The sequence below is a fragment of the Bartonella henselae str. Houston-1 genome, from assembly GCF_000046705.1.
Taxonomy (GTDB): domain Bacteria; phylum Pseudomonadota; class Alphaproteobacteria; order Rhizobiales; family Rhizobiaceae; genus Bartonella; species Bartonella henselae.
The window spans coordinates 402,689-459,928 of record NC_005956.1 but is presented as its reverse complement, the minus strand read 5'-3'; the positions used below and the strand labels follow the sequence as shown (position 1 = coordinate 459,928).

56 protein-coding genes, 2 tRNA genes and 8 pseudogenes (2 of these 66 only partly in view) are annotated in these 57,240 nt (G+C 38.4%); 30 read left to right on the top strand and 36 right to left on the bottom strand.

Annotated features, from left to right (window positions below; all coding sequences use genetic code 11):
• Together grxC and AYT27_RS02080 are read right to left on the bottom strand one after the other, a co-directional pair.
• Positions 1 to 217, bottom strand: the 5' portion of a protein-coding gene (grxC, locus tag AYT27_RS02085) for a glutaredoxin 3 (protein WP_011180337.1). The gene continues 41 nt to the left of window position 1, outside the view; 217 of the gene's 258 nt are visible here — the first part of the coding sequence; the start codon lies at positions 215 to 217; the stop codon falls past the left edge of the window.
• Positions 218 to 264: 47 nt separating this feature from the next.
• Entirely contained in the window at positions 265 to 1,050 is a 786-nt protein-coding gene (locus tag AYT27_RS02080; protein ID WP_034447412.1) for a ComF family protein, read from the bottom strand.
• Between the two features lie 185 nt (positions 1,051 to 1,235).
• On the opposite strand from AYT27_RS02080, the gene AYT27_RS02075 reads away from it, so the two are divergent.
• Positions 1,236 to 2,120 carry a methyltransferase domain-containing protein gene (locus AYT27_RS02075; RefSeq protein WP_034447413.1) on the top strand — a complete coding sequence of 295 codons (885 nt, stop codon included), beginning with the start codon at positions 1,236 to 1,238 and terminating at the stop codon, positions 2,118 to 2,120.
• 15 nt (positions 2,121 to 2,135) lie between these two features.
• On the opposite strand, the gene AYT27_RS02070 is transcribed toward AYT27_RS02075, so the two are convergent.
• The 3 genes from AYT27_RS02070 to AYT27_RS02060 all read right to left on the bottom strand — a co-directional run bounded on the left by AYT27_RS02070 (position 2,136) and on the right by AYT27_RS02060 (position 6,493).
• A complete protein-coding gene (locus AYT27_RS02070; protein ID WP_011180334.1) occupies positions 2,136 to 3,491 on the bottom strand; it encodes an L-cystine transporter in 1,356 nt (451 codons plus the stop codon).
• Positions 3,492 to 4,307: 816 nt separating this feature from the next.
• On the bottom strand, positions 4,308 to 5,681 hold the full coding sequence (locus AYT27_RS02065) for a glutamate--cysteine ligase (RefSeq protein WP_011180333.1): 1,374 nt from the start codon (positions 5,679 to 5,681) through the stop codon (positions 4,308 to 4,310).
• Positions 5,682 to 5,749: 68 nt separating this feature from the next.
• A complete protein-coding gene (locus AYT27_RS02060; RefSeq protein WP_011180332.1) occupies positions 5,750 to 6,493 on the bottom strand; it encodes a 16S rRNA (uracil(1498)-N(3))-methyltransferase in 744 nt (247 codons plus the stop codon).
• 207 nt (positions 6,494 to 6,700) lie between these two features.
• Between AYT27_RS02060 and AYT27_RS08980 the strand changes: the two genes are divergently transcribed.
• Positions 6,701 to 6,844, top strand: a complete 144-nt coding sequence (locus AYT27_RS08980; RefSeq protein WP_172642076.1) for a hypothetical protein — start codon at positions 6,701 to 6,703, stop codon at positions 6,842 to 6,844.
• A 104-nt stretch (positions 6,845 to 6,948) separates the two neighbouring features.
• Here the strand turns inward: AYT27_RS08980 and AYT27_RS02055 are convergent, their stop codons facing one another.
• Entirely contained in the window at positions 6,949 to 8,823 is a 1,875-nt protein-coding gene (locus AYT27_RS02055) for an AsmA family protein (RefSeq protein ID WP_011180331.1), read from the bottom strand.
• Positions 8,824 to 9,143: 320 nt separating this feature from the next.
• Between AYT27_RS02055 and folD the strand changes: the two genes are divergently transcribed.
• Positions 9,144 to 10,043 (top strand): bifunctional methylenetetrahydrofolate dehydrogenase/methenyltetrahydrofolate cyclohydrolase FolD, encoded by a 900-nt coding sequence (gene folD, locus AYT27_RS02050; protein WP_011180330.1) that lies wholly within the window; start codon positions 9,144 to 9,146, stop codon positions 10,041 to 10,043.
• A gap of 56 nt (positions 10,044 to 10,099) precedes the next feature.
• Here the strand turns inward: folD and edd are convergent, their stop codons facing one another.
• The 7 genes from edd to AYT27_RS02015 form a co-directional block, all read right to left on the bottom strand.
• Complete coding sequence (gene edd, locus AYT27_RS02045) at positions 10,100 to 11,923, bottom strand: phosphogluconate dehydratase (RefSeq protein WP_011180329.1); 1,824 nt, start codon at positions 11,921 to 11,923, stop codon at positions 10,100 to 10,102.
• A gap of 46 nt (positions 11,924 to 11,969) precedes the next feature.
• The gene (pgl, locus tag AYT27_RS02040) at positions 11,970 to 12,728 is read right to left on the bottom strand and encodes a 6-phosphogluconolactonase (RefSeq protein ID WP_011180328.1); all 759 of its coding nucleotides are present in this window, start codon (positions 12,726 to 12,728) and stop codon (positions 11,970 to 11,972) included.
• A 10-nt stretch (positions 12,729 to 12,738) separates the two neighbouring features.
• Positions 12,739 to 14,214: a glucose-6-phosphate dehydrogenase gene (gene zwf / locus AYT27_RS02035; protein WP_011180327.1), complete on the bottom strand. Its 1,476-nt coding sequence runs from the start codon at positions 14,212 to 14,214 to the stop codon at positions 12,739 to 12,741.
• A 116-nt stretch (positions 14,215 to 14,330) separates the two neighbouring features.
• On the bottom strand, positions 14,331 to 15,614 hold the full coding sequence (locus AYT27_RS02030; RefSeq protein ID WP_011180326.1) for an NAD(P)/FAD-dependent oxidoreductase: 1,284 nt from the start codon (positions 15,612 to 15,614) through the stop codon (positions 14,331 to 14,333).
• An 11-nt stretch (positions 15,615 to 15,625) separates the two neighbouring features.
• Positions 15,626 to 17,053, bottom strand: a complete 1,428-nt coding sequence (locus tag AYT27_RS02025) for a glutamine synthetase family protein (protein ID WP_011180325.1) — start codon at positions 17,051 to 17,053, stop codon at positions 15,626 to 15,628.
• Between the two features lie 178 nt (positions 17,054 to 17,231).
• Positions 17,232 to 17,308, bottom strand: a tRNA-His gene (locus tag AYT27_RS02020).
• Positions 17,309 to 17,440: 132 nt separating this feature from the next.
• Positions 17,441 to 18,529 (bottom strand): quinone-dependent dihydroorotate dehydrogenase, encoded by a 1,089-nt coding sequence (locus tag AYT27_RS02015; protein WP_011180324.1) that lies wholly within the window; start codon positions 18,527 to 18,529, stop codon positions 17,441 to 17,443.
• Between the two features lie 573 nt (positions 18,530 to 19,102).
• On the opposite strand from AYT27_RS02015, the gene mscL reads away from it, so the two are divergent.
• Complete coding sequence (gene mscL, locus AYT27_RS02010; RefSeq protein ID WP_011180323.1) at positions 19,103 to 19,516, top strand: large conductance mechanosensitive channel protein MscL; 414 nt, start codon at positions 19,103 to 19,105, stop codon at positions 19,514 to 19,516.
• A gap of 15 nt (positions 19,517 to 19,531) precedes the next feature.
• On the opposite strand, the gene AYT27_RS02005 is transcribed toward mscL, so the two are convergent.
• The 3 genes from AYT27_RS02005 to AYT27_RS01990 all read right to left on the bottom strand — a co-directional run bounded on the left by AYT27_RS02005 (position 19,532) and on the right by AYT27_RS01990 (position 24,804).
• On the bottom strand, positions 19,532 to 20,845 hold the full coding sequence (locus tag AYT27_RS02005; RefSeq protein WP_011180322.1) for a sensor histidine kinase: 1,314 nt from the start codon (positions 20,843 to 20,845) through the stop codon (positions 19,532 to 19,534).
• A 544-nt stretch (positions 20,846 to 21,389) separates the two neighbouring features.
• Complete coding sequence (locus tag AYT27_RS09135) at positions 21,390 to 21,548, bottom strand: hypothetical protein (protein ID WP_223396427.1); 159 nt, start codon at positions 21,546 to 21,548, stop codon at positions 21,390 to 21,392.
• A gap of 730 nt (positions 21,549 to 22,278) precedes the next feature.
• Positions 22,279 to 24,804: a DNA translocase FtsK gene (locus tag AYT27_RS01990; protein WP_011180321.1), complete on the bottom strand. Its 2,526-nt coding sequence runs from the start codon at positions 24,802 to 24,804 to the stop codon at positions 22,279 to 22,281.
• A gap of 428 nt (positions 24,805 to 25,232) precedes the next feature.
• Here AYT27_RS01990 and AYT27_RS01985 point away from each other — a divergent pair, with 428 nt between their 5' ends.
• The 3 genes from AYT27_RS01985 (at position 25,233) to rpoH (ending at position 28,743) form a co-directional block, all read left to right on the top strand.
• Positions 25,233 to 26,663: an aldehyde dehydrogenase family protein gene (locus AYT27_RS01985; RefSeq protein WP_011180320.1), complete on the top strand. Its 1,431-nt coding sequence runs from the start codon at positions 25,233 to 25,235 to the stop codon at positions 26,661 to 26,663.
• A 33-nt stretch (positions 26,664 to 26,696) separates the two neighbouring features.
• Positions 26,697 to 27,701 (top strand): RluA family pseudouridine synthase, encoded by a 1,005-nt coding sequence (locus tag AYT27_RS01980; RefSeq protein ID WP_011180319.1) that lies wholly within the window; start codon positions 26,697 to 26,699, stop codon positions 27,699 to 27,701.
• Positions 27,702 to 27,858: 157 nt separating this feature from the next.
• A complete protein-coding gene (gene rpoH, locus AYT27_RS01975; RefSeq protein ID WP_011180318.1) occupies positions 27,859 to 28,743 on the top strand; it encodes an RNA polymerase sigma factor RpoH in 885 nt (294 codons plus the stop codon).
• Positions 28,744 to 28,902: 159 nt separating this feature from the next.
• Here the strand turns inward: rpoH and AYT27_RS01970 are convergent, their stop codons facing one another.
• The 3 genes from AYT27_RS01970 to AYT27_RS01960 form a co-directional block, all read right to left on the bottom strand.
• Positions 28,903 to 30,258, bottom strand: a complete 1,356-nt coding sequence (locus AYT27_RS01970; protein ID WP_011180317.1) for a hypothetical protein — start codon at positions 30,256 to 30,258, stop codon at positions 28,903 to 28,905.
• A 241-nt stretch (positions 30,259 to 30,499) separates the two neighbouring features.
• Positions 30,500 to 31,789, bottom strand: a complete 1,290-nt coding sequence (locus AYT27_RS01965) for an adenylosuccinate synthase (protein WP_011180316.1) — start codon at positions 31,787 to 31,789, stop codon at positions 30,500 to 30,502.
• Positions 31,790 to 32,177: 388 nt separating this feature from the next.
• Complete coding sequence (locus AYT27_RS01960) at positions 32,178 to 33,341, bottom strand: phosphoserine transaminase (protein WP_011180315.1); 1,164 nt, start codon at positions 33,339 to 33,341, stop codon at positions 32,178 to 32,180.
• A gap of 399 nt (positions 33,342 to 33,740) precedes the next feature.
• On the opposite strand from AYT27_RS01960, the gene AYT27_RS01955 reads away from it, so the two are divergent.
• Positions 33,741 to 33,816, top strand: a tRNA-Phe gene (locus tag AYT27_RS01955).
• Positions 33,817 to 33,916: 100 nt separating this feature from the next.
• Here the strand turns inward: AYT27_RS01955 and AYT27_RS01950 are convergent.
• From AYT27_RS01950 to AYT27_RS01905, 9 genes and pseudogenes are all read right to left on the bottom strand, one after another.
• Positions 33,917 to 34,120 (bottom strand): helix-turn-helix transcriptional regulator, encoded by a 204-nt coding sequence (locus AYT27_RS01950; RefSeq protein ID WP_011180314.1) that lies wholly within the window; start codon positions 34,118 to 34,120, stop codon positions 33,917 to 33,919.
• A 72-nt stretch (positions 34,121 to 34,192) separates the two neighbouring features.
• Positions 34,193 to 34,735, bottom strand: a pseudogene (locus tag AYT27_RS01945) (lambda exonuclease family protein); the annotation flags it as partial.
• Positions 34,713 to 35,336, bottom strand: coding sequence for a lambda exonuclease family protein (locus tag AYT27_RS01940; RefSeq protein ID WP_011180312.1), 624 nt, complete (start codon positions 35,334 to 35,336; stop codon positions 34,713 to 34,715). The gene AYT27_RS01940 and the pseudogene AYT27_RS01945, both read right to left, overlap by 23 nt.
• A gap of 1 nt (position 35,337) precedes the next feature.
• Complete coding sequence (locus AYT27_RS01935; protein WP_011180311.1) at positions 35,338 to 36,117, bottom strand: ERF family protein; 780 nt, start codon at positions 36,115 to 36,117, stop codon at positions 35,338 to 35,340.
• A gap of 441 nt (positions 36,118 to 36,558) precedes the next feature.
• Complete coding sequence (locus tag AYT27_RS01925) at positions 36,559 to 36,942, bottom strand: hypothetical protein (protein WP_011180308.1); 384 nt, start codon at positions 36,940 to 36,942, stop codon at positions 36,559 to 36,561.
• A gap of 12 nt (positions 36,943 to 36,954) precedes the next feature.
• Positions 36,955 to 37,714 (bottom strand): annotated as a pseudogene (locus AYT27_RS01920) (antA/AntB antirepressor family protein).
• Positions 37,715 to 37,723: 9 nt separating this feature from the next.
• Positions 37,724 to 38,116, bottom strand: a complete 393-nt coding sequence (locus AYT27_RS01915) for a Rha family transcriptional regulator (RefSeq protein ID WP_011180305.1) — start codon at positions 38,114 to 38,116, stop codon at positions 37,724 to 37,726.
• 64 nt (positions 38,117 to 38,180) lie between these two features.
• Positions 38,181 to 38,555 carry a hypothetical protein gene (locus AYT27_RS01910; protein ID WP_011180304.1) on the bottom strand — a complete coding sequence of 125 codons (375 nt, stop codon included), beginning with the start codon at positions 38,553 to 38,555 and terminating at the stop codon, positions 38,181 to 38,183.
• A gap of 241 nt (positions 38,556 to 38,796) precedes the next feature.
• Positions 38,797 to 39,414, bottom strand: coding sequence for a LexA family transcriptional regulator (locus AYT27_RS01905; RefSeq protein WP_011180303.1), 618 nt, complete (start codon positions 39,412 to 39,414; stop codon positions 38,797 to 38,799).
• An 83-nt stretch (positions 39,415 to 39,497) separates the two neighbouring features.
• Here AYT27_RS01905 and AYT27_RS01900 point away from each other — a divergent pair, with 83 nt between their 5' ends.
• Together AYT27_RS01900 and AYT27_RS01895 are read left to right on the top strand one after the other, a co-directional pair.
• Positions 39,498 to 39,857, top strand: a complete 360-nt coding sequence (locus tag AYT27_RS01900) for a hypothetical protein (RefSeq protein WP_034447428.1) — start codon at positions 39,498 to 39,500, stop codon at positions 39,855 to 39,857.
• Positions 39,858 to 39,869: 12 nt separating this feature from the next.
• Positions 39,870 to 40,322 (top strand): hypothetical protein, encoded by a 453-nt coding sequence (locus AYT27_RS01895; RefSeq protein WP_011180301.1) that lies wholly within the window; start codon positions 39,870 to 39,872, stop codon positions 40,320 to 40,322.
• A gap of 8 nt (positions 40,323 to 40,330) precedes the next feature.
• On the opposite strand, the gene AYT27_RS01890 is transcribed toward AYT27_RS01895, so the two are convergent.
• A complete protein-coding gene (locus tag AYT27_RS01890; RefSeq protein WP_223396426.1) occupies positions 40,331 to 41,197 on the bottom strand; it encodes a hypothetical protein in 867 nt (288 codons plus the stop codon).
• Positions 41,198 to 41,234: 37 nt separating this feature from the next.
• Between AYT27_RS01890 and AYT27_RS01885 the strand changes: the two genes are divergently transcribed.
• The 5 genes and pseudogenes from AYT27_RS01885 to AYT27_RS01865 all read left to right on the top strand — a co-directional run bounded on the left by AYT27_RS01885 (position 41,235) and on the right by AYT27_RS01865 (position 44,057).
• Complete coding sequence (locus tag AYT27_RS01885) at positions 41,235 to 41,711, top strand: crossover junction endodeoxyribonuclease RuvC (RefSeq protein WP_011180299.1); 477 nt, start codon at positions 41,235 to 41,237, stop codon at positions 41,709 to 41,711.
• Positions 41,704 to 42,051 (top strand): DUF1376 domain-containing protein, encoded by a 348-nt coding sequence (locus tag AYT27_RS01880; protein ID WP_011180298.1) that lies wholly within the window; start codon positions 41,704 to 41,706, stop codon positions 42,049 to 42,051. Before AYT27_RS01885 ends, AYT27_RS01880 begins: the two co-directional genes overlap by 8 nt.
• On the top strand, positions 42,041 to 43,153 hold the full coding sequence (locus AYT27_RS01875; protein WP_011180297.1) for a DUF1376 domain-containing protein: 1,113 nt from the start codon (positions 42,041 to 42,043) through the stop codon (positions 43,151 to 43,153). The genes AYT27_RS01880 and AYT27_RS01875 overlap by 11 nt, the downstream gene beginning before the upstream one ends.
• Complete coding sequence (locus tag AYT27_RS01870) at positions 43,146 to 43,565, top strand: hypothetical protein (RefSeq protein ID WP_038525124.1); 420 nt, start codon at positions 43,146 to 43,148, stop codon at positions 43,563 to 43,565. The genes AYT27_RS01875 and AYT27_RS01870 overlap by 8 nt, the downstream gene beginning before the upstream one ends.
• A 164-nt stretch (positions 43,566 to 43,729) precedes the next feature.
• Positions 43,730 to 44,057 (top strand): annotated as a pseudogene (locus tag AYT27_RS01865) (hypothetical protein).
• A gap of 41 nt (positions 44,058 to 44,098) precedes the next feature.
• Here AYT27_RS01865 and AYT27_RS01860 read toward each other — a convergent pair.
• A complete protein-coding gene (locus tag AYT27_RS01860) occupies positions 44,099 to 44,392 on the bottom strand; it encodes a HigA family addiction module antitoxin (protein ID WP_034447441.1) in 294 nt (97 codons plus the stop codon).
• A 16-nt stretch (positions 44,393 to 44,408) separates the two neighbouring features.
• A pseudogene (locus tag AYT27_RS09620) lies at positions 44,409 to 44,692 on the bottom strand (type II toxin-antitoxin system RelE/ParE family toxin).
• Between the two features lie 191 nt (positions 44,693 to 44,883).
• On the opposite strand from AYT27_RS09620, the gene ssb reads away from it, so the two are divergent.
• The 11 genes and pseudogenes from ssb to AYT27_RS01790 all read left to right on the top strand — a co-directional run bounded on the left by ssb (position 44,884) and on the right by AYT27_RS01790 (position 51,546).
• A complete protein-coding gene (gene ssb, locus AYT27_RS01850; protein WP_011180293.1) occupies positions 44,884 to 45,330 on the top strand; it encodes a single-stranded DNA-binding protein in 447 nt (148 codons plus the stop codon).
• Between the two features lie 10 nt (positions 45,331 to 45,340).
• Positions 45,341 to 45,878 (top strand): annotated as a pseudogene (locus AYT27_RS01845) (hypothetical protein).
• 64 nt (positions 45,879 to 45,942) lie between these two features.
• A pseudogene (locus AYT27_RS01840) lies at positions 45,943 to 46,144 on the top strand (type II toxin-antitoxin system HicA family toxin).
• On the top strand, positions 46,141 to 46,536 hold the full coding sequence (locus AYT27_RS01835) for a type II toxin-antitoxin system HicB family antitoxin (protein WP_011180290.1): 396 nt from the start codon (positions 46,141 to 46,143) through the stop codon (positions 46,534 to 46,536). The pseudogene AYT27_RS01840 and the gene AYT27_RS01835 overlap by 4 nt, the downstream one beginning before the upstream one ends.
• 472 nt (positions 46,537 to 47,008) lie before the next feature.
• Entirely contained in the window at positions 47,009 to 47,329 is a 321-nt protein-coding gene (locus tag AYT27_RS01830; protein ID WP_011180288.1) for a hypothetical protein, read from the top strand.
• Between the two features lie 3 nt (positions 47,330 to 47,332).
• The gene (locus AYT27_RS01825; protein WP_011180287.1) at positions 47,333 to 47,911 is read left to right on the top strand and encodes a hypothetical protein; all 579 of its coding nucleotides are present in this window, start codon (positions 47,333 to 47,335) and stop codon (positions 47,909 to 47,911) included.
• Positions 47,912 to 48,507: 596 nt separating this feature from the next.
• Entirely contained in the window at positions 48,508 to 49,050 is a 543-nt protein-coding gene (locus AYT27_RS01810; protein ID WP_011180285.1) for a phage antirepressor Ant, read from the top strand.
• Between the two features lie 31 nt (positions 49,051 to 49,081).
• Positions 49,082 to 49,645: pseudogene (locus AYT27_RS01805) on the top strand (antA/AntB antirepressor family protein); the annotation flags it as partial.
• A 292-nt stretch (positions 49,646 to 49,937) separates the two neighbouring features.
• On the top strand, positions 49,938 to 50,453 hold the full coding sequence (locus AYT27_RS01800) for a phage antirepressor Ant (protein ID WP_011180283.1): 516 nt from the start codon (positions 49,938 to 49,940) through the stop codon (positions 50,451 to 50,453).
• 59 nt (positions 50,454 to 50,512) lie between these two features.
• Positions 50,513 to 51,271, top strand: a complete 759-nt coding sequence (locus AYT27_RS01795; protein WP_011180282.1) for a phage antirepressor Ant — start codon at positions 50,513 to 50,515, stop codon at positions 51,269 to 51,271.
• Positions 51,268 to 51,546 carry a hypothetical protein gene (locus AYT27_RS01790; protein WP_011180242.1) on the top strand — a complete coding sequence of 93 codons (279 nt, stop codon included), beginning with the start codon at positions 51,268 to 51,270 and terminating at the stop codon, positions 51,544 to 51,546. Before AYT27_RS01795 ends, AYT27_RS01790 begins: the two co-directional genes overlap by 4 nt.
• A gap of 42 nt (positions 51,547 to 51,588) precedes the next feature.
• Here AYT27_RS01790 and AYT27_RS01785 read toward each other — a convergent pair whose 3' ends face one another.
• The 5 genes and pseudogenes from AYT27_RS01785 to AYT27_RS01770 all read right to left on the bottom strand — a co-directional run bounded on the left by AYT27_RS01785 (position 51,589) and on the right by AYT27_RS01770 (position 53,157).
• Positions 51,589 to 51,870, bottom strand: coding sequence for a type II toxin-antitoxin system YafQ family toxin (locus tag AYT27_RS01785; protein WP_011180281.1), 282 nt, complete (start codon positions 51,868 to 51,870; stop codon positions 51,589 to 51,591).
• Positions 51,857 to 52,120: a type II toxin-antitoxin system RelB/DinJ family antitoxin gene (locus tag AYT27_RS01780; RefSeq protein ID WP_011180280.1), complete on the bottom strand. Its 264-nt coding sequence runs from the start codon at positions 52,118 to 52,120 to the stop codon at positions 51,857 to 51,859. Before AYT27_RS01780 ends, AYT27_RS01785 begins: the two co-directional genes overlap by 14 nt.
• 127 nt (positions 52,121 to 52,247) lie before the next feature.
• Positions 52,248 to 52,418 (bottom strand): annotated as a pseudogene (locus AYT27_RS09740) (BrnA antitoxin family protein); the annotation flags it as partial.
• A 111-nt stretch (positions 52,419 to 52,529) separates the two neighbouring features.
• Positions 52,530 to 52,826 carry a HigA family addiction module antitoxin gene (locus tag AYT27_RS01775; protein WP_011180278.1) on the bottom strand — a complete coding sequence of 99 codons (297 nt, stop codon included), beginning with the start codon at positions 52,824 to 52,826 and terminating at the stop codon, positions 52,530 to 52,532.
• 16 nt (positions 52,827 to 52,842) lie between these two features.
• Entirely contained in the window at positions 52,843 to 53,157 is a 315-nt protein-coding gene (locus AYT27_RS01770; protein ID WP_011180277.1) for a type II toxin-antitoxin system RelE/ParE family toxin, read from the bottom strand.
• 62 nt (positions 53,158 to 53,219) lie between these two features.
• Here AYT27_RS01770 and AYT27_RS01765 point away from each other — a divergent pair, with 62 nt between their 5' ends.
• The 4 genes in view from AYT27_RS01765 to AYT27_RS01750 are tightly spaced (at most 3 nt apart) and all read left to right on the top strand, a layout consistent with a single transcriptional unit that may run on beyond the window.
• Positions 53,220 to 53,801, top strand: a complete 582-nt coding sequence (locus AYT27_RS01765; protein WP_011180276.1) for a hypothetical protein — start codon at positions 53,220 to 53,222, stop codon at positions 53,799 to 53,801.
• A complete protein-coding gene (locus AYT27_RS01760; RefSeq protein WP_011180275.1) occupies positions 53,794 to 55,722 on the top strand; it encodes a phage terminase large subunit family protein in 1,929 nt (642 codons plus the stop codon). The genes AYT27_RS01765 and AYT27_RS01760 overlap by 8 nt, the downstream gene beginning before the upstream one ends.
• A 3-nt stretch (positions 55,723 to 55,725) precedes the next feature.
• Positions 55,726 to 55,974, top strand: coding sequence for a phage head-tail joining protein (locus AYT27_RS01755; protein WP_011180274.1), 249 nt, complete (start codon positions 55,726 to 55,728; stop codon positions 55,972 to 55,974).
• Positions 55,974 to 57,240: the 5' portion of a phage portal protein gene (locus AYT27_RS01750; RefSeq protein WP_011180273.1), read on the top strand. The gene runs 290 nt beyond the window's last position; only the first 1,267 of its 1,557 coding nucleotides appear in the window; its start codon is at positions 55,974 to 55,976; the stop codon falls past the right edge of the window. The genes AYT27_RS01755 and AYT27_RS01750 overlap by 1 nt, the downstream gene beginning before the upstream one ends.

The window sequence follows — 57,240 nt, the reverse complement described above, 5'->3', positions numbered from 1 at the left end:
TTTCTAAAGCGTAAAGATCATCACAACCGCCAACATGATAATCACCTATAAAAATTTGTGGAAATGTATTACGCCCATTCGCTCGCTGCACCATTTCTTGGCGAAGAGAAGTTGATGCGTCAATATCTGTATATTTTACACCTTTTTTATCAAGCAAATCACGTGCTCTCTTGCAGTAAGGACAGTTAGGACGTGTATAAAGTATGATTTCTTTCATCGTGTTTTCTCCAATGTTTTCAAAATATTTATAAATTAAAGCTTCTCTCAAGAATTAGGAAATATAGAAGCCTCTTTTAGTACACGTGAAAATGTTAGCACATCAACTTGACGCGCCCCTGCACGTTTTAATGTTGCAGCTGCGGCTGTAACTGTCGCGCCTGTTGTAAAAACATCATCAATGAGCAAAATAGAACGTCCCTTTAGATATTTTTTAACTTTACGTGGTACTTCAAAAGCATTCAGCACATTCAGTTTTCGTTCCCTAGCAGATAAATTCACCTGCGGGCGAGTATGCCGACAACGTACAAGCCAACCGGGCTTAAATTCTTTTTTCTGCACTCTTGCAATATAACGCGCAAGCTCAGCAGATTGATTATAACGTCGCTTCAAAAAACGACGAAAATGCAAAGGAACGGAAATAATAATATCGCAATCATCAACAATCTCACGTCCAGCAGATACCATCCAATTAGCCATAAAAGATGCCAATTCTACATGATCACCATATTTTAATCGTGTTACCAGAGATTGTGCTACCCCCTTGTGAACAATAACTGAGCGAACACGTGAAAAAGGTAGAGAATTTTGAAGCGCTTCACCACTGAGAAAACCGTCCCCCATATCATAAACAAAAGGAACTCCCATAACAGGACAATAAGGTTTTGTAATAAATTGAAGATCTTTCCAACACTCAGAGCAAATGGTACCATAAGCAGAAACTCTTTGCTTACATCCAGGGCAAATCGGCGGATATAAAATTGTTAGCAAGCGCTCAGTAAATTTACTTAATATATTCCCGCCATTTAAAGCCACTTCTTGAAAACATAACATCATTAATTTAGGCTTTTATAGCTTCCCTGTACAAAAAATCTTTTTTTATTTTTAATTTTAATTCCTTTAAAAACTCTTACTTCTTAGAAATTTGTTTTTCTTTCACATCATAAACTTGACAAAACTTGCACAAAAATGAACTCTCTCAAAACTATATTCATTAAAGATCAAAAGACCTTAACGATATGTCGCATCCTTTAATTTTTGATCACGAACGCATTGAACAATTCCGCAAACGCGCTTTTCAAAAAGCAAAAGAAGGGTATGACTTTCTACTATCCCACATGGCTGAAGATCTCTATAAACGTCTTAACACTGTTGATCGTCTCTTTACATTAGCTTTAGATTTACACAGCCATACAGATCTTGCAGCACAAACCCTTATGAAATCTGGAAAAGTTCATTCCATAGAACGTGTTGAAACCGACATGCTTTATCAAAACCATGACAAAAAATTTCATTTACGTTCTCGAGAATTTCTTGATTTTCCTCAAAATTATTGTGATCTTATCGTTTCACTTCTTTCATTACAATTGACCAATGATACCCCTGGCGTTCTTAGTCAGATAAAAAATATCCTTAAACCAGATGGTTTATTTCTGGCTGTTATGGCTGGGGTTGGTACGCTCTCAGAATTACGTGAATGCCTCTTGCAAGCTGAAATTGAAATCTATGGCGGGGCAAGTCCAAGGATCTATCCTTTTGCCGATATTCGTGCGGTAGGTGCTCTTTTACAGCGTGTTGGTTTTGCTCTCCCTGTAGCAGATATTGAAGATGTCACAATACGCTACGATACAATGTTTGATCTCATAAATGACCTTAGAGCTATGGGAATGCAAAATGCGCTCATTAATCGCTCACGACGCCCTGTATCCAAGCGCTTTTTTCTCCGTGCAGCTGAAATCTATGCAAAACGATTTAGCGATCTTGATGGCCGTATTCGCGCGCATTTTTCTTTCATTTGGCTTTCTGGTTGGGCTCCTCACCCAAATCAGCAAAAACCCATACAGCCAGGCTCAGCGCAAATATCTCTTGCAGATGTTTTAGTAAAACAGTCAAAAAAAACATAAGATTCACCATGAAAATTATTTTTCAAAGATGCTTCTATCCGTTGTTTGTAACATCTGGCTGGTTATAGTTCCAGCCAACATTGAATCATTTACATTTAAAGCTGTACGCCCCATATCAATGAAAGGTTCAATAGACATAAGTACAGCGACCAAAGAAACAGGAAGCCCCATAATTGGCAACACGATCAATGCAGCGAAAATAGCACCACCACCAACACCAGCAACACCAATAGAACTCAACGTTACAACACCAACAAGAGCAGCAATCCACGTAGGATCAAAAGGATTAATACCCATAGAGGGCGCTATCATGGTCGCAAGCATTGCTGGATAAAGACCTGCACAACCATTTTGTCCAATTGTGGCCCCAAAAGAGGCTGCAAAACTGGCTATTGATTGTGGGACACCAATCCATTGCGTTTGGGCCTCAATATTTAAAGGAATACTTGCAGCACTTGAACGACTGCTAAAAGCAAATGTCAAAACCGGTAAAACCTTTTTGAAAAAACGGAAGGGATTAATTCCCGATATACCAAGCAACACACCATGAATTCCAAATATAAGGATAATACCAACATAGGAGGCGATAATAAAAACCAATAAATTTAAAATATCTGCAACATGCGAAGACGCACCTACTTTAGTCATAAGTGCAAAAATACCATAAGGTGTCAAAGCAATCACAATACGGACTAACCGCATAATCCAAGATTGTGCCACTTGAATAAATAGAAGTGCTTTTTCCCCTTTATCTGGCTCATCTTTCTTTAAAAGAAGAACCGCAGCCCCTAAAAACGACGCAAAAATAACAACACTGATAATTGATGTACGCTTGGCTCCACTTAACTCAGCAAAGGGGTTTTTAGGAATTAAGGATAAAATCATCTTTGGAATATTCATATCCCCAAGTTGAGAAATACGATCCCCGAGAATATTAGAAACATCTTGCCCTTCATTTACCAAACCACTCGTCGTTAATCCAAAGGCATTAACTACCAAAACGCCAACCAACGCTGAAAGAGCAGTTGTAAAGAGCAATATTGAAATTGTCATTATACTCATTTTGCCAATAGCATAAACAGAATGCAAATGAGCGATCGCTGAAACGATAGAGATAAAAACCAATGGCATAACAATCATCTGTAATAACAAGATATAGCCATTACCAACAATGTTAAACCATTCAATTGATTTCAACAAAGTAGCTTCACCTTCTCCATAAATAACCTGCAAAACACTGCCAAAAATCAAGCCAAGGATAAGCCCTAGCATAACACGTAATGAGAGGCTCCATTTCATCCTCTTACTCTGGCCAAGCCATAACAAAAAAATAACAAATAGAAATAAATTGATGAAAAAATTAAATGCCATTGTTTATGCTCACTATTGTTATGCTTGATATTGAATCATATGCACAGTCCAGAATTAATGCGTGATATTTGAAAATGAAATATAAAGCTTAAGATGCTTTTACAAAATCATTATTTTTTTAATTTACAGGTTAGAAGGGAAATTTTTATCTCCTAATAACTGCTTAAAGAAGATAAAAAAATCAAATAAAATTATTTTCTTTTATCCATAAAAATTTTTAAACCAGATAAAATATAAACACTATTTCATTGGATCCCGATACTAAAAGGAAAATTTCAATATGCTTTATTATATGCATAATGTTATCATTTCTCTCTTACTACGTAAAGCAATAAGACTTATATAAACTACCGGATAATTACATGGTTTCTTTTTCTTAATACGATATTAAATCATCCTTACCAATTTTATTATCGATATTATGAAAGTTTTCATCTCTACCTCTTTTAAAATATGCGTCATTTTATTGTCAATAATATTGATTTATAAAGATAATTTATTGTTTTTTACTTAAATGGGGATTTTGAATATAATCAAAATTCCCTCATTTTAAGCCCGTTTTAAAGTAAATTAAAAAATCTTTTGCTAGCTACATAATAAGTAGAATAAGAAAATATCATGAGAGTGAATCTGTTACTTACATAAATAAAGATGACAGTGCCCGATAAATCTTGCGTTGTATTCTCCATGGACAAGCATCAGAAGATGAAATGGAGAACAAAGTGAGATATCTCTCTTAAAGCAAGTCTGTGCATGAGCTGTAACAATGGTATGTAGTTCTTCTAAAAATATACAGCGCTTTTCTTGCTTTAAAATTTAATAGACGCATTCCAAAAAGACAGGTTCTACAGATTTATCCCAAATAGAATGGTAAAGAGACAAAAATTTATCAGCATCTGTTTGTCCCATTGCAATAACCTCTTCTAAGGGAGCCAAAAAACTTGTTTCATCCAAACCATTAGAAGCATACTGCCGACGATTTTTTAAACCCTTGTGTGAAATAGCAACAGCCTGACGTGCTATTTCTAAAATGATGGTCTGACGAAAAGGTGTTTTTAACCCTTCTTTAGGAACACGTTTGCGCATATCCAAAACTTCTTCAAAACACCAATCTTTTGTTAAAGCCTCTGCTTCATTAAGCGCTTCACTATCATAAAGAATCCCAACCCAAAAAGCCGACAACGCACAAATACGCTTCAAAGAACCGCAATCAGCACCTCTCATTTCCAAAAATCGTTTTAAGCGTACTTCAGGAAACAAAGTCGATAGATGATTAATCCAATCTCCCATATTGGGTGTTGCATTTGCAACCTGCCCTCTTAATGCTCCATTCATAAACTGACGAAAAGTTATATGTGTACAATCGTAATAACGACCGTCACGCACAACGAAATACATCGGGACATCAAGTGCCCATTCAACGTAATCCGCAAAACCAAAGCGCTCAGAAAATATAAAGGGAAGGACCCCAGTCCTCTGATTATCAGTATCGCACCAAATTTCAGAACGCCAAGACAAAAAGCCATTCGGTCGCCCTTCAGTAAAAGGTGAGCTGGCAAATAATGCTGTCGCAATAGACTGCAACTTCATTGATACTTGCATTTTTCGCCGCATATCCGTTTCAGATGAAAAATCAAGGTTAACCTGAACAGTCGATGTGCGATACATCATATCAAGACCACTATGACCAACTTTTGGCATATAATTGGCCATAATCCGATAACGTGATTTAGGCATTCGTGGAGTTTCAGTTAATGTCCACTTTGGACTAGCACCAATGCCTAGAAAACCAATACCCAATGGCTCTGAAATTTTCTTGAGAAGAGCTAAATGCTCAATTACTTCGCAATAAGTATCACCAATCGTTTTTAGTAGTGCGCCAGATAATTCAAACTGTCCTCCTGGTTCCAAAGAAATAGCACCTTGACCAACCGATCCTACAAGCCCAATAATATTTCCCTCATCTAAAATAGGTTCCCATCCTAACGCTTTTTGCATTCCCTCTAAAAGTGCGCGTATTCCTCTCGAACCTTCATAAGGAACAGGACGAAAGTCACCTCTATAAAAAGGAAATTTTTCATGTTCTGTACCAATACGCCAATCATGCTCTGCTTTACACCCCCCTTGGGAATAGCTAACCAAGGAATCTAAGTTATAAATTTCACTTTCATCAGTTATATCAAGTGCCATAACTTATTGTATCCTACCATTAGTTCCATCATTTTACAGGAATCGTTTAAAATAATTTTACAGATTTCTCAATCAATTGACCAATCCCCTATCGTAGCATTCAAAAGAGCCAAAGCAGCAACAGCTGCAGTGTCGGCGCGTAAAATACGCGGACCTAATGGTATCGAAATTACAAAAGGATGTTTTTTTAAAAAGCTTCGCTCTTCTTGACTAAAGCCACCTTCTGGTCCAATGAGAATACCCGGCGCCAGCATTTCACGTTTTTTAAAAAGAGGTAATGGATTATGCGATTTGTGGGTCTCATCACAAAAGAACAAAGGTTGTGTTTCATCCCAACGTGCTAAAAGCTCCGCTAACGACACAGCAGGTACACATTCTGGCAAAGATAAAATGCCACACTGTTCAGAAGCCTCAACAACATTAGACTCCATACGCGCCATATTGATACGCGTAACTTGTGTGTGATGCGTTATAACAGGCTGCAAAACTGATACCCCCATTTCTACAGCTTTTTGCACCATGTAATCCAAACGCGCGGTTTTGAGTGGAGCAAAACAGTAAATGAGATTTGAAAGCGCTGTTTGAAATCTTTCTTGATGGATAAGCTGAACTACAACAAACTTTTTCTTAATGGTGATAAGTTTAGCAAGCCATTCACCATCCTGTCCATTAAAAAGTAAAATTTCTGCTCCTTCTTGCATACGCAGAACATGTACAATATAAAAAGCTTGCGGTCCTTCTATCTTTATTTTTTCATTTATGACAAGTGGCTGTCGAATAAATAATCTTTTAAGTTTATAATTTATACGCATAAAAAATTGTGCCAAACTCACTATGATCGTTGAAAAAATGAAGAAAATATATAACAAAAAGACAAAATTACATCTATAAAACTATAAAGTTTTTTTACATTTATAAGATAAGAGTGGGAACAAAGAGAATACTAGGTGATTCTGCTTTTATACAGATTTGTAATAATACAACCATTACCATTGCATTTACATGATTGGAGGGAAAATATGTCTGCTAAAAAAGCCACGGTTATTACTATTATAACCCTCTTCGCCTTTATTCTCATTACTGTAGGAATTGGCTCTGTTGGAGCAGATGGGAAGCGCACAATAACCGAAGATGGTTATGGCATCTCATCTCAAATTCAATAAGCATAAGCATATGCTAAATATTTTCAGAAATTTATATTCATATTATATGCACATAATGTTTTCAGTAAGTTTCTAAAATAGCTGCTCATAATGAAAAACAATGATCAATCCGTATCAATGTCTTTTTTAACCCAAAAATTGCCATGCTCCTGTCCTTTAGAGCTAAGAGAAAAAGAAAAAGGCCACGCAAGACTGTTCGCAAGACATTCGACATCTCTACATAAAGTTTCTGAAATATTATTTTTTCGTAATTGTGCTTGTAATATCAATTCATTCTGTTGATCTTGAGCAATTGATGCTGCAATTGCTCCCTGAATGGATAAGCTCCAATCCGCCGTATGCATCAATGATTCGATCACAGTAATTGTGCCATCTGAAAATCTTGTTTGAATATCCCAACGGTTAAAGATTGTGGATAAGGAATCATGATTCACTAAAAGAAATTGTTCCTTTTTAAAAAGCCTTGTCGGCAAATCATTCAAATCATATCCTAACAGCCGTCCAGAAAACATATTCAGTGTTAATTCACCCTGCATTTTCGCAAAAATTTCCGACCAAGAACTGGCAAGGGTCTTTACTGTCATGATAAAATTGGTTTTGGACTGTGCAAATGGGCGTATTCCTAGCACCTCTGCAGCAACTTTGGTATCAATGGAAGTCCCTGAAACGCGTCCTTCAAGTTGCATTTTCTGACCAACTGATGTTATTTGAATATTGCTTTGAAGTGCTCCACCAAAAACGTTAGCATGTCCAAGATCAAAAATGCCATGCCCATTTTTTATTTGTATGGCAGCAGCTAAATCAGTCAATACAACATTTCCCACTTTTGCTTGTGGTGCAGAAAGCCGTACATCTACCCCAATACGATCTGCCATATCAAGGAATTGATTCTTCTCTTTAACTGAAGAAAACACTGACCTTAAAAGGTCAAAATCTAGATTATCAAATGCTAAAGATCCAATTATAATTGGTACATAGTCCTGAAAATCAACTTCTAAAGCTCCACGTGCATTTGCCGTACCCATCGTAAATGCAACATTATCCATTTGGATATGCATTGGCTGTGCTACAAAGCGAGACTCCCATACAATAGGTTCTTTTAATTGATGCCCCCAAAATTGATTGTCTCCAATCCAGGCCAATGTCTGATTCCAACCCGGAGAACGCATCGATACTTTTCCGTCAAAAACATAGTATTCAGAGAACCGTGCCTGTCCTATAAAGGTTATACCACCGCGCACAGAATTGAGACTTGCCTTAACCTGGCTTTTCCCTCCTGCTAAAAGCAGCAACGCTTGATCGGCATTAATTGATAATTTTGTCAATTCTCCGCGCCAACGAGCATCTGCATGAAATCGCGCTTCCTGCGTGGACTCTGGCCAATCTAAAACAGCATTTAATCCCGTTATTTTTTCTGCTATACCCGAAATACTATCATGATATACGAGAATGCCATTTTCAATAACAATCCGCCCAAAAGGCTGCTTCAAAAGACGCTTTGTATCTGGCTTATCAGGGTTATGTTTTAATATTTCACGAGCATTGCGTATTGCTAATCCTAATGCACCTCGTGAACGCGAAAATCTAGCAAAAAAATCCGCTACTGTTTTAACAGGCTTTTCCATAACAAATTGAGGACGCACAATTCGTGTCTCTGAAAAAGAAATATGTCCCGAAAGAAGATCCACCAAAGAAAGATCAACTTCTATTGATTCAGCTTCCATGAGTGGTGCAGCATTATTCATTTTTGATATTAAAGTAATACCGGAAAGATATGCTTTAGGATAAGGAAAAATATTCAACCGCGGTGGATCACGCAATTCCACATTATAGCCTGTCCACACACTCAAATCCTGCGCTAAACGAATACGAATCGTATCTGTCGACACAAGATAAGGTAAAATGAGAATACCAACTTCAAATAAAACAACAATTGTAATAAAAATTCCGCTCAAAAATTTTATTATTCTGGCGCGCACAATCTTCCTCTATACTTTTGCCCCTATAACAGATTAAAAGCACATCTTAATTATCGTTAAAAAAGTTCTTATAATCTTAAAATCCGTCATACTTATTTAATAATTGTATTATTCTTGTTCTTATCCAAAGTTTATTGAAACGGCAATGTTGCTGCTGCTTAACAAAGCAATTATTCTAAAATCTCTCGAAAACCAAAAAATATATAACATTCTCAAACCATCCTTAGCATTCCCAGATTAATACTGCTACAAAGCTCTATTGTATCGTCAGCAAATGCTTTACAAACAAAACAAATAGGCCTCATGAAAGGATCGTTCCTATGAACAATATTATTGACGGAAAAAAGCTCGCTGAAAAAATTATTATGAAAGTTAAGGCTGAAACAACTAAATTGCGCAACAACTATAAGATACAACCTGGTATCGCTGTCATCATTGTTGGAAACGACCCAGCAAGTCAGGTATATGTCACGTCAAAAAGCAAAAAAGCCGAAGAATGTGGTTTTTTTTCAATCAAGCATATGATTTCAAAAGAAACACAGGAAAAAGAACTCCTTCACCTCATCGCAACATTAAATTCCGATCCCCAAATCCACGGTATTTTGGTACAACTTCCCCTCCCTGATCATATTAATACAAACCGCATAACACAAGCCATCGCTTTCCAAAAAGATGTTGATGGTTTTCATTATATCAATATAGGAAAACTCGCAGCAAATGCACTTGAAGATGCTATCATTCCCTGCACACCAGCTGGTGCCATGATGATGATTGAACAACAATGTGGACAAGACTTATCTGGTCTTGATGCTGTTGTTGTTGGACGCTCAAATATTGTTGGCAAACCTATGGCCGCCCTCTTAACAGCAGCAAATGCCACTGTAACAATCGCTCATAGTCGTACTCGTGATCTTGATGACGTATGTCGTAGCGCTGATATCTTAGTAACAGCTATAGGTCGCCCACAAATGATTAAAAAAGACTGGGTTAAAAATGGGGCCATTATTATTGACGTGGGCATTAACCGCATTGCAGCACCAGAGAAAGGTGTGGGAAAGACGCGTCTTGTTGGTGATGTCGATTTTGAAGAAATAAAAGAAAAAGCTGCCGCAATCACCCCTGTTCCAGGAGGAGTCGGACCAATGACAATCGCTATGCTGATGGTTAATACGCTCAAAGCTGCGGCTCGATTACATAATCTGCCCATACCAAAATTCTAAGGATTTTATGCACTTTCATTGCATATGCATTACTTTATCTACTTTTCGCTCTTTACTCATGCTATAAGAACAGATGCTCCTTGATCTGCACGATTAACGGAGTGACGAAAAATACGAAAAAGTTCGCGTCCAACGCCATATTCATTCTTTGAAAGGTCAGGAAGGGTGATTTTTCGTGCATTAAATTCTACCTTATCTTCTAAAATAGCTAACTTACCCACATGAGCATCAAGACAAACGACGTCACCATTCTGCAAACGCGCAATCGGACCATCATCCAAAGCTTCTGGTGTCACATGAATTGCAGCAGGAATTTTTCCTGATGCACCGGACATACGACCATCCGTTACCAATGCCACCTTTTGACCACGATCTTGTAAAACACCTAAAATTGTCGTTAATTTATGAAGCTCTGGCATACCATTAGCTTTTGGCCCTTGGTAACGAATGACAGCAATAAAGTCTTTATCATTCAACACCCCCGCTTTAAAAGCCTCTTGCAGTTCTTCTTGATCATTAAAGACAAGAACTGGAGCTTCAATCCGCCAATACTCTGATTTGACGGATGAAACTTTCATAATAGCTGTGCCTAAGTCTCCCAATAAAATACGAATACCACCATCAGACTGAAATGGCTTTCTCCATCCTGTTAATACTTTATGATTAGCACTTTCATTTAAAGCAGGCTCGCGCACTACATTGTCATCATTGCAAAGCTTTGCTTCAATTGCATAAGCATTGAGATCTTTACCAAAAACTGTACAAACATCTTCATGAACTAAACCTGCCTCAATCAATTCGCGGATAACAAATCCCATACCACCAGCTGCGTGAAAATGATTGATATCAGCCAAACCATTGGGGTAAATTCGTGCTAAAAGAGGCACGACTGACGAAATTTCTGCAATATCATGCCATGTCAATAGAATACCCGCAGCAGCAGCCATAGCAATTAAATGAATTGCATGATTAGTAGATCCTCCTGTTGCATTCAAGCCTACAACAGCGTTCACAAAAGAGCGCTCATCCACTATCAACCCAATTGGACTGTAACTATCGCCAAGAGCGATCATTTCAAGTACACGCTTCGTGGCTTCCTTTGTTAAGGCATCACGCAACGGTGTATTCGCATTGATAAAAGAGCTTCCGGGCATGTGAAGCCCCATCATCTCCAGTATCACCTGATTTGAGTTAGCCGTTCCATAAAATGTACATGTTCCTGGCCCATGATAAGAACGAGCTTCCGATTCCAGCAATGTTTGACGATCTATCTTATTTTCTGCATAAAGCTGGCGTATCTTCGCTTTTTCGTCATTGCCTTGACCACTTGTCATGGGACCAGCTGGAACAAAAATTCCTGGTAAATGGCCAAATGTTAGTGCACCAATCACCAAACCAGGTACGATTTTATCACAAACCCCGAGATAGAGTGCCGCATCAAACATATCGTGTGATAAACCTATAGCTGTCGCCATGGCAATCACGTCACGCGAAAAAAGGGAAAGCTCCATTCCTGTATTCCCTTGTGTGACACCATCACACATCGCAGGCACACCACCTGCCACTTGTGCCACACCACCAAACATACGGGCTGTCTCTTTAATTAAGTGAGGAAAACTCTCAAAAGGTTGATGGGCCGAAAGTATATCATTATATGCAGTAATAATACCAATATTCCCAACGATATTACGCTTCAAACGCTTTTTATCTATTGAACCACATGCCGCAAAACCATGGGCTTGATTGGCACATCCTAAAAAACTCCGCTTCGGATGATTTGCCTGCGCTTTTGCAATACGGTCTAGATAAATTTCCCGCGTCGGAGCAGAACGTTCACAAATTCTTCGCGTAACCGTAGCAATTGTCTTTGAAAGTGCCATGTTTATTCCCCCTTTCATTTACGCATCCCATCATGAGTTAGAAGGACTACGTATCTACTTTACTCGTCTTATGTTCTGCTTCACTTATTTCATTTTCTTTAGGCGACCAATAAACCTGAACAAGATGATGAGCATTGCGTAAAACCGCTCGAACAGGCATTTCCATTTCAGATCCATTCTGACAAACTACTTCAAAACAATCGCGTTTCTGAAAACCTTCAAAATGGAGAATAATGCAACGAGATTGCATTATAACTGGTAAAGTCAGCGTGAGTCTTGGCTCAAGAGCACTCTTCGCATAAAGTGGTAAAACAAGTGCTTGCGTTTGAAGATCAAGTGCTTGTTTCAAGCGATCAGCATCAGGAAAAAAAGAAGCAGTATGTCCATCCACCCCCATTCCTAAAACAACCACATCAAATGGTCTAGGCAAAGTATTGACACGACTAGCTGCTGAAAAAGCGGCAAGTTCAACCGTAATTGCCTTTTGATAAAGCCCTACAAAACGCGCTTTAGCGGCAAAATTTTGTAACAAATAGCGTCTCACGACATGTTCATTTGAACGCTCATGATGAACAGGTACAAAACGTTCATCAACCAAAGTAATGATGATATTTTCCCAATCAATATCAGCTTTTGACAAATAATGAAAAAACAATTCTGGTGTTTTACCACCAGAAACTGCCAAAATCGCTCGCTTACGCTCAAGAACAGACACGCTAAGCTCTGCGGCGACTCGATCAGCTAATGCTAAAGCAAGAGCAGTGGGTGTTGCAAAATCTAAATGGTCGATATTTATTCCATACATATTTATCGCTCTAAACCAAATTGTTCCATATACGCCCATCACGTTCCATCAAAAGTTTCGAAGCAGATGGTCCCCATGAGCCAGCGCTATAACCATGAACAGGCTGCTTTATGGCTTCCCATCCCTCTAGAATTGGATCAATCCAACGCCAAGCAGCTTCAACTTCATCACGACGCATAAAGAGTGTTTGATCTCCGCGAATAACATCCATTAATAAGCGTTCATAAGCATCAGGATTACGCTGAGAAAATGTAGACGCAAAACTCATATCCAATGGAATATGACGAAATCGTATACCACCAGGACCTGGATCCTTAATCATCAACCATTGTTTTACGCCTTCATCAGGCTGGAGACGAATGACGAGCCGATTAGAAAAAATTTCATTTGAATCCGTCTCAAAAATATTATGGGGAATGGGTTTGAAAACGATAACAATTTCAGACATCCGCGTGGACATGCGTTTACCTGTTCGCAAATAAAAAGGCGTATCTGCCCACCGCCAATTATCAACCTTAATTTTAAGCGCCACAAATGTTTCGCTCCTACTAACTTCTTTCCCCAAATCATCAAGATAAGATTTTACACAAACATCATCCAATATACCAGAAAGATACTGCCCACGTACAGTATATTGCTCTACATTACGAACATCGAGAGGCATTAAAGAATGCAAAACTTTCAGTTTTTCATCACGCACAGCATTCGCACTATTGGTAAATGGTACTTCCATAGCAACCAAACAGAGCAATTGCAGCATATGATTTTGTACCATATCACGCAGTGCACCTGCACTCTCATAATATTCTATACGCCCTTCCAATCCTAAAGATTCAGCCACCGTTATCTGTACATGATCAATATAATTGGAGTTCCATAACGGCTCATAAAGTGTATTAACAAACCGCAATGCCATCAAATTTTGAACGGTCTCCTTGCCCAGATAATGGTCAATGCGAAAAATCTGATCTTCATCAAATACGCTTGCAAATGTATCATTGAGCTGAACCGCTGTTTTTACATTACAACCAATAGGTTTTTCAATAATAATTCGTGTTTTTTGCGTTACTAAACCATTTTGTCCCAATCTCATCGCAATATCACCAAAAAGGGATGAACCAACTGCTAAATAAAAAACTCGAATATCAGATGGATCTTCTGAGAGCGGTAAAGCGAGATCTCTCCACCCTCGATTTGATGTAATATCAACAGAAATATAGGTTAAACGCGCAAGAAAACGATTGAGTTCAATTCGATTGAGATCTTTTGGATGAACATATTTTTCTAAAGAAGCACGAACAAAATTTTGATACTCTTCACCACTCAAAGAAGAGCGCGAAACTCCAATAATACGTGTTGGCTCGCTCAATTGCCCAACACACTGACAATGGTATAAAGCAGGTATAAGTTTGCGTGCTGCTAAATCACCATTGCCACCAAACACAATACAGTCAAAGGGAGAGACTGGAATAATTTTACTCACCATGAACTCGTCTCTCTTTCTATTCAATTATAAAAGATTAAACAATTTATAGAAGCTTATCATTAAAGCAGACAAACGCTAAACAAGCCATTAATTTCCTTCATTTTAAATGATGTCCGTTAAAAATGATCCATCAAAGAAAACCAATGCATTGCGAAAAATATAAGCGGGTAACGCAGCATTTTTCCCCCTGGAAAAGATGAAATCTTTAAACTCTGAAAATACGCAAAACGCTCATGCTTCCCAGTTAACCATTCAGCATATAATTTCCCCATAAAAGGAGCAAGCATAACCCCATGTCCCGAATAACCGCCGCAATAAATCATACCTGGTAAAAGTTGGCGAACATAAGGCATGCGCTCAACTGTGATGGCGACCGTTGCACCCCAACAATGCGTGAGATTTATAGATTTGAGATGAGGATAAATCTCAGCAATTTGTCTTTGTATACGTTCCTCTAAATCTGCGGGATGCCGATTATCATAACTTTCTACTCCGCCAAATAATAAGCGATTATCAACACTTTTACGAAAATAGCGAACCATAAAACGAGAATCATCTACTGATTCGCCTCCCAGAAGAATGGGACTCTCTTTTGATAATGGTTCAGTTGCTCCAATATAAGAGCGGATAGAAACAATATTTTTCTCAACAAAACGCTGAAATCCAAGCTTATAGGCATTGGTTGCCAATAAAACATGTTCAGCCATTATCTTGCCTCGTTCTGTTATCACTATCCAATGGCTACCCTTACGATTTACCGCAGTAACTTTTGTCTTCTCATAAAGTTTAGCGCCAGCATTTTTTGCTTTTTTTGCTAACCAAACAACCAGCTTTAAAGGATTTATATGACCAGTATGGGCATCATAAAGACCGCCATAATAAAAAGACGAACCAAGCCGTTTAGCTGTTTCATCCTTGTCCATAAAAGAGAGATCATAATAACCATAACGCTGCATCAGCTCAACATGCCGTTGATAAGATATTACCTCGCGCTTTTTATGGATCACAGAAAGTTGTCCTTCCATAAAATCACACTGACAATCAGGCATCGCACACCAAGACAAAATATCCCTTTTGGCTTCTTCAGCTAAATCAAACAGCGCCTTACTTCGTTCAAAACCATATTGTTTCTCTAAAGTTTCCACCCATTGTCGTTGCCCTGTTCCCAATTGCCCACCATTGCGCCCTGAAGCACCATCCCCAAAACGCGAAGCTTCACACAAAACAACATTAACTCCAGCCTTAGAGAGATGGTAAGCAGCCGAAAGCCCGGTAAATCCACCGCCAATAATAACTACATCACACTGTTTCTGTCCGTCAAAAAATGGATAAGAAGGACGCTCTTCTAAAGTGTCTTCATACCAAGAAATTTCTGGAGAAATCGAATTATATTCAATCATCGTAATAAAACTTAAACATTCAGCAAAAGATATTCACGTTCCCACGGGCTAATCACTTCCATAAAAGTTTCAAACTCTTGTCGTTTGATAGCAGCATAAGTACTTACAAATACCTCTCCTAGAATAGCACGCACTGCTGTATCTTGTTCAAATAAGTTGACAGCCTCAATAAGTCCACGCGGTAATTCAATATTATCAGCATTCACATTCTTTGTTGTCGGCTCATCTGGTTCAAGCTTTTGCTGCAATCCGATAAGACCACAAACTAAAGAAGCCGCAAGCGCTAAATAAGGGTTAGCATCTGAAGAAGGAAGCCTATTCTCAACACGGCGTCCCTTTGGAGCAGAACGAGGCACACGAAAAGCTGTAGTACGATTATCATATCCCCATCGCAAATTAACAGGCGCCGAAAGATCAGGTACAAGACGTCTATAAGAATTCACATAAGGAGCAAGCATCACAAAAACACCAGCCATATGCTTTTGTAATCCACCAATAAAATGGCGAAAACAAACACTTTCCTTCCCATCTTTCTGTGTAAAAATATTCATACCCGTTTTCTTATCAACAACCGACTGGTGAATATGCATAGCAGAACCCGGTTGCCCTTGAATAGGCTTAGCCATAAAAGTTGCATACATATTATGCTTCAATGCCGCTTCACGAATCGTTCGTTTAAACATAAAAACTTGATCAGCTAATTCAATTGGATCGCCATGACGTAAATTAATTTCAAACTGACCTGCTCCTTCCTCATGAATAAGCGTGTCAATTTCTAGCCCTTGCGCTTCCGAAAAATGATAAATATCATCAATTAAATCATCAAATTCATTCACACCAGCAATCGAATAGCCCTGCCCCCCACCAATTGAACGTCCAGAACGACCAACCGGAGGAACTAAAGGATAATCAGGATCTGGATTTTTCTGCACCAAATAAAATTCAATTTCTGGTGACACAACTGGTTTTAAACCCATTTGTGTGTAAAAATCGATCACTGTTCGCAAAACATTTCGTGGTGTGTAATCAACAACTTCGCCATTTTGATAGACAAGATCACAAATTACTTGTGCAGTAGGGGCTTCTTCCCAGGGCACAATGCTTAATGTAGAAAGGTCAGGTTCAAGGCGTAAATCGCCATCTGTTTTAGGATACTCAAAACCATGACCATCTTCAGGATAATCTCCTGAAATTGTGGCCATAAAAACGGCTGAAGGCAATGCCAACGATGTTTTCGATGTAAATTTTTTAGAAAGCATCATCTTACCACGGGGTACACCCGCTTGATCAGGCGTAATACATTCAATATCTTCTACATTACGGAATGCAAGCCACTGCGAAACTTGCTCCCAATTATCTACACCACGTAAATTCTTGAGAAAATCAGAAACAAGCTTAGAACCTTTGCTTTTTATTTGTTTACCATTTTTCACCACCATAACACACCAACTTTAAAAAATACTCAAGCACCCCACTTTTATGGTATCATCCATGCATGAACCTCACACAAAAACTTTATTAACTTAATTTTTAAAAGAATGACACAATTTCCATTAAGGTAAAAGAAACTTTGAGATTATTATAAGCTGTTTATCTTATCAAACATAGTGAAAAAACTGGTACGGTTGGTGGGATTCGAACCTACGACCTCTGGTGCCACAAACCAGCGCTCTAACCAACTGAGCTACAACCGCATAAAGTGAATGTATCAGACTGTTCACTCTTTCGTAAAGACTTATTCTTTTCTTGTGTGACATAAGGAAGATTAGAAGAGTTTGCAAGCCCCTTAAAAAAAATCCCGCATTTTTTATAAAAAAATAATTTTATCATGAAGAAAGCATGTGTTTTGCCCAATACTCAACACGCTGGTCGCGATAAGCCTTTATGCTCTCAACGCCATCTTTCTGCATAAACTGTAAAATCTCTTTCAAAATAGTTATGGCAAGGTCTGGACCTTCATAAACCATCCCACTATATAATTGGACTAAGTCTGCACCAGCTTTCACTTTTTCCAAGGCTGTTTTTGCATCCCTTATACCCCCAACACCAATGATTGCAATCTTTTTTCCTAATTTTTGACGCATTTTTGCTAGCACAATAGTAGAACGCTCAAAGAGAGGACGTCCAGAAAGTCCCCCCTCCTCATTCCTTAGTGTACACTCCCTAAGACCTTGGCGTGAAAGAGTGGTATTGGAAACAATGAGACCATCAAAATCAGAGAGTTTCATTTCTTCAGCCACATCATCCAATTCTTTCTCTGATAAATCAGGCGCAATTTTCAAAAAAATCGGAACGAAGAATCCATGCTTTTTCTTTTGTTCATTACGCGCTTGCGAAATCGCATTCATCAAAAGATGCAAACTATCACGCACTTGCAAATCACGTAAACCAGGTGTATTAGGTGAAGAAATATTAACCGTAAAATAATCAGCAACGTCATAAAAATAAGCAATACTCGTGATATAATCATCGATCTTATCGACCGTATCCTTATTAGCCCCAATATTAATCCCTACAATACCAAGACGTTTATACCCATGAAGTCTGCCGTAAACAATTTGACGCCCATCATTATTAAAACCCATTCTATTAATAATCGCTTCATCTTTTCTCAGGCGAAAAAGCCGCGGTTTAGGGTTTCCAACCTGAGGTCTTGGCGTAACAGTACCAATTTCAGTGAAACCAAATCCTAAATGAAAAACATCATTGACAACCTCTGCATTCTTATCAAAACCCGCAGCAAGACCGATAAAGTTTTCAAATTTAAGACCCGCAATAGTCACACATAACCGATTATCAACGACCTTCTGATAACTGTTCAGTCCACTTTTCAGCCCCATAATCGCTAAACGGTGTGCATGCTCTGGATCCAACATAAATAAAGCAGAACGACCAATACAACGAAAAAAACTCATCCATCCCTCTCCAAAACACACAAATAATCCATTGCACCCTCACGTAAAACTTTTAACATAAAAGCTTACCATTATAGATCGAACCTTATCTCGATAATAACGTAATCCCTACTAAAAGAAAGTTTACAATATCATTGCTCTTCATCTTTCTGTTTATGAACATTGAACAGAAAAATCCTTTCTTTTTTTCACAATTATTCAGATATTGAAAATTGCAACACTCTGCAAATAAGAACAACAGATAACCTCATAAAATATATCTCATTTTTCAATATATTATCATAAAAGTCTTGAAATAATTTTATAAATTAAAGACAATGGTTTACCTTTAGTCGCCAAGAAGAGAAAATACAGTTCTTATCAAAAAATTATCCGTCTGAGCTTTATAAACTATTCTTCTCTCAAGCCAAACAAAGCGCCTCGTGAAACCTTTAACATGTTATAAGAATCTCAAAAGGGTTTTGATATTTATAATATAATGCTGCAAGAAAGTGAAAAAACTACCCTTTCTTTTTTTATCAAAAGCGATAGTTAAAATTACTGTATGTCTAATATACAAAGGGGAAAAACCTAATGCTTAAAGAATTCAAAGAATTTGCCCTAAAAGGTAATATGATTGACCTCGCCATCGGTGTAATTATAGGGGGAGCTTTCGGAGGCTTAGTCAATTCGATTGTCAATGATATTTTTATGCCAATTATTGGTCTCATCACAGGTGGGATTGACTTTTCTAACATGTTTATTCAACTTGCCGGTGAAAAACAAGCTACTTTGAGTGCGGCTAAAGCAGCCGGAGCGACTATTAGCTACGGCAACTTCATTACTTTACTTATCAATTTTCTCATTATTGCTTGGGTTCTCTTCCTCTTTGTTAAAAGTATGAATAAAATACGCAGAAAACAAGAAGAGGAGGAAACTTCAAAAAAGATGTCTCTAGAACAACAACTTCTCTCAGAAATCAGAGATTTGTTGGCCAAGAAAAAATAAATTGATGCGTGAACTTCACGCATAAAATATAGGAAAAAACATTTCTACAGTTGTCCCGTGATTTGGTTTTGAAAATAACAAAAATTGGCCACCACTTTCTTCTACCATTGCTTTACACATTGGTAGTCCTAGACCAGTGCCAACAAAAACGCTGTCCCCAGAGCGGCCATCTTTGCGTTCTACTTGACCATAAGGTTGTAGTGCTCGTAGAATCTCTTCGTCATTCATCCCTACACCATTATCACTCACTGAAATCTTCACTCGCTCTTTTTTGCTATAAGAAACGTGGACAATAATTTGTCCACCCGATGGTGTAAAACGGATGGCATTGGAAAGAAGATTCCATATGATTTGCCGAAATATCTGTTGCGATATACAAATAAATGGCACATAAACTGGTGCAACAATGCGCATAATAATACCATTATAATTCGCTTGTGTTTCAAGAAAAGCCATACTCGCACGCAAACAGGACGTCACATCAAATGTTTCAGCTATAACGGATCTATTGTTCTGGTGATTTGAACTCAAATAATTTGCTTTCGAGCACTCTAGTAATTGATTCACCAGCGATAATATATGTCTTCCAGATGAAATAATATCACGTAAATATCCGCGATAACGCTCATTGTCTATCGCACCAAAACGGCCATCCCTCATAATTTCTGCAAAACCAATGAGAGCATTTAAAGGTGTTCGCATTTCATGAACAACTCCAACCATTTTATTCTCTTCGGCCTTTTTATCTAAGGGTAATACCACACTTGTCATATTACGTAGTATAACAGCATAACTGTCTTGTCGTGCCAGAAATACCATCGTCATAGAAACGGTTATACTCTTATAATTTTTCGTCACTAAATCAGCTGTGTCACCGCGAATAAAAGCCTGATTTTTTCTCTTCATACGGATCAACTCAAAATATTTTTCAACCAAAGAGCGACTTTGCAAAGTAAATAATGATGATAATGGCTGAGCGAGTAATTCATTTATTTCATAACCAGTTAATGCCAAAGCAGAACGACTGACAGCTTGAATGAAGCCCTGTTCATTCAACCATAAAACGCCATCAGTAGCTGTATCCAACAATGATAAAACTGCTGCTGGCTCTTTTACAAGAAATTTCTCTATGACATTTCCAGACAATGTCTGTGCACATGGCAACTCATCGGCTGTTTCTTCAACCAAATGCATCCCCTCTACCGATGAATCCAGTTCGTCACGCAAGCGTTCTGCAATCTCACGAAAAGCTGAACGCTCTACCTCCGAGAGACTCGATGTTTTTGTATTCAAATCTTCAACTCTTTTTTCTTGTACTTCTTCTTGCATGTTCAAAACACCAAAATCATGACCCCATTTAAGACGCTGTGTTTGGCATTTAAAATCGGCAAAACAGAGAGTTTAACATAAAGCCATTCTAAACAACCATCAACAGTCCCTTAAACAGTCTGTTCACTCCAAGGTATAACCACCTCAATAAAATTGCTGAATATGTGCTCCCGCTCCTCATGAAATTGATTGGCAAGTTCATACATAAAGAGATCCTAAAATAGAGGAAGATAGAGACTTAATAACTTCAGCTCACTCTTTTGATATATCACAAAAGTGGCTCTTTTTATCCATATCCAGCGAAAACATCGTGACAAAAGTTCTGGCATAACACAATAAGATCTTGCTTACACTTAAATATCTGTGCCTTTAAGAACACGCATAAAACCCATAAAATTACTGATTTTCCTTTCAAATTAATAATGCCAATTTATGTAGAAATACCCCCTCTAGATAAAATGACTCTGACTGGGATCTCATTATCAGTGGTCTGTAGCAGAATTTTGACCATTTCATCAACAAAACAAAAATGACAAGAAGCCCCTCACACCGTTACATTTTCATCAATCACTGCAACGGGCATAGTTGCATCGTCCAAACCAGTCATAAAAGAAATACCTTCCTCCCCGAAAGCTTCCAGCAAAAATACTTTGCCATCAATAACATCAATCGATATTAAAGGAAATTCAATATAGCGCTTCAAACCACCTAACGCAACAGAACCTACACATTGAGCACTCTAATATTTTGTCGTGCTCCACCTGATCAAAAAAAGACCATTCTACAATCATAACAGCCACAAAAGAAAAAACAAAAATACGCTGCAACACTTTTTGACCAAAAAACATTTCTACAATCTGAGTCAAGATATTGATTTATAACATTTTTTAAAATGTGAATGAGAGACCTTAATACCGTAAGATTCTTTCATTTTAACCCCTCTTATATTGAAATAATCAAAACCATTCACTTGCACATCACAAGCGGGATTAGCGCACAGATAAAAAACCTTTAAGAAAGGAGAAAAATGCCTTTTATGAACCATCTCAATGCAAGGACTATCGGCAACATTTTGAGCTGGCAAAGAGAATGATGGTGCCAGCTTACTCCTTCATAGGTGTAAAAATGGTGATGCATAATGGAGGAAAAAAGCTCTCTGTCCTCGAAAGAAAGCTTATCTAATTTCTTTACATTCTCCAGATACTCTAAAAATGGCAAAGATATCTCACGCCCTCTTTGTATTACCCTGCGTTCCTACCCGCAGCTTTAATACAAAATACCGCTTTTGCTCTACCACTTCCTCTTTAATCTTTCATAGTAACAAATGATCACGTAATAACACGCGCATCTTTGCAATAAATCAAGCATTAACTCTTAAAATAACGACCGTTCAATATTTTTACAGTTATTTAGCTTTAAAATTATCTTATTTATTATTGTAAGTCATTAATGAGAATCTCACGTTTTCCAACATGATTAGCGGCTCCAACAATGCCTTTTTCTTCCATGCGCTCTACGAGAGAAGCTGCCTTATTATAACCAATTGCAAGCCGTCGTTGAATATAAGATGTCGAACATTTTTTATCACGCATAACAATCTTTACAGCTTGCATATAAAGTTCTTCACCATCCTCACCAACATTTTCTGCCGTAGAAACTTCCGCAACTGAATCAGCTGTTTCCCCCTCTTTGTTATCGTTTTCACTATCCGTTACTGTTGCTAAATAATCAGGCTTTCCTTGCATTTTAAGATGTGCAACAATCGCTTCAACTTCTTCGTCAGAAACAAAAGGCCCATGAACGCGCACAATGCGTCCACCACCAACCATATGAAGCATATCTCCCTGGCCTAAAAGCGTTTCCGCACCCTGTTCTCCCAAGATTGTACGACTGTCAATTTTTGATGTTACCTGAAAGGAAATACGGGTAGGAAAATTCGCCTTAATCGTGCCAGTGATGACATCAACAGAAGGACGCTGTGTTGCCATAATAAGGTGAATGCCTGCTGCACGCGCCATTTGCGCCAAGCGCTGAATAGCATTCTCTATTTCTTTACCTGCCACCATCATGAGATCGGCCATTTCATCAACAATCACAACAATATAAGGAAGCTGTGTTAGATCCATTGCTTCTTCATGATAAAGCATTTCCCCACTTTCTTTATCAAAACCCGACTGTACAGTACACGTAATCGTTTCGCCTTTTTGTGCCGCAAGGGCAACGCGTGCATTAAAACCATCAATATTACGGACACCTAATTTAGCCATTTTACGGTAACGTTCTTCCATTTCACGAACAGCCCATTTTAAAGCTGTTACCGCTTTTTTTGGATCCGTCACAACAGGTGTTAAAAGATGTGGGATGCCATCATAAACAGACAGTTCTAACATTTTAGGATCAACCATGATCAAACGGCACTGCTTTGGTGTCATTCGATAAAGAATCGACAAAATCATTGTATTAATCGCAACAGATTTGCCCGATCCCGTTGTTCCCGCAACCAATAAATGAGGCATTTTCGCTAATTCTGCAATGACAGGCTCCCCATTAATCCCCTTCCCCAAAGCAAGAGCTAATTTAAATTGACTTTCACGAAAAGAACTTGTTTGGATTAACTCCCGCAAATAAACGGTTTCACGAACCGCATTGGGTAACTCAATGCCAATGACATTGCGTCCAGGAATTACAGCAACACGTGTAGAAATAGCAGACATAGAACGAGCAATATCATCAGAAAGATTGATGACCCGTGATGATTTTACTCCAGCTGCAGGCTCAAATTCGTACATTGTCACTACTGGTCCTGGATGAACATGGATAATTTCACCCTTAATTCCAAAATCTTCCAAAACACTTTCCAAAAGTCCAGCACCTCGTTCCAATGTTTCCTGCGGAATTACCGTACCTTCATGAAAAACAGGCTCCTGCAATAAATCAATGGGAGGAAATTCATAATTACCATAGTCAAAAGACTGAGTATTTGGCATAAAAACAGAATTATAACTGCCTAATGACGCGCTAATGGATCGCAATGCTTTTCCTTTTGCGTTCATGAGAGATAAATCTTCTGAATTCTTCTCTACGCTTTCTTTTATACGACTGCCAATATTGTTACTATTCTTGAGCTTATTAGTCGCACTTGTATCGTTTAACGTATGAGTAGAATCTTCAACAATCATTTCAGAATGACACTTTTGAACTTCTTTAACAGTATCATTCTTTACATGCATTAAATCAGAAGTTTCTTCAATTCCCTGACATTCCTCCTCTAGAGATTCCGATGTAATGGCATTGTAAAATTGTGGAAAACGGTATTCAAGAACACGATAAAGAGCAGTAATTGACTCATCAAAGGAAGTAGCTGTATTCAATAAAGCCTCATCACTTGTAAAATCAATCGATGTGGGGTTTTCTTCTAAAATTTTAGTGTCAACCTGTTCTAACATAAAGGCTTCACACTCAAAAAATGCATCATCAGAAAGATAAAAAATAGGCTGTGTTTTTTGCACCACATTTTCTATTTGTAATTTATGCTTCCCGGCATTTTTCTCAAGTGGCATAGGAACAGTTTGCTGTGACAACTGCTCCAAAACAGTTGAATGACAAATTGATGCTTTATTCTCTATCGATCGAGAATTCATCACCTTTTTGGTCGAAGGGAGATTTGTTGTTTTCTTGTTATAATGTATCGTTTTTGTAAGATTTTTTTGCTCTTGCTTCGCAAAAATTTTAAACTGTTTTGCAAAAATTGGATCTGTTTCTATGCGACGGCGTAAAATTTCAACTTCTGGTGTTCGGGTAAAACGCACATTCTGTCCGAGTGTAAACGCCTTTTTCCATACTTCCGGATAAGGAAATATTTCAGTAATCTTAGAAGATGAAACTTTTTCTGATGCACCTTTTGTACTCTCATTAGACAAAGAAGACATAGAAATGGATTTTGTTTTCGAATTATGCATGATCCCCAACAAACTTATAGCAATAAGAACAATTACCTCTTCAAAAAGAATGTATAGAGACTATCGTATGAAGGTTAATAACCTTTTGCTAACGGTCACTTTCTGATGAAAAAAAGAATGCTATAATTCCTCTTAATGAAACTTCCTCAACATTGACTGCCTAAATTGCAAAATTCATCCTCTTATATAGTTTTCAGAAATTGATTTTAAAAAAATTCTCTTACAAAAAAATCGCTCATTATTTTTTTCTATTCTCTTTTATACAAATAATACAAAGAGTTGTTACGATTGGTACTTTTTCAACTCTTCAGCCTTTTTATGATAAAACAGTCTATCCTGTATCTTTGATAAGATTATCCTTGTTATTCTTATTAAAAATGTCTCAAATAGGATGGAATTTCAATAATAGAAAAAATAGGGAGTGTATCATGTTAAATAAGCGGAAATTTTATATCAATGGTCTATGGGACGATCCAAGCACTCCTCATGATTTATATGTCATTGACCCCTCCACAGAGGAGGCCTGTGCTGTCATTAGTCTTGGTAGCACGAGAGATGCAGACAAAGCAATTAATGCTGCTAAAAAAGCTTTCCAAACCTGGAAAACAACCTCACCTCATGAACGTCTTGGATTCGTTGAAAAAATTTTAGAGATTTATGAAAAACGCTCAAGTGATATGGCAAAAACCATTTCAATGGAAATGGGAGCACCTATTGATATGGCGCTCAATGCACAAACAGCAACTGGCAGTTCTCATATTCGCAACTTTATCAAAGCTTACAAAGAGTTTTCATTCCAAGAGGCTTTAATAGAAGGAAATGAACAAGCGATTCTTCATTATGACGCTATCGGCGTCGTAGGGTTGATTACCCCATGGAATTGGCCCATGAACCAAGTAACTCTTAAAGTTATTCCTGCTCTCTTAGCTGGCTGCACTATGGTCTTAAAACCCTCTGAAATTGCTCCTCTTTCTGCTATGCTCTTTGCTGAAATTTTAGATGAAGCCGCCTTACCTTCTGGCGTTTTTAATTTAATCAATGGTGATGGCGCCAATGTCGGCTCTTACCTCTCTGCTCATCCAGATCTGGGAATGATCAGCTTTACCGGATCAACCAGAGCAGGAAAAGATATTTCTAAAAATGCTAGCAATACTTTGAAACGAGTCTGTCTGGAACTGGGAGGTAAAGGAGCAAATATTATCTTTGCTGATGCTGATATAGATGCTCTTCAACGTGGTGTACGACATTGTTTTTATAATAGTGGACAAAGCTGTAATGCACCAACACGTATGCTTGTGGAACAAGCCATCTATGACAAAGCCATCAAAACAGCCAAAGATATTGCCGAAAAAACACAGGTGGGACCAGGACACCAAACAGGAAATCATATTGGTCCGGTAGTTTCAAAAGAACAATATGATAAAATCCAAGATCTTATCCAATCTGGAATTGATGAAGGTGCAACTCTTGTCACAGGTGGGACTGGTTTGCCAATGGGAATGGAACGTGGTTATTATGTACGCCCAACAGTTTTTGCCGATGTGAAACCTCATATGCGTATCTTTCGAGAAGAAATCTTTGGTCCAGTCCTTTCTCTTCTTCCTTTTAACACAGAAGATGAAGCCGTCACTTTGGCAAATGACACTGAGTATGGGCTTACAAACTATATACAATCGCAAGATCGGAGCAAATGTCGTCGTATTGCCGCACAAGTGCGCTCTGGTATGGTAGAAGTTAACGGACATGAATTACCGGGTGGAAGTTACTTTGGAGGTGTAAAATTTTCTGGACGTGCCCGTGAAGGAGGTCTTTGGGGAATTAAAGAATTTCTCGATACCAAAGCAATTTCATACTGGTAATAAGGCTCTTATGAAAAGCTTAATAGGAATTGTATGGTCACACAGCGAATAACGGATGAGAATGCTCTTGGGCAACGACTCGATCAGTGGCTTGCTAAACAATATCACAATGTGCTGTCACGTTCACGTCTGCAAGCCCTCATTCGTGAAGGCTATCTTAAAGTTGATGGTCAACTCATAAAGGAGCCGAAAACAAAATTAAAATCCAATCAAATTATCGAATTGACAATGCCTGCTCTTCGTGATGCAGAACCTAGCGGTGAAGCTATTGCATTGGACATTCTTTTTGAAGATGATCATGTCATTGTCATTAATAAACCTGCTGGTCTCGTTGTTCATCCCGGCAATGGCAATTGGACTGGAACATTGGTTAACGCCCTTATTCATCACTGTGGTAAGAGTTTGTCTGGTATCGGCGGGGTTAAGCGTCCCGGCATTGTGCATCGTCTCGATAAAAATACAAGTGGAGTCATGGTGGTCGCCAAAAACGACCTTGCTCATAAAAGCCTTAGTGCACAATTTTTTGACCATGGACGTACTAGCGCATTAGATCGACGTTATCATGCCTTGATTTGGGGATCTCCTAACCGTAATGTTTGGACAATTGATGCCCCCGTTGGCCGTTCTCCGCATAATCGAACAAAGCAGGCGGTCGTCTATAACCAATGTCTCCATGCTCGTCACGCTGTTACACATTTTTCTCTCCTAGAACAATATGGCACCTGTGCAGATAAAACACCTTTTGCTAGTCTTCTAGAATGTCGTCTAGAAACTGGAAGGACTCACCAAATCCGTGTTCATATGGCTCACATCGGACACCCGCTTGTAGGTGATACTGTTTATGGCAATGCTTTTAAAACAAAATCAAATACGCTTAATTCTATAATTAAAAATGCAATCGATCAATTCAACCGACAAGCTCTCCATGCAGCCAATCTTACCTTTGAGCATCCCGCTACAGGTAAAATTATGTCTTTTTCTTCACCGCTCCCTCAAGATATGGCTGAACTTATCAAGCATTTAAAAAAAATAAATTGAAACTTTTAGCTCTCTCATGATTTGACAATAAAATATCTCTTTTTGAACAAAATTGAAAATTATGATACGATATAGGCTTGTAGAGATGTTTATTGTTTATAATGTCTAGAAATCGAATTTGCCTTATTAGGGAATTCATGCAAAAGGAGGGTGCTATATGGCCCATATGAATCTGCTATCAGTAACAACAGGTGATGGAGGTTTGAGTCGTTACCTGGAAGAAGTACGTCGTTTTCCAATGCTTGAGCCGCAAGAAGAGTACATGTTGGCTCAGCGTTATCGTAAACATAACGACCTAAAAGCTGCGCATAAATTGGTAACCAGTCACTTGCGCCTCGTAGCCAAAATCGCAGTAGGATATCGGGGCTACGGACTGCCCATTGGGGAAGTCATCTCAGAAGGGAATGTTGGACTTATGAAGGCCGTTAAGCGTTTCGAACCAGAACGGGGTTTCCGCCTTGCAACCTATGCAATATGGTGGATTAAAGCATCTATCCAGGAATATGTATTGCGGTCTTGGAGTTTGGTAAAAATGGGAACAACTGCTAATCAAAAGCGCTTGTTTTTCAACCTTCGTAAGTTAAAAAGTAGACTTCAAGCACTTGACAATGGTGATCTTAATGCAGAGCAAGTAAAAGAAATTGCAATCCAATTAAATGTCACCGAAGATGAAGTTGTCTCAATGAATCGTCGACTTGGTGGTGATACTTCACTCAATGCACCACTTCGAACAAAAGAAGGTGAAAATAGTGAATGGCAGGATTGGCTGGTCGATGACTCCAATAATCAGGAACAAACTTTAATCGAACAAAATGAATTGGAAAATCGTCGTTCCATGCTAACAAATGCCTTGGATAATTTAAATGAACGTGAAAAACGTATTTTTAAAGCACGTCGTTTAAGCGATATACCACTGACACTAGAAGAACTCTCAAGTGAATTCAACATCAGTCGGGAACGTGTAAGACAAATTGAAATGCGTGCATTTGAAAAAATACAAAATTCTATCAAAGCTTCTGCTTTATCCCAAAATCAAGTGTAAAACTTCCAAAGTTCAGTGTAGAGTCAATTATTTGTGTATTTTAAAATGGCAAAGAGCCAGCAGAAGGTTTGCTCTTTGTCTTTGTATTAGGTTGTTGAGTAATTTATTTTTACGGCGAAAATTCTATTTAGAGCTTTTTCCATCATCCGTATTGAAACTTTATTTCTTCTGACCAAGAACTGTTAGCTTTTCTGGTTCCTCAAGCCATTTTCCAATAACCTTATTAAAAATAGACTCACCTATTGGTCCTTTTGCAAAGGTTAATTCGTTTGTACGCCCGTTTTTATCAGTCAATACCAAACGCATCCAATCTAATTCCCGCATCAATTGTAAATTTCGGTTAAGAAATGGATGTTTGCTGCTCAAAGCAACAAGAAAAAAATCATCACAAATCTTCGCAGTAACAGTCCTAGTTAAAGCCTGCCCAACGGATTGTTCACTTGCTTTAAAAGTTAATGCTTGAACACTGCTTATAGCCTGGCCTGAAAATTTATCAGAAAGAATAAAAATAAGATCCATAATATACGCAGCAGGAAAAGATACGTCAGTATTACGACGTAAAATTAACCGTAATGATAATCCTTTATCTGGAATTGTTATATCACCTTGTATAGCCGATTCTTCTGGAGCTCCCTTCACGCGAGATTCCTTTATAAGCGTCCAACGAGCACTCCCAGTTGCTACTTTTTCTGTATCATAATCCGTACGCGCTTGATAAAAAACAGCTTCACCGAGCTGTTCCATTGACTGTAAACTGCTGGAAATAGCTGTTGAAATTCCTTCCTCATTTGAAGAATCTGCCGTTTGATCTAAACTGGTATCAACTTCACTCCCGTCTTCTAATAAGCGTTGCGTTAGCTTTCTTTTGACCGAAAGTGTCTGTGGTAATACATGAGAAGCTTTAACATTCCCCCCAGACAACTGATGATCATTTGATATAAACACACGTCCACCAACAAAACAAATACCAATTATTAAGGTGAAAAAACCGGTAACAATAGCAGTACTTATCACAATACGCCTTTGCATCGATGACCTATTAGCACGACGCAAGGCTTGAGAAAAAATATGCGAAACAATGTGCGGATTATCTCCTTGCAAAGGAGAAGCTAAAGGAGAAACCCTTAACGTAGTGTTGTCAGCGTGCTGAGAAGCAAAACAAGCTTTCATATTGACAGGCTCTGCATCTGACATACCTAAAATGGAAGACTCATGACCTTGTGACAAGACAGAGGTTTGTGTGTGTTTGTCAGCTTCAGTTATACCTTTAGGATTCCACCCAATAACTGAAGAAAGCAATTCTTTTTCAACCGCTAAATATTCTGCTTCAACAGTTGCAATAGCACTTTGCAAAATCTTTCTTTGCTCTTCTGCTATTGCTTGTGGTATTGTTGTTGCTACAAATTGGTGTTCTAGTGTTTTGAGAGCTCTCTTATAAATTCGCTTACGCAATTGTGGTGTAACATTATTTTGCGCATTGATTGCCTTTTTTAAGATTCCAACGAAATCTACCATATGTTCTATAATCTTCCTCAAACTGAGGAAAGAAACCCCAGCCGTAAAGCTAAAAACGCTTTTATTTTAGCTGTCTAAATTGATGATCACTTAATATTGATACAACTATTGGAATAGTTTAAAATGAATATGAAAAATAAACAATGCTCTTTTGCAGCTTTTTCTCCTTCATTCTTAAGTCTCTCTTCTTAGAGAAACATAGAAAAAACCGAAAAACTATACGGAAATCTAAAAATAATGATTAATTTGCAAAAGGATCCGTAATAAGGATAGTATCTTCACGCTCAGGGCTCGTGGATAATAAAGCCACCTGCGTACCGATCAATTCTTCAATATAGCGTATATATTTGATAGCTTGTACTGGTAAATCTTCCCACTTCAACGCATGCGCTGTTGCTTGCTTCCAACCTTCTAATGTCTCATAAATAGGCTTTACACGGGATTGTGCTCCCATGGAAGAGGGTAAATAATCAATTCTTTTCCCATCAAGTTCATAACCAACACAGACTTTAATTTCATCCAAACCATCCAAAACATCAAGCTTTGTCAATGCTATACCCTGAACACCACAAATCGTTACCATTTGACGGACTAAGACAGCGTCAAACCAGCCACATCGACGTTTTCGACCAGTAACAACGCCAAATTCATGCCCACGTATTCCAAGAAATTCGCCAATATCATTTATCTGCTCTGTCGGAAACGGCCCTTCTCCAACACGTGTTGTATAAGCTTTTGCAATACCCAAAACATAATGAATTGCACCAGGTCCCATACCTGAGCCAGTACACGCCTGCCCAGCAACTGTATTGGATGACGTCACATAAGGATAAGTCCCGAAATCATTATCTAATAAAGCACCTTGTGCACCTTCAAAAAGAACGTGCTTACCCATCCGATAACTTTCATCCAAAAGACGCCAAGTACAATCCATAAAGGGTAAAATTTCATCCGCCACTTGCATTAATTCATCATAAAGCGCTTGAGAATCAATCTCTGCAACGCCCATCCCACGACGCAAAGCATTATGATGTCGCAAAAGTCGTTTAATCTTAGCCATAAGCGTATTAGCTTCCGCCAAATCCATCACACGGATAGCGCGACGCCCCACCTTATCTTCATAAGCCGGACCAATACCACGCTTTGTCGTACCAATTTTTAAACCCGAAAAACCACTTTCGCGAATTGCGTCAAGATCGCGATGTAAGGAAAGAATCAATGGAGCATTTTCAGCAATACGTAAAATTTCCGGTACAATTTTCACACCTTGATCACGTAGTTTTTTTAATTCTACTACAAAATGATGAGGGTCAACGACAACACCATTACCGATAATTGATAATTTTCCACGAACTAAACCAGACGGTAAAAGTGATAATTTATAATTAACTCCATTAACAACCAATGTATGGCCTGCATTGTGTCCACCCTGATATCTAACTATGATATCTGCCCGCTCCGACAACCAATCTACAATTTTACCTTTGCCTTCATCGCCCCATTGCGTCCCTACAACTACTACATTGGCCATAACTTTCTCCGTCGTGTTTGGTCAAACAAAACCAGCATTCAAAAACAAACGTTTCTTTATAACGAAACATTAGAGAAAGCGCGACTCTTCATTTCAGCTTTTTCGCAATCTTCAGTTCTACGATCATAAAGGACAACAACAGTAAGATATAAAATATATCTTCATTTTAAATTAGTTATTTTTGCTGTAAAAAATAGAAAAATTTAGAGAGCTTATCGCTGTTGCTTTTACCAAACCTGACAAATTATTTATACCACCTGTGTAATCTTTTTACGATCTGTATCACATTTGAAAGCCATTTGTCTGATACCAAGATAGGGAAGACTATCATAATCTTCCATATTTTTTTGCAGAAAAAGCCACGCCTATAAAAATCGCTTACAATTTCCTAAAGTTGAGCTTTTTCAACCTGAAATGCCCATTCAAGCCATGATGTTAAAATTTCAAGATCGGAAGCCTCAATTGTTATACCTGTCCAAATCCGCAGGCCTGGAGGCGCGTCTCTATACGAACCAATATCATAAGCGGCTTCTTCCTCATCAAGACGATTCACGATTGCTTTTATAAAAGATACGCGCTTTTCAGTATCCAAAGCAGTCACCACTGGATCGACAATATCTAAACAAACAGATGTATTAGAACGCACTTGAGGATCTTTTGCCAAATATTCTAACCACGGTGTTTTGCGAACAAAAGCATCAAGTACCGCAAAATTTTTCTCAACTCGCGCCATTAATGCGTGCAAACCACCTTGTGCCTTTGCCCACTTCAGTGCATCAAGAAAATCTTCAATACATAGCAAAGAGGGTGTATTGATAGTTACCCCTTTAAAAATATTTTCGTTTAATTTTCCATCCTTTGTCAGACAGAAAATTTGCGGCATGGGCCAAGTCGGAACATAACTTTCAAGCCGCTCAACAGCACGAGGGCTTAAAATCAACATACCATGTGCAGCTTCACCTCCCAAAACTTTTTGCCATGAAAAAGTAACAACATCTAATTTTGAAAAATCAAGATTTTGCGCAAAAGCTGCTGATGTTGCATCACAAATTGTCAATCCTGCACGCCTCTCTGGAATGAAATCTGCGTTAGGAATACGTACACCGGAAGTTGTCCCATTCCATGTAAAAACAACATCACGATCAAAATCCATTTGTGTTAAATCCGGCAGTTCTCCATAAGGAGCTTCAAAACGACGCACATCAGAAAGTTTTAATTTCTCAACTACATCTGTAATCCACCCTGAACCAAAGCTTTCCCACGCCGCCATATCGACACCACGTTCACCTAATAAAGACCATAGAGACATCTCAACAGCACCGGTATCTGAAGCAGGAACAATCCCTATACGATAATCAGAAGGTACTTCAAGAACCTCACGCGTTAAATCCACGATTTCAGCAAGTCTTAATGCTGCTTCTCTCGATCGATGCGAACGCCCAACTAATGCATTTTTAAGAACTTCAAGAGTCCAGCCAGGTCGCTTGCTACAAGGACCAGAAGAAAAATTAGGATTATTTGGACGACAAGTTGGTTTTTCTAACATTATCATTATTCTCCCCTTTTAGCTGACTTGCCTTCCTTTAAAGAAAAACGAGTTCTTATAAAGACTATACCAATAGTCTCTTTAGACAAAGATCAAAAACAGTTTCTATTTATTTCGTAAGTTTAAGATAAACGGAAACCTTGTGAAAAATATTTCTCTTAATCATGCCCTTAAATTGTCTCTTTAAAAGATTTTATCGTGTTTCACTACGATAAGACAGCATTCTGATAGCAAAACATTAACGCATCATACTATCTCTATCAAGTTTATTTTATGGAAAGAACAACTATAACTACCCATAATATGGAAATAAAATTATAAAAAATTAATTATTTTTTTTTTGATAGCTGGACAGAGAAAATTTTAATGTTATAACCGCATACATTCATGTATTTTGTAAAACATGCCCAGATAGCTCAGTTGGTAGAGCAGCGGACTGAAAATCCGCGTGTCCGTGGTTCGAATCCGCGTCTGGGCACCACTTTCTTGTGTTTAACATATTGAAATATATAGATTCTCTCTTTAATTCGCTGTTTTTAGACCACCTTTTAGTCCACCTCTTGTGGTTTATACAATTTTACCTAATTTGTTCTTATTTGCTCCGTATTTTTCTCTGGAGTAAAGGCTAAGATCTCTTTCTTTCTCCATCTTACTGCTCTTCCAAGCTTGTATGGCTTTGGAAATACCCCTTGAAGCACCCAATTGCGAATCGTTGTGGTTGATACGCTAAAAAGCTGTGCACATTCACGGGTTGTTACATATCTATCCCCATCATCAAATATCATCTCATTACCTTTCTATTTTTTATGTTATGTAAATGGGTGGGGGTGCTGGGAGGAGAGAGCACCCCCATAACGTCAAGCGGCTTGTGTCAAGATCTGTTTCATCTCTTGCTCTATTTCCTCTAAGAATATCTCAACTGCTTGATTGATCTGTTCAATTTGTTTCTCATCACGGTGGATACGTTTAATTTTCATGCGCAAACGAAGGGATCTGCCTACAAAATGCGGATCATAGCTGACAAAATCACACCATTGACGTCCTGTACATGCCATTTGGAATTGCATTTGTGCCTTATATTCAGGCTTGATAGTGCCATCCATATAAAAGCGTAGATGCTTGGTGGAGTGTGGGCATTTGACTTCAACTAAACCCTCCTCCCCAATCAATCCATCAGGGCTTGCTCCAGCCATTTCTATGGTGGGATGTTGAATGAAACCACATTTTATGACCTCTGTGTCATAAATGATGGCATATTCTTTTAGTGCATCCTCTTCATGCTCAATGCCCCATTGCATAGCTGGTGTTAGATAAGATTGGCTTATTTCCTCTGTTAATCGCTCTGTCATGAGTTTGATTTTGTACTCCTCATATTTGCTAGTAGGTGTTCCTTTGGCTGTGTTTCATCTCTTGCTCTATTTCCTCTAAGAATATCTCAACTGCTTGATTGATCTGTTCAATTTGTTTCTCATCACGGTGGATACGTTTAATTTTCATGCGCAAACGAAGGGATCTGCCTACAAAATGCGGATCATAGCTGACAAAATCACACCATTGACGTCCTGTACATGCCATTTGGAATTGCATTTGTGCCTTATATTCAGGCTTGATAGTGCCATCCATATAAAAGCGTAGATGCTTGGTGGAGTGTGGGCATTTGACTTCAACTAAACCCTCCTCCCCAATCAATCCATCAGGGCTTGCTCCAGCCATTTCTATGGTGGGATGTTGAATGAAACCACATTTTATGACCTCTGTGTCATAAATGATGGCATATTCTTTTAGTGCATCCTCTTCATGCTCAATGCCCCATTGCATAGCTGGTGTTAGATAAGATTGGCTTATTTCCTCTGTTAATCGCTCTGTCATGAGTTTGATTTTGTACTCCTCATATTTGCTAGTAGGTGTTCCTTTGGCTGTTTTACTGAGCACATTGTAAATGTTTGAAGCAGTGACTTTGCCTAATCTTGCTTGAAACCACTCTGCTGTTCTTTGCTCCATGTTACACCGCCGTTTGCTGTTCTTGTTGTGAGAGAGATTGCTCTGCTTTTGCTATTTGTTTGTTTCGTTTATCTTTCAAAAGATGCAATACCGTTTGAGCCTGTCCATCAGACATATCGGCAAGATTGTTGACTTTGGCATAAGCAAGTATCTTGGTTTCTTCTGTTTGGGTTTGTGCCATGAGTGTTCTGATCTCACTGATCTGCTGCGGAAATGCACTTGTGAGAGGCACGTTCCCATCCGTATCATCATCTGCACTCACAACATTAAGAAGCATGCCTAACAGATATCTGCGTGCATAGGTGATAGCAGAGCCAACCGCTTGTATGTTTGATTTACATCCTTTCGTATCATGAGGAAATTTTCCTTCTGTTGCTATTTTATTTCCAGACGGATGCGTCAAAGTCATTTCTACGCTTATGCTGTCTGAACTCTGTTCCTTGATACGAGAAAACAAAGCAAAGTGGTATTTTGAAAGGGTCTCCTTGATGGCATCAATGTACTGATCAAGCGTAGCATATTGGCTATTGGTATGGGTATTTGTAGCGTTTTTTTGTATTTTTTGATATTCCCTTTGCATAGCGGAAAGGTCAGCAACAAAGCTTTGATAGTTTTGTCGTTCTATTTCCTTTTCCCGCAATGCGATCAGACGCTCGAGACGGTCCATATCGACATCGTTTTCTAAAGCTCTGGTTAAAATGCGATCCATAGCCGTTGCTTTGATTGCACAATCTTTTGTTTTTTCCACTAATTCAGTTTGCGTGATACTGAGTTCACTCATCTTGATTTCCTCCATTGAAGCGCAATTCCCCCGTGGCGTGAATCACGCATCTGTTAAAAGTTGGTTTGGTTGTTAGAGTTTGGATTTTATAGGCTGTATGATGTCATCAGTTTGTAATATTGCTGTATGTGCGCGTAAGTTATGATACATAAGTGAAATAAGGATTTTGTTAGCATAGGGGGGGACCATTTTAAATCCAGTACACATAAATGCTATGCATTCATATGAATATGTAAATCCCAATAAGCCATTTGATGACATCATTGTTTTAAAATTATCCTCACCTAAAAAATCATGCATTATGTCTTCAGAAATTATGGTATCTACATAAGGCTCGTCTTTATACCCAGAGATAGTGATACAAAGTTCACCTAGATTGTGAGTATTTCTCACAACTAACTGTGCACATAAGGTAGGTTTAATTTCATATTTATACATGATTTATTTTTTCTCGTTTGTTGTGATACGACTTTCTCCGCAGATCTCTGAATCTCCGTAAATTTTTGCGTCGCCATAAATTCTTGCATTGGGATAAACAATTGCATTTCCGTAAATCTGTGCGTTTTCAAAAATGCGACCACCACCATATACTCGGGCGTTATTATAAATTTTTGCATTGTCATAAATTTTTGAACCCCAAGTAACACAAGCATTATCATAGACCCAGCAATTGCCATCATGAGAGAGATTGCTTTCATTTTCTATAAAGCCCCCAAGGTCGCCAGCCTTAACATCATCAAAATCTCTTAAAGCACGAATGCGGTACAATGTATGGCAACTTACAATATCGGTGGTTTCATCAGTCAGTTCGTATTTCTTTTCCATGCTTATTGCCTTTTAATGCATGCTTTGTTTTTTGATTTCTTCAGACAACACACCAATGCCTTTTGTGGTGATTTTTGCGCAAGGAATGACTTTTTCTATTCCACTTGCGGTTTGAAGCGTGATGGTTGGACAATCCATCAGTTGCTTTTGGATTTTGTCTTGATACGGAAGCAAATTTCCACCTGCTGCACGTCTGTAAACCCAACCTTTTTGCTGTAAAAATTGAATGAATTGTTTTGGTTGCATCTCGAGTATTTTAGCAGCTTCTGTAAGACCGAAGAGCCCATCATGGCGCTGTAAGCTTTCAAGAGCCAATGGCTTTTGGTGTTAAATCTTCAATGATGGTGTCTTTTTGATCTATTTGACCTTGTAGGTAATTCAAAAAGCCAATCATAGCTTTTGGACTTGAATAGTCGATTTGTGGTGTTATTGCTTGCTTTACACGCTTTTCACATTCGATAAAGTATAAACGTGCTTCTCTCCCTTTCTGATTGTTCTCAAGCATAGAAAGTTCTTTTGCTCTATCGAGTGTGAGATAATAATTAATTGCCATAACAGCCCTAGATTTTGCGTTCGCCAAATTTGGCGAGCGCAAATCTTGTGTTTTTATAAAATCTTGTCCTTCTATAAAATTGTATTTGCTAATACGATCTTTAATCCAATTGGAAAAATCACGTTTTGCCTCTAAGAATGCGTGTAGATCACGTGCATTAACAGTTTGAACAATATCCTGACCAATGACTTGTTCTTTAATCTCTATGAGAGTGTTCATGATGAACTCCTATGCAGTCTGTTTAATTTTATTTTTAAGATGCATCATGATAGCTGCTCGTATTTCAGGGCTTGAAAAATCGATTTGAGGATTAGCTGCTTGCTCTTCTAATTTTTTCCAATAATCTATGATTTTTGCGCGTAATACAGTGTTGTAACCTAAAATGACAATAAGAGCTTCACGTTTAGGAAGATGGTAACAAGGAAGAGTACGACCTGTTGAATCTTTGTATAATCCAGCAAAATTACTCAGGTCGATTTTAAGTTCGCTAAATAGTTTACGAATATCTCGCATTACATGGCCATGTCTTTTACCGCATAACTCTGCAATTTCACGGCTAGACATAGTTTGAACAGTTTCCTGTTTGATTGTATTTTGTTGAATAGCAATAAGCTTTTCCATTACGGACCTCATATTGATGGGATTGATAGATTAAAGAAGGCGCTTTTACACGCGCCCTTAGAATTTAAATGACATCACTAAGACGCAATTTATTTTGCTCTTCATAAGTACCGTAAATCTCATCATTATATTTTTCTTTTGCTAAATCATCTAAAAGTCTATTGTAGGCATCACTTTCACGTATAAAGTAATGGACTTCACTATCCGCATCGAGGCGTTCAATATTTTCTTCTACATATGCTTCTGCGATCTCTTCAGAGATATCTTCACAACTCTTCTCAGAAGGATTCACGCGAAGAATTTGTGTTGCATCCTCTGCCTCATCAATAATTGCTTGAACTTGGCTTGCATCAAGTGGTCCTGACTGACCAATGTGTTGATCATCATCATACACAACTAATAAAATTTCATCGGAATGAATAAGAATTGGCTTTTCCATGATTTCCCCTCCCTAACGCCCCTTGGCAATTGTTTGTGTTAATTTATGGATATATTAGTACAATATGAATGAAATACAGTCAAGTACAAAATGTACTATTTTTTTCAAAAAAAATAAAAAATGACGAATCATCGACTAATTTAAGAATCAATAAGCATGCAGTTTATTGTAGAATCAATAATCTGCTATGACTTGCTGATGGCATCTAATTGATAACTTAAATAGAGAATCTTAATTGTACTTACATGTCAAGAATAGTGCGTCGTACACGACCTATTATAGAAATGGCACCTTCAAGTTTTGGAGCTTTTATTGTTTTATCGTACGAAGCAGGCTGAAAAGGAGGATTATCATTTGGTCTATATCGCTTATATGTAGCTTGCCCAGTTTCATCTGCAATTACATAGCAGGCATTAGGTACAAGCTTTTTGTCTCGCATATTTACAAGTATTATGGAATCTGGAGGACTAATTTTATTCATGGACGCACCATCCACACGCAATGCAATCCATTCACCGGCAGGAAGATTAACAGCTTCTGTCATAGGATAATCTGAAAAATCCATTATCCCATCTTGCCCGCTTAACTCTCCAGCACTAATCCATGAAATAAGAGGAATACTTATATTAAGACTAGGATTTTCTTGAGGAGATTCACCATATAAAATCCATCCCGGATCGACGTTAAATACTTGTCCATAGAGTTCGGCTTTTTGTCGAGAAACAGGACGATTTCCATTTTCATGACTAATTAGAGTATTTTGATTAAGAGCTGATATAGCGCGCGCAGCCTCGCTCGGTGTTGCATACCCAGCATTTTTACGTGCTATTTTAAGTCTATCTTTTGGCAAATAACTCATTCGTACATTATCCACTATTTTTTTCATTCATTGTGTACTATTTTGTCTTGATTTTAAATTGTACGTAATGTACTATTTTGATCATGGTTAATAATTTTTATGTCAAAAATTTGATTGAGTCTTGGGGATCTATAGGTCAATTTGCAAAGGAAATCGGTTGTAGCTATGAAGCTGCACGTAAAATGCGCGATCGCAATAGTATTTCTCCAAAATATTGGAACATAATTATCCAATTGTCTGAATCCAAAGGTCCACCTTGGGTTACGCTAGATTGGTTTCTTCATATGTATGAGAATAAATCTCATGGTGTTTCTCTTCTAATAACAGAACAAGGAAAAAGTACGATTTCTTTAACGGAGAAGTTTACAACATCGGATGGGGCAATTTGTATGAATAATTCTACAGACAACAACAAACACTCACAGCATAATTCACAGGCTTAAAGAAGAAAGATCATGAGTAACAGGATATTGAAGAAACTCTATATGCAGCTTTGTAGATTAATAGGTTGTAATTCGAAAATGAAGAATGGAGATAGATTGGTGAAAGAATTTAGACGGATACCGGATCGTGATTGTAGCATAGAAGATCTTGTGAAACGACACGAAACTCACACAACAATTCTTAAAAAACGAGAAGAATGGCATAAGTCAAAATTTGATAGTTGGATGAGATGGCATGAAGCCACTCTTGCAGAGCGAGATAAGTCAATTGAACAACAGCAAGTAGTACTTGAAAACCTATCCACTTTAATTAAGCAAAAAAATAAGACACTGTATGAACAAAGATTAAAGTTGGCTTCACAAATGGAGCTAATTGATAAATTAAATAATAAAATCATTTGCTTAATTAACAAAAAAGAAGAACCAAGATTGATCGATTTTATTTTTGCAGGAGAATGCTTTTAATTTTGGCATCAAAAAAACCACAAATGAGGATTATCAGCCAAAAAGGAATATTCAGAGCCAAATTCATCATATGTATCTTTTGAGCGTGGATATGAGGCCCAAAAATGAACAGTGAATGTTTCCTCTGGGTTAACAATCGAAGTGTGGTCAAGTGTAAAATTTGCAATGTTGCGGGAATTAGGCTTACGGCAGCTAATTATGAAATCTAAAAAAGTGTAGCATTTAGCACGTATAATAAAAAAATTTAAAGCATACTCTGATGAAGCATTTGATTTTATATTTTGGGGACATAACGCAATAAGTTTGGGCGTTGTTCTTTTAATGACGAGGTGTTCAGCTGAAGTTTTAGATGGCCATCTAACGAAAGGGCAAGCATTTTTAACAAACTTAAATGGACTTTTTTTCGATATGCGTATATTCCTTATCATTATATCTTCTTTAGTAAGATTTATAATGCACAATTTCACCCTAACGCGTGAAGTGCCTTCATATTTTTGTGGGAAGAATACTGCCTTCAATTTCAAATATGGTCCCAAATCCCGTGCTTTTTTATCTTCTAATAGAATAGCTGTCTGGGTTTCTGATGCTATAGTTTGTCGTTGGAAGATTTTAAGTTGTTTTTTTAAGCTTCGTTGTTGCACAAAAAGTGTCACCATTCCAGTAACTATCGTAGCAATGATAGGAGCAATCGTAAGATTATCACTTATCCAGTGCAGCAAAAATACAGCACTATCATTTATCCGGTGCAATAAGAATACAACCTTATCAACTATCCATTCTTGCATCTTTCCCCTCCCCACTTTTTTAGAATTGTTGAGAGGATACTTTTTCAAAAACATTTTTTCAAGACAAGCAATCACAACACGCTCTGTCATAGCACGCATATAAATATGTAGAGCCTAAGGGGGGATTATGATCAATAACACGCGAACCATTCTCTGTCTTGATCTAGGTAGCAAGACTGGCTGGGCTATATGCGGTGCTGATGGTCATATATTCAGTGGCGTCATGAATTTTCAGCCCCGTCGCTTTGAAGGCGGTGGGATGCGTTATTTGCGTTTTAAACAATGGCTTACTGAAATGAAGATGACAGCAAGGAGAATTGATGCGGTGTATTTTGAAGAAGTGCGCCGTCATGTAGGGACGGATGCAGCGCATGTTTATGGCGGCTTGTTAGCAACCTTAACGGCGTGGTGTGAACATCACCAAATTCCTTATGAAGGCATTCCCGTTGGGACGATTAAGAAAGAAACGACAGGAAAAGGCAATGCCTCAAAAGAAGAGATGATTAAAGCGGTGTGTGCAAAAGGGCACGCGCCTAAAGATGACAACGAAGCAGATGCTTTGGCAATTTTATATCTAATGAAAGAAGGGGGTACGCATGTCTAATGCAATGCCATGGGTAAGATTTTATTTGTATGACTGGATAAGTGGTACAAATGGAATGACATCTGAACAACGGGGTGTGTATATAACCCTTCTCGTTTGCATGTATGAAAAAAAAGAACCACTTAAAACAGATTTTGAAACGCTTGCACGCGTTTGTCATTGTTCGCAGAAAAAATTTGCAGCTATTGTCGAATATCTCATGAGAAATGATAAACTTATTGAGATAGATGGTCGTTTATGGAATCTCGATGTTGAAGAGGAACTCAATAACCTCAGTGAAGAGTTAGATAATTTTACCTTTAATAATAATGAAGAAAAGGAGGTAAAATATGTCAACTAAATTGGCTTGGACGAGACTTAATACAGACCAGTGGCTATTTAAACTCTCTGATTTACCACCTATGGAAGTCAATGTTTATGTGAAGTTGCGGATAAGAATGTTACACATGCGGGAACCTCTTTTGAATGATGCACGAATATTATCTCATTTTACTTGTTGTACAGTAAAAAGATTTGAAAAGGCGTTAGATTATTTATTTAGATCCGGACACATCATTTGTTTAGAAGATGGACGTTTGTGGAGTTCAGATGTTGAAGAAGAACTCAATAACTCAAACGAAAATTTAAATAAGTTTTCAGAGAGAGCAAAGAAAGCAGCGCAGGCAAAATGGGAAAAATATCATAAAGCAAAAACAATGAGTGATGATCAAGATGCTAAAAATGCTAAGCATGATGCTAACGGTATGCTTAAGGATGCTAAGCATGATGCTTGTGGGGATTTTAGCAATGCACAAGCAATGCTTAATGATGCCATTAACAATAACAATAACATATATAATAAAAAAACTAAAACTATCGTTTTAGCAAAAAAAGAAATTGGTTCTGAAAATTTACAAACAACGGATTTGGTTGAAGAGCCAACAGAGGTTGATGCTGTTGAGAGCCAATCAGATCAAATCGCAACATCATCAGATAACCAACCTCCCATTCACGAGCAAGAAAACGTTCCTAAGAAAGCCAAGCGGTCAAAAGCTAATCGGGGTTGTCGATTACCGGATGATTTCGAACCCGATTACGATTTTGCAATCGAAGAGGGCTTGCCTCCAGAGCGTGTCAAAGTCGAAATCGCAAAGTTTCGAGATTACTGGCATTCAAAAGCTGGAGCAAATGCAACCAAAATCGATTGGCAAGCAACGTGGCGTAACTGGGTGAGAAATTCAAAAAATTACAAACAAGGAGAAAATTATGGAACACAAACCAATTCCCAAACAGGACAACAGCGCGGTCGTGCCTATAGAATTACACAACACATGTCCGATTTCAAAAATGCAGACAGTCCGTACAAATTTTTGTTCGAGGATGATGCAAAACCCTCCATTCCATTGGCTACCGGGCAAAAAGCCATCACCTGCAGAAGCGAAGAGAATTATTTCGTTGGGTAATGAAGCTTTGCAAATGCTTGATGAAAAAGCTTCTGAGGAAGAAATAAAAGCTATGTTTCTCATGCTTTCTGGTGGACTTAAAAGCCAACCTGGAGAAGATGAAAAAGCCACAGCTGTTGCTTATCTTTTTTCTCTCGATGGTTTAAGCCGTTGGGCAATCAAAACTGCAACAAGGGATGTGATGAAGGGTAAAGCAGAAGGCTTGTCGACGACATTTATGCCCGCTTCTGCTGATCTTTTGCTTTACTGTGAAAAGCTTGAAGACGATATTCGAACTACTGTTAAAGGGATATTTACCTCACTCGATAGACCAGAGATTAAGCCGAAAGGAGAACCTATTTCTGCTGAAAAATGGGATAAATTGATGCAAATGCTTGAAAAACCGAAGATTGGGTTAAATCCTTTTCAGTGAAAAGTGCTGATCTTTTTGGATTAGATATGCGTTTAAATCAACAAAAAGGCACCGTACAGCGCGATTTAGAACTTTTTTGATACAAACCACATTAGGAACATAAAACGCACCATACGGTCAAATTTGAGACAAATAACGCTATTGGTAAAATATAGGATGAAAACATGCCCATTTTAAAACATTTGCTCTTAAAAAACCGTAAACAGCCCATGCAAAAAAAATTTGTTGCAACCGCTGTTGGATATGTGCCGTGGGGAGATGGAGCCGCTGAGTATTTTTATAATCTCTACGAATATGAAGACGGTACAAGAGAGTGTGAAAAATTTGATGGCGGTCAGTATTACAAAATACCTGAGAATGCGGACTTTAGCACCAAAGCGCAAGTAAAAGCGTGGATTTATGGGGGTGCGGTACCTAAAAGTGTTCTCAAATTATGAACCCCTCATAGCCGAGATCAATAGAGAAATTAAAAAATTATCAAAAAACATTTGATGTGTTTTAAGCGAAAAAACGGTCAAGCCAAGTCTTAATTGCTAAGGATGGCTTACTTGCTCTAAAGACGAAATATCCGGCATGGGGTTATTATGCCGAGCTTGCCATAAATCATGCTTTTGTTGCAATTTAAGCCAAAATTCTGCGTCGTTTAAACCAGCTATTTCTAAGCGTAAAGCTAAATTAATGCTAATTGCTGCATGACAATTCAAAACACGTGATAAAGTTAAACGCGCAACGCCGAGACGATTTGCTGCCTCTGTTATTGTCAATCCTCGTTCATCAAGCAACTCTTCTTTCAAAATACCACCAGGGTGTGGGGGATTGTACATCATGATAACACCTCAAAAATTAATGGTAATCTTGGTAATCAACAAGTTCAACATTTGTTCCAATAAAACGAAAAGTAACACGCCAATTTGCATTAACACGCATTGACCAATAGCCTTTTAAATCGCCTGTAAGCTCGTGGAGACGGTATGATTTAATAGTCATTTGTTCAGGAGCGAATATCGTCGTATCTAAATCACTAAAATATTTGCTAATTTTTTAGCATGTGCAGGTTGTATTCCTTTAACAATTCCTCTTTCGAAAAACAACTTCAACCCTTTATGTTTGAAACTAACGATTGCCATATATGACCCCTTTTGTTACTTGATACGATACACAATGCATTTAGTCAATCGATTATTTATTAATTTCGTCATATAAAACATAATGTTATATGTTAATAATCAATAATATCTATTTGAAATAATGGAAAAAATTAACCAAATTATGCTAAGATTTTTTACATATTTAAATACAATTTAAGGTAAGTGAAAACATGCTCAATAAAGTGATGTTAATTGGCTATTTAGGAGATGATCCTGAGAGCAAAACGATAACTTCTGGTGCTGAGGTGGTCAATTTTCGTATGGCAACCTCTGAAAGCTATATGAATAAAAATACGTACCAAAAAGTAGAAAAAACAGAATGGCATTCCGTAGTGGTTTTTAATCCGCATTTTGCAAAAATAGCACTTCAGTATCTACACAAAGGTTCAAAGGTTTACATAGAAGGCAAATTACAAACCCGTAAATGGCAAGATAAAAACGGTCATGACCGTTACACAACAGAGATTGTCCTGCCACAATATAAAGGCGAGTTGCATTTACTTGATGCAAAGAAAGAGCAATCTGAACACCCCTCACCCATTACTTCTCAAAATTATGCTATTGCCTCAGGTGCTCAAGATCATAGCACAGCTCTTAATGATGGCGTCCCATTCTGATGGAAAAAATATGGCTAAAAGAAAAAAACGGACAAAACGCGGACGCCCTCGTATTAATGGATGTATCAGAGAACCCAATGGTCGTATCTCACGGACAAAAATGCCTCTTGATCCTATCGATAAATTGGCAATTGAAATGCGTGCCAAACGCTTCTGTTTAACCTTACAAGAAGCAAAAAATCCGCTTTCCGGTACTTATATCGGACGGCTTTATCTACAAGGCAACATCAATCAAGACCAATATGATGCTGCACAAAAATATCTTGAAGTGAGAAATGATTACCTCTGTGCAAAAACATTGCCTAGTGCAATTTATGATAAAATGCCCTCATCTTCTGATGAAGCAGCTAGAAAAAAATGGGTTGAATTTGCAACAAAACAATTTTTGAATATGCAAGAGGTAATAAAAGAAACACAACACCTATATAGACAGCATAATTTTTATGCTGCGCTACAGTATCTTGTTAGTGAAGATCAAGAATTACCATACCTTGTACCTTCATTGGCGGATAGTCCTTAACGCTCTCCAGAAACATTGTGGTTATTAAAAACGTTGACTTAAAATAAGAAAAAGTATAGTGTGTAAATATATACACATTATGAGATTAGGGAATGGAACAAAATAGCCGAAAGATAATTGCAAAATTAAAACGCGATGGCTTTGAAACTTGTCAAAGTAAAAGGTTCGCACCATAAATTTAAAAAAGATGGTAAGGTTGTTATTGTCCCACATCCTAAAAAAAATCTTCCAATTGGTACAGCGCGTTCTATTGCACAACAAGCAGGCTGGTTTAAAAAAGGAGAAGAAGAATGAAAAGATTTTTTGCTCTTGTTCATAAAGATGAGGATTCTGCTTTTGGTGTTCAATTTCCTGATTTTGAAGGTCTATTCTCTGCTGCTGATGAAGAAGAAAATCTTATCATAAATGCAACCGAAGCTTTGCAACTTTACTGTGAAGATATGGATACAGTGCCTGTTCCTTTAAAATTTGAAGAAGTGATACAACAGAAAGCTGTCAAAAAAGCTTTGTCAGAAGGAGCTTTTTTAATACAAGTTCCTTTTATTGAAAATGATTCAGAAGTCGTACGTACAAATATATCAATTGAACGAGGGCTTTTGCGTGCAATTGATAATTGTGCACAAGAGAGAGGGTTAACAAGATCTGCTTTTTTGGCAACAGCAGCCCGTCACGAGCTTAATATTTAGCTCATCAATATGGAGAAATTTCTCACTCTAGATTTTTTTGCAAAAGCGTATAATTGCATATGATCTGCAAAATATTAATGAAAATCAAAAGGTGGCAGGAAAACAAAACGCTATAGTTAAGAATGATATAACTATCATTGATATCATATACACGGCATCTAATATTTCTGGACCTGTCATTCCCTTTCTCTCCTATACTGCTCAATATTTATAAATATTTAGATAAAAAATACAAAATATAGATTTTTTCTATTGACAATGTGTAAAAAATTTTATTTAATGATCATGCTGTCCCTAGTTGTATTGCGTCTAAATTTCAAAAACATCCCCTAAAATTTGATAAAATCTTAAGCTTTCAAGAGGGCTTAACTTACTGTTTTTATTGATAAAACAGGCTAATCTATTTTGCACATATCAAAAGCCATTAAGTGACCAAGAATGTCATTAATTCATTGCCTCAAAAGGAGAGAAGATGAAAGCAATCATCACCAAGCCAATGTGTGTTGTTGGCGATAATAAAAGCACTGTTCGTTTTGAAACTTCAACTCCCAATAATCCATTTGTGGAGATTTCTAATCAAGTCTATGCTCGTCTCAAGCGCGCCAATGCTGCTAAACCTTTTGTTGACGTCAAAACAAAAATAAAACCCGACAAGGCAGTTGAACAGATTAAGCAAATAGAAAAAGAACCCAACCAAATATCATCTGAAACAGTAACAGAGGAAACCTCTCTCGAAAAACCAAAAGCATCCAAAGCTTCCAAGCCTTCAACACCTACCCCCAAAAAGGCTTAAAAGTTGAAATTAATTATCCACCAAAAATGGTATCTTCAACAGGTAAAAGATACCTTTACCAATCTTCAAGCACCACGCCTTCATTGGGCTTTACGGAATGCTCTAAACACCGCAGCAAAGCAAGTCGAGCGCTTTACTGAGAAGCAAGTTGCCGACCTCTCATCCGCCCAAATAAAGCGTATAAGAAGAGGTGTTTATATTAAAGAAAAGGCGACAGCAAGGTTTCTTGAGACAGATCTCATTGGTTCTGGAACTCCCTTGCCTCTTAAATTTTTTAAAGCAAAAGAAACAAAACACGGCGTGACTTACACACTGTTTGGAAAGAAACAAATCTTGACCCATGGTTTTATCAAGGGAGGCAGTTTTCCAAAGCGTGTTGATTTGAAAATGGGAGGGAATGTGTTTCAAAGAGATGATGGAGACCAATTCCCCATTGCAAAACAAGAAGGACCTTCAATTGCTAAAGTGATGTCAAAGCCAGAGATTGCAAGTGCTATTGCACAATATGCCAATGAAAGATTAACCAAAAACATACAGAGACAACTTGCTCGTCAAGAATACGCTGCCAACAAGAAAGGCTAGATCATGTTCTCAAGCTTTATCTCTATATTCCATATCTTTATGAGTTTAGGCATTACCTATTCTTATTGCAATTTTAAAAATAGATTATCACTTATGCTTTGTTTTTTCCATAAAAAAGTCAATAAAATCAATGTAAAAGGTACTTCCCAGCGGGTTGGCTTCGTTGCGGGGCAGGCCAGCGCGAACTATCGCTAGCGACAGAATTTTCAAATTGACTGTACATTGTACACATAACACATTGATAAATAACGAATTTAATGTGCACTCATATACACACTGTACAATCTATGATTATTTTTAGAAAAAGACTACATTGCTACTTGACAAGATAGTAACGTTATGTCTATTGTCGAATCAGGTGCCTGAAAAACGCCTTAAGCAACTAGCGGATGGATTGCCGAAACAATCTTTTTTCCGCAAATTTAAAATTTTGACTCATTATATGCGTATAGCGTATAAAGAGGTTTGTCGGGTGTGGTTACACTATACAATACCCTTATGGGAAAAGTGTAACGACGGACTAGTTGCCGTGTTTTTCAGCACCCGGCACTCTTTTAAAGTGTCAATGAAAAACATCTAACAACTAGGGATTCACAATGACTCTCATTAAAATATCAGAACAGGTTATTGATCAGGAAACTGTTCAAACCGTCAATGCTCGTGATTTGCATGCATTTTTGGGAATCACATCAAAGTTTGCAGACTGGATTAAAAATCGCATTAAAGAATGTAAGTTTTTGGAAAACATAAACTTTATAACGCTTTCTAAAAATTTAGAAAACGGTGGAAAGGTAAAAGAATACCACATTACCTTAGACATGGCTAAACACCTTTCCATGATCGAACGTAATGATAAAGGACATGAAGCTCGTCAATATTTTAATTTTTTGTTTGACAACATGTCAGTATTATGTCTATTGTCGAATCAGGTGCCTAAGAAACACCTTGAATACACAGCGGATAGATTGCCGAAACAATCTCTTTTCCGCGCATTAAAGGCTTTGACTCGTTGTAGGTTAAACGCATATAATGATTTTGTCGGGTGTGGTTATGCTATACAATACCCTTTTGGGAAAAGTATAACGACGGACTGTGTACCGTGTTTCTTAGCACCCGGCACTCTTTTGGAGTGTCATTAAGAAACGTCTAAACTACACAGGAGCCAACATCATGGCACAATATTTAATCGACATACACAAAACTACGATTGATGGTGATATCGTTCAGACAGTAAATGCACGTGAGTTACATACATTCTTAGAAGTAGGTAAAAAATTTGCGGATTGGATTACAGAACGTATCCACAAATACAATTTATTAGAAAATCAAGATTTTGTTTGCTTCCCTATTTTGGGAAGCAAAGGTAGAGGTGGTCACAATCGTAAAGAATATCACCTCACCTTAAGTGTAGCCAAAGAACTTTCTATGGTGGAGAACAATAAGAAAGGTAGAGAAGCTCGTTTATACTTTATTGAGTGTGAAAGACGGTTAAAACAAGCAGCTACTTTACAGATAGAAACACCACAAGTTGACTACTCCAAACCTGAAGCATTACTTGGTGTCTTGAATCATTTGCAAAGCCAAATCGAGCAAAAGGATAACACCATTGCCGAATTGACTCCAAAAGCAGAGGCTTTGGAAGGTTTAAAACGTTCGGATGGGCTGTTCGGTCTTATCGAAGCCGCGAAGATGTTAGAGGTGCGACCAAAGGATTTAACCGATTACTTACGTAGATTTGCTAAATTTTTATTTGACAATGTACTGTCAGTATGTCTATTGTCGAATCAGGTGCCTCAAAAACACCTTAAATCGATAGCGGATAGATTGCCGACACAATCTTTTTTCCGTGCATTAAAGGCTTTGACTCATTATACGCTACATGCGTATAATAGATTTGTCGGGTGTAGTTACGCTATACAATACCCTTTGTGGGGAAAGTGTAACGACGGACTATCGACCGTGTTTTTGAGCGCCCGGCACTCTTTTAAAGTGTCAATCAAAAACCTCTAATCGATAGGAGTTCATTATGAATACTCTTATTCCGATATCGGAACAAACTGTTGGACAGGAAACTGTTCAAACTGTTAACGCACGTGATTTGCATGCGTTTTTAGAAGTAAAAACCAGCTTTAAAGACTGGATTATCAGACGTATTCAAGACTGTAAATTTAAAGAAGGATATGACTTTTGCTCTTTTTTGAGCGAAAGTTCAGGTGGGCGTCCTTCTAAAGAATACCACATTACCTTAGACATGGCTAAACACCTTTCCATGATCGAACGTAATGATAAAGGACATGAAGCTCGTCAATATTTTAATTTTTTGTTTGACAACATGTCAGTATTATGTCTATTGTCGAATCAGGTGCCTCAAAAACACCTTAAATACACAGCGGGTAGATTGCCGAAACAATCTCTTCTCCGCACATTAAAGGCTTTGACTCATTATATGCTTGTGGCATATAAATGGCTTGTCGGGTGTGGTTATGCTATACAATACCCTCGCGGGGAAAGCGTAACGACGGACTGTGTACCGTGTTTTTGAGCACCCGGCACTTTTTGAAGTGTCAATCAAAAACGTTTAACTACACAGGAGCCAACATCATGGCACAATATTTAATCGACATACACAAAACTACGATTGATGGTGATATCGTTCAGACAGTAAATGCACGTGAGTTACATACATTCTTAGAAGTAGGTAAAGATTTTTCTACTTGGATTAAAGATCGCATCAACAAATATAATTTATTAGAAAATCAGGATTATTTAGTTTTCACCAATTTTGGGGAAAACCTCCAAGGTGGTCGTCCCTCTAAAGATTATCACCTCACCTTAAATGTAGCCAAAGAACTTTCTATGGTGGAGAACAATAAGAAAGGTAGAGAAGCTCGTTTATACTTTATTGAGTGTGAAAGACGGTTAAAACAAGCAGCTACTTTACAGATAGAAACACCACAAGTTGACTATTCTAAACCCGAAGTGTTGCGTGGTGTCTTGAATCACCTACAAAGCCAAATTGAGCAGAAAGATCATGTGATTGCTGAATTAGCGCCAAAAGCAGAAGCTTTGGAAGGCTTAAAACGTTCGGATGGGCTGTTCGGTCTTATCGAAGCAGCGAAGATGCTTGAAGTACGTCCAAAAGATTTAACCGATTACTTACGTAAACACGATTGGGTCTATCGACGTGCTCCGAGTGGCCCACTGTTACCTTATCAAGATAAGATAAAGAAAGGTTTTATGGACTGTCCTGCTATCACCATTCAAAGACCGGATGGTACAGAAAAGGTGCTCCCTTCAACAAAAATTACACCAAAAGGATTAGCTTGTTTGAGAGAACAAATCCATGGAGGTGTGCAATGAAGATAGACACCAACTTCTTATGCGATTTGTGGATGGCATTGTTTCAGTTTTCTAATGATGAAAATATCAACGAAAAAGAGTGTACAGCTCTGGTTGACATCATGAGTCTGGTAGAAAAGGTTTTAGTTTTAAAACTCCAAGATGATGTACCGAATATTGTTAAGATTTTAGCAGTTCTAACAGATTTTGGCGATTCAGAGTTACCACATAGCATGGATTCTTTGTTGCGCGCTTATGAACCAGATTTGGATAACCCTATTAAAAAGGTTGCTTAAAATGAAACATCCCCTTCCCCATCTTTAAGGTGGGGAGGTGATTTAAAGATCAAGTTGTGAATGAGAACCAAGACGCACTAAAACTAGCCTATCTTGACCAATCAAGCGATAAATCAACACTAGATCAGGTCGAATATGACAATCTCGGTAATTACTCCAATTTCCAGTCAATGCATGATCACGGTACCGTATCTCTAAAGGTTGATCGTTTGCTAATGCTGCGATGACTTTGCGTAAATCAGTATCTAAAAGATGCCGATGTTGTCCTTTCATCTCACGCTTGAAATCACGTTTGAAGATAGTCGTACGTTCAATCGTCCGCATAAAGATCATCAAATAATTCGTCTACGGAATGAAACTTTTTTAAGTTGCCTTCATCAACTTCAGCAAAAGCTGCTATGGTTTCTGCATTGGGTTGAAACAAAACAGATGGAATAGCTTTATCTTGCGCGATACGAGTCATCAATACCCTCACAACATCACTCACTGTCAAACCTGAAGCTTGAATAACTTGACTAGCGACATTTTGAATTTCTTCCGGTACACGTGCTTGAACCATGCGACTGGTAGCCATGATGATTTCTCCTCTCTCAACTGTATTTCAATGTAATACAATTGAAGTTTAATTTCAACTGTAAAGCATTATTTTTAAAGTGGAGAGATCGTTTGGCTTAACAATCGCTTTCTTTTTTAAGACTTCACCCACGTTTACAGCGCTCTTCTATTACATACTTAAAGAAGGAGGGTGGTAAAACTTCTTTAGCTGGTTTTAAGCGTGCAAGTTCTTCATCTGTTAGTGGTAGAGAATCCACGGCTTCCAAATCTTCTTTTGTGTAGCCACATCTTGTTTCAAAGTTTTTTTTGAAAACCAATAATCCTTATGTGACTTGAAGTGTATCCGTTCGCATACCGGAATATAGACCCGATTATACCGGATCGTCAATTATCTGTTACGTCGTAAAACCTTATAAGTGGAAAGATCATTAAACTCTACATTCAAATTTACTAATTTTGGAAAATTCATCTGCTTTTTCAGCTTGTAAGACACTGACATCGTAAGCAGCTTGCATGTTGAGCCAGAATTCAGCTGTTGTATCAAAAAAAGAGGCTAATCGTAGTGCTGTATCAGGAGTTATCCGACTATTTTCTGCTACAATCCGTTCTATCCGAGTGCGTGGAACATTCAAGGCTTTGGCAAGAGCATAAGCAGAGAGAGCATATTCTTTTAAATATTCTTCCCGTAAAATTTCTCCGGGATGAATAGCAATATAATTTTTCATCTCGACCTCCTACGGATCAATGATAATCGACGATTTCAACTTCATAGGCACCATTAGAACGCCACTCAAAACAAATGCGAAACTGGTCATTAATACGAATAGAATATTGACCTTTACGCTCTCCTTTCAATGCCTCTAAACGATTACCCGGAGGACTGCGTAAATCTTTGAGATCAACTGCTTTATCCAGCATAAATAATTTTCGTTGGACTATACGCACGAGAGTTGTGGGAAAACCTTTAGGTGGATTGCCTTCTAAAAGATCTTTACACCGCTTATCCGCAAAAGATTCAATTACCAAGTCACCTTCATTCGTTCTTTTATGTATCATAACATGATACTAATCTAAAGAAAAGGATGAATGTTGAAAAATATTTAGCAAAAGAGGTAGAAATGACAAAGAAGCATCGTGAAGGTCTATCGCTTCGTGCGTTTGCCAAAAAGATGCGTGTTTCACCGAATGCAGTGGTTTCTCGTTTTAAAACAGGAAAATTTGATCAGGCTCTTTTTGAAGATGGTTCTGTCAATGAAGCGCTTGCAACAGCTATCTGGAATGAGAATCCAACAAAGCGCCCAGCTCCATTTTTAGCACCAGATGGTCAACCGCGAACAAAGATCAAACAAGTCTCTACAGAGGGTGCCAATGAATACGAAATTAAACTGGAGCGAATGCAAGTTGCCCTTGAAAGCGAAAAGATTGCCCTTGAACGCTTACGCGAAACAACCGTTGACCGTGAAGAAGTCAAGAGAGCAGCGCGTGAGTTTGGAAGAGCACACCGTGATGCCATGTTGAACTTTCCTCATCGTTTCGGGGCAAGCATTGCCGCACAAGTTGGATGTGATGCAGCAAGCCTTATCGGTGCCATTGATTATTACATACGAAAAGCTTTGCTTGAAGCGGTTCATATTCCAGTGCCTTTTCATGATCCTCATTCTCCAGAGTTAGAGAACTTGCAAGAAACGAATAATGGATGACAATGCAGTCGAAGAATTTTTCGCCAATGCCAATGATGCAAGACAACCGGACCCACCGTATACGGTTTCGCAATGGGCGGACAAGAATAGATACCTTAGCACCGTAGCAAGTGCTGAACCTGGATTGTGGAGAACAAAACGCACCCCCTATTTGCGTGAAATCATGGATAACCTTTCCTCTCACAAACCGATTGAAACAACCATTGTCATGAAAGGAGCGCAGGTTGGCATGTCAGAGGCAGGATTGAACTTCTGTGGTTATGCTATTCATTATAGTCCTGGACCTGCCCTTTATGTCATGCCCACGGTTGAGACAGCCAAGAAGCTTTCAAAGACGCGGCTTGATCCCATGATTATGGCAAGCCCAGTTTTAAGTGAACGCATTGCCCCAGCGCGAGCACGTGACAGCGGTAATACCATGTTTTCAAAAGAGTTTGATGGTGGTGCATTGATGCTTACAGGAGCAAACAGTGCGGCTGGTTTGCGTTCTATGCCTATTCGTTATCTGATTTTGGATGAAGTGGATGCTTATCCTCTCAGTGTCGATAACGAAGGTGATCCGGTGATGATTGCAGAAAAGCGCACTTCAACCTTTGTGCAGAGAAAGATTTTTAAATTGTCTACACCCACCCACCGTGACACAAGCCGTATTGCTAAGGATTTTGTGCTAGGAGACCAGCGATATTACAACGTCCCTTGTGATGCGTGTGGTGTTTTACAACCCATTGTTTGGTCACAAATTAAATGGCCAAAAGGCGCCCCTGAAAAAGCTGTTTTTGTTTGTACGCATTGTGGTCATGAACATGCCGAGCACCGAAAAACAGATCTCATGTGTGAAGAAAGAGGTGCATGCTGGGTCCCAACCAGTGAGTCAAGCAGACCCAATTTGCGTTCTTATCATATTTCGGCACTTTATTCTCCTTGGCTTACATGGGGGGAATGCGCAAGAGAGTTTTTAAATGCCAAGGATGATCCAGCTCTTCTACAGCCTTTTGTCAATACAGTGCTTGGAGAGCCATGGGAGGACAGAACAGGCGAAGTTGTTGATCCAGACAGCCTCTATGCAAAACGCGAAGAGTATCCCCTTGCACCAGAACAAGCCGTCGTGTTGACAGCAGGCATTGATGTGCAAAATGACCGTTTAGAGCTTGAAGTGGTGGGATGGGGGCGTAGTGAAGAAAGTTGGCATATTGATTATCAAGTTATCCTTGGTGATCCCTCTTCTTTTGAAGTGTGGGACCAATTGGATGAATATCTTGCAAAGCGCTGGCCACATCCAGGCTATAAAGAGGGGATTAGGATAACAGCGGCTTGTATTGATACCGGTGGTGGACACACACAGGCGGTTTATAATTATGTACGCCCGCGTGAGGGGCGGCGTATCTGGGGGATTAAAGGACAGGCGGGATGGCGTGCGGTATGGCCACGCCGACCAAGCAAAAACAATAAAGGACAGATTAATCTTTATATTGTTGGGGTTGATGCAGCGAAAGATATCATTACAGCACGGTTTAAGAAATCGGGTCCTGAAGCAACGGGGGCTGGTGCAACACACTTTCATAAAAGCCTTGACCAGGAATATTTTGACCAGCTAACCGCTGAAAGAAAAGTCATTAAATATTTTAAAGGTTTCAAGCGTATTGAATGGCAAAAAAGTGAAAAGGCAAGAAATGAAGCCTTGGACTGTAGAGTCTATGCTTATGCTGCTTTACAAGGTCTGATTTCGGCAGGAATAAACCTTAATCGAGAAGTCGATATCTTAGAAGAGCGTTTGGAAAAACTTAAAATTGAAGGTGCTTTAGAGCAGCCAACATCAGAACATCCTCCCTCTCCTTCTCCAAGAAGATCTCAGACAACACAGCCTAAAAAGAAGCCATTCAGAACAGTGATAAGTCCTTATATGCGAGGGGACTGGAGGTAATTTATGCGCACAGACTTGAACCAAGTAAACAGCAAAACTGACAGACTGGAAAGTTTAAAAAGGCGGCGAGAACAAATTGAAGAGGCTCTTTATTCGGGAGCGCAATCAGTGCGTCACGGCGATAAGCAAGTCAGCAACCGCTCTGTTGAGGAACTGCGCAGAGCTCTTGAAATGATCAATACGCAAATAGCGGACCTTGAAGGACGCAAAGGTTCACGTGTTTTTTATTTAAATATCTCTAGGGGCTATTAATGGCTGGCTTTTTCAATAAACTCACAGGCTTTTTTACAATTTCTCGTCAACATAATCCGCCTTTTGAAGCTGCAAGCAAAAGCCGTCGCATGGGTGGTTTTGATCCCGCAAAAAAACATATCAATAAAGCAATTGAAGAATGCGGTGATACCATTGTTGCCCGTTCAAGATGGCTTTATGACAATGAATCTCTTTATGGATCTGCAACGGAGGAATGGGTCTCTGCGGCTGTGAGTGATGGGATTAAACCTTATCCTCGTATTGAAGGTTTTCAAGAAGAAAAGAAAAAGCTTTTAGACTTATGGTGGCAATGGGTTGATGAAGCAGACTACGATGAAGATGCCAACTTTTATGGTCTACAAGCAACGATTGCACGAGAGGTTTTTTTAACCGGAGAATGTTTTGTCAGGCTGCATTATGTTGACCTTTATGGGCGCTCTGGTGTGCCGTTTCAATTGCAAATTTATCCCACCGAAATGCTGGACCTTACCTACAATGGACCTGCTGAAACTGAAGGCAATTACATTCGTATGGGGATTGAGTTTAATGCAAGTGGCAAGCGTGTTGCTTATCATTTCTGGGAACATCATCCCTATGATGATTGCCCTGCAAACAGAGCCTTTAAGAGCCAAGACCGCATACGTGTGCCTGCTGAAATGGTCCTTCATATCAAAGAGCGCCGTATCGCAGGACAATTACGCGGTTCTCCCAAAATAACGCGCTCTATGACAAAGATCTTTCAACTCGAATCCTATGACGATGCAGAACTTGATCGAAAAAGGACAGCGGCTCTTTTTGCAGTGTTTATTACAGGAAAGGAATCTCATGATGCGGCATTAGAGGAGAATCGTGAACAAACGAGGCTCCCAAAGAAGCCTGAAGAGGCAGCTGACGTGGATAAAATTTACCCTGGCTCGGTCAACATGGTGGATGGCGAAAAACAAATTACATTTTCAACCCCTGTTGAGGTTGGAGGTTCTTATGAGGCTTTCCAATTTCGCAATATTTTAAAAATTTGCTCGGCTCTCAATATGCCTTATGCCGTTGTTACTGGAGACGTTACGCGCGGTAATTTTTCCAATGTGCGAACTTCTATCATTCAGTTTAGACGGCATGTCAAACAATGGCGTGAACATATCATTGCCTTTCAGTTTAACCGCATTGTTTGGGAACGTTTTGTTGAAATGGCAGTACTTTCTGGACGCGTTCACTTACCCGGATGGGAAGAAAATCCCTTGCCATGGCTTCAATGTGAAAGCTTTGCAC

Bases quoted from the DNA above. Each gene is read 5' to 3' on its own strand.
- AYT27_RS02080 (WP_034447412.1), bottom strand. From the start codon at position 1,050: ATGTTATGTTTTCAAGAAGTGGCTTTAAATGGCGGGAATATATTAAGT.
- AYT27_RS02075 (WP_034447413.1), top strand. From the start codon at position 1,236: ATGTCGCATCCTTTAATTTTTGATCACGAACGCATTGAACAATTCCGC.
- AYT27_RS02070 (WP_011180334.1), bottom strand. From the start codon at position 3,491: ATGGCATTTAATTTTTTCATCAATTTATTTCTATTTGTTATTTTTTTG.
- AYT27_RS02065 (WP_011180333.1), bottom strand. From the start codon at position 5,681: ATGGCACTTGATATAACTGATGAAAGTGAAATTTATAACTTAGATTCC.
- AYT27_RS02060 (WP_011180332.1), bottom strand. From the start codon at position 6,493: ATGCGTATAAATTATAAACTTAAAAGATTATTTATTCGACAGCCACTT.
- AYT27_RS08980 (WP_172642076.1), top strand. From the start codon at position 6,701: ATGTCTGCTAAAAAAGCCACGGTTATTACTATTATAACCCTCTTCGCC.
- folD (WP_011180330.1), top strand. From the start codon at position 9,144: ATGAACAATATTATTGACGGAAAAAAGCTCGCTGAAAAAATTATTATG.
- edd (WP_011180329.1), bottom strand. From the start codon at position 11,923: ATGGCACTTTCAAAGACAATTGCTACGGTTACGCGAAGAATTTGTGAA.
- pgl (WP_011180328.1), bottom strand. From the start codon at position 12,728: ATGTATGGAATAAATATCGACCATTTAGATTTTGCAACACCCACTGCT.
- zwf (WP_011180327.1), bottom strand. From the start codon at position 14,214: ATGGTGAGTAAAATTATTCCAGTCTCTCCCTTTGACTGTATTGTGTTT.
- AYT27_RS02030 (WP_011180326.1), bottom strand. From the start codon at position 15,614: ATGATTGAATATAATTCGATTTCTCCAGAAATTTCTTGGTATGAAGAC.
- AYT27_RS02025 (WP_011180325.1), bottom strand. From the start codon at position 17,053: ATGGTGGTGAAAAATGGTAAACAAATAAAAAGCAAAGGTTCTAAGCTT.
- AYT27_RS02015 (WP_011180324.1), bottom strand. From the start codon at position 18,529: ATGAGTTTTTTTCGTTGTATTGGTCGTTCTGCTTTATTTATGTTGGAT.
- mscL (WP_011180323.1), top strand. From the start codon at position 19,103: ATGCTTAAAGAATTCAAAGAATTTGCCCTAAAAGGTAATATGATTGAC.
- AYT27_RS02005 (WP_011180322.1), bottom strand. From the start codon at position 20,845: ATGCAAGAAGAAGTACAAGAAAAAAGAGTTGAAGATTTGAATACAAAA.
- AYT27_RS01990 (WP_011180321.1), bottom strand. From the start codon at position 24,804: ATGCATAATTCGAAAACAAAATCCATTTCTATGTCTTCTTTGTCTAAT.
- AYT27_RS01985 (WP_011180320.1), top strand. From the start codon at position 25,233: ATGTTAAATAAGCGGAAATTTTATATCAATGGTCTATGGGACGATCCA.
- AYT27_RS01980 (WP_011180319.1), top strand. From the start codon at position 26,697: ATGGTCACACAGCGAATAACGGATGAGAATGCTCTTGGGCAACGACTC.
- rpoH (WP_011180318.1), top strand. From the start codon at position 27,859: ATGGCCCATATGAATCTGCTATCAGTAACAACAGGTGATGGAGGTTTG.
- AYT27_RS01970 (WP_011180317.1), bottom strand. From the start codon at position 30,258: ATGGTAGATTTCGTTGGAATCTTAAAAAAGGCAATCAATGCGCAAAAT.
- AYT27_RS01965 (WP_011180316.1), bottom strand. From the start codon at position 31,789: ATGGCCAATGTAGTAGTTGTAGGGACGCAATGGGGCGATGAAGGCAAA.
- AYT27_RS01960 (WP_011180315.1), bottom strand. From the start codon at position 33,341: ATGATAATGTTAGAAAAACCAACTTGTCGTCCAAATAATCCTAATTTT.
- AYT27_RS01950 (WP_011180314.1), bottom strand. From the start codon at position 34,120: ATGATATTTGATGATGGGGATAGATATGTAACAACCCGTGAATGTGCA.
- AYT27_RS01940 (WP_011180312.1), bottom strand. From the start codon at position 35,336: ATGGAGCAAAGAACAGCAGAGTGGTTTCAAGCAAGATTAGGCAAAGTC.
- AYT27_RS01935 (WP_011180311.1), bottom strand. From the start codon at position 36,117: ATGAGTGAACTCAGTATCACGCAAACTGAATTAGTGGAAAAAACAAAA.
- AYT27_RS01925 (WP_011180308.1), bottom strand. From the start codon at position 36,942: ATGGAAAAGAAATACGAACTGACTGATGAAACCACCGATATTGTAAGT.
- AYT27_RS01915 (WP_011180305.1), bottom strand. From the start codon at position 38,116: ATGGAAAAGCTTATTGCTATTCAACAAAATACAATCAAACAGGAAACT.
- AYT27_RS01910 (WP_011180304.1), bottom strand. From the start codon at position 38,555: ATGGAAAAGCCAATTCTTATTCATTCCGATGAAATTTTATTAGTTGTG.
- AYT27_RS01905 (WP_011180303.1), bottom strand. From the start codon at position 39,414: ATGAGTTATTTGCCAAAAGATAGACTTAAAATAGCACGTAAAAATGCT.
- AYT27_RS01900 (WP_034447428.1), top strand. From the start codon at position 39,498: ATGGTTAATAATTTTTATGTCAAAAATTTGATTGAGTCTTGGGGATCT.
- AYT27_RS01895 (WP_011180301.1), top strand. From the start codon at position 39,870: ATGAGTAACAGGATATTGAAGAAACTCTATATGCAGCTTTGTAGATTA.
- AYT27_RS01890 (WP_223396426.1), bottom strand. From the start codon at position 41,197: ATGACAGAGCGTGTTGTGATTGCTTGTCTTGAAAAAATGTTTTTGAAA.
- AYT27_RS01885 (WP_011180299.1), top strand. From the start codon at position 41,235: ATGATCAATAACACGCGAACCATTCTCTGTCTTGATCTAGGTAGCAAG.
- AYT27_RS01880 (WP_011180298.1), top strand. From the start codon at position 41,704: ATGTCTAATGCAATGCCATGGGTAAGATTTTATTTGTATGACTGGATA.
- AYT27_RS01875 (WP_011180297.1), top strand. From the start codon at position 42,041: ATGTCAACTAAATTGGCTTGGACGAGACTTAATACAGACCAGTGGCTA.
- AYT27_RS01860 (WP_034447441.1), bottom strand. From the start codon at position 44,392: ATGATGTACAATCCCCCACACCCTGGTGGTATTTTGAAAGAAGAGTTG.
- ssb (WP_011180293.1), top strand. From the start codon at position 44,884: ATGCTCAATAAAGTGATGTTAATTGGCTATTTAGGAGATGATCCTGAG.
- AYT27_RS01835 (WP_011180290.1), top strand. From the start codon at position 46,141: ATGAAAAGATTTTTTGCTCTTGTTCATAAAGATGAGGATTCTGCTTTT.
- AYT27_RS01830 (WP_011180288.1), top strand. From the start codon at position 47,009: ATGAAAGCAATCATCACCAAGCCAATGTGTGTTGTTGGCGATAATAAA.
- AYT27_RS01810 (WP_011180285.1), top strand. From the start codon at position 48,508: ATGACTCTCATTAAAATATCAGAACAGGTTATTGATCAGGAAACTGTT.
- AYT27_RS01800 (WP_011180283.1), top strand. From the start codon at position 49,938: ATGAATACTCTTATTCCGATATCGGAACAAACTGTTGGACAGGAAACT.
- AYT27_RS01795 (WP_011180282.1), top strand. From the start codon at position 50,513: ATGGCACAATATTTAATCGACATACACAAAACTACGATTGATGGTGAT.
- AYT27_RS01790 (WP_011180242.1), top strand. From the start codon at position 51,268: ATGAAGATAGACACCAACTTCTTATGCGATTTGTGGATGGCATTGTTT.
- AYT27_RS01785 (WP_011180281.1), bottom strand. From the start codon at position 51,870: ATGCGGACGATTGAACGTACGACTATCTTCAAACGTGATTTCAAGCGT.
- AYT27_RS01780 (WP_011180280.1), bottom strand. From the start codon at position 52,120: ATGGCTACCAGTCGCATGGTTCAAGCACGTGTACCGGAAGAAATTCAA.
- AYT27_RS01775 (WP_011180278.1), bottom strand. From the start codon at position 52,826: ATGAAAAATTATATTGCTATTCATCCCGGAGAAATTTTACGGGAAGAA.
- AYT27_RS01770 (WP_011180277.1), bottom strand. From the start codon at position 53,157: ATGATACATAAAAGAACGAATGAAGGTGACTTGGTAATTGAATCTTTT.
- AYT27_RS01765 (WP_011180276.1), top strand. From the start codon at position 53,220: ATGACAAAGAAGCATCGTGAAGGTCTATCGCTTCGTGCGTTTGCCAAA.
- AYT27_RS01760 (WP_011180275.1), top strand. From the start codon at position 53,794: ATGGATGACAATGCAGTCGAAGAATTTTTCGCCAATGCCAATGATGCA.
- AYT27_RS01755 (WP_011180274.1), top strand. From the start codon at position 55,726: ATGCGCACAGACTTGAACCAAGTAAACAGCAAAACTGACAGACTGGAA.